General features: G+C 58.5%; 52 protein-coding genes (2 of these 52 only partly in view). 23 read left to right on the plus strand and 29 right to left on the minus strand.

Annotated elements, in window-relative coordinates; genetic code table 11:
- Positions 1-2,041, minus strand: partial view of a capsular polysaccharide biosynthesis protein gene (locus PH558_RS08965; RefSeq protein ID WP_285203681.1) — the 5' portion only. The gene continues 77 nt to the left of window position 1, outside the view; the window shows 2,041 of its 2,118 coding nt (coding positions 1-2,041); the start codon lies at positions 2,039-2,041; the stop codon falls past the left edge of the window.
- A 768-nt stretch (positions 2,042-2,809) separates the two neighbouring features.
- Between PH558_RS08965 and PH558_RS08970 the strand changes: the two genes are divergently transcribed.
- The 9 genes from PH558_RS08970 (at position 2,810) to PH558_RS09010 (ending at position 13,161) form a co-directional block, all read left to right on the plus strand.
- Positions 2,810-3,877, plus strand: a complete 1,068-nt coding sequence (locus PH558_RS08970) for a KpsE/RkpR family capsule polysaccharide export protein (protein WP_244575389.1) — start codon at positions 2,810-2,812, stop codon at positions 3,875-3,877.
- Positions 3,874-4,608: an ABC transporter ATP-binding protein gene (locus tag PH558_RS08975; protein ID WP_095436507.1), complete on the plus strand. Its 735-nt coding sequence runs from the start codon at positions 3,874-3,876 to the stop codon at positions 4,606-4,608. Before PH558_RS08970 ends, PH558_RS08975 begins: the two co-directional genes overlap by 4 nt.
- Before the next feature lie 734 nt (positions 4,609-5,342).
- On the plus strand, positions 5,343-6,272 hold the full coding sequence (locus PH558_RS08980) for a helix-turn-helix transcriptional regulator (RefSeq protein WP_285203686.1): 930 nt from the start codon (positions 5,343-5,345) through the stop codon (positions 6,270-6,272).
- A gap of 57 nt (positions 6,273-6,329) precedes the next feature.
- Positions 6,330-7,502: a polysaccharide biosynthesis/export family protein gene (locus tag PH558_RS08985; protein WP_285203687.1), complete on the plus strand. Its 1,173-nt coding sequence runs from the start codon at positions 6,330-6,332 to the stop codon at positions 7,500-7,502.
- Between the two features lie 123 nt (positions 7,503-7,625).
- Complete coding sequence (locus PH558_RS08990; protein WP_285203690.1) at positions 7,626-8,489, plus strand: FkbM family methyltransferase; 864 nt, start codon at positions 7,626-7,628, stop codon at positions 8,487-8,489.
- Between the two features lie 34 nt (positions 8,490-8,523).
- Positions 8,524-9,855 (plus strand): glycosyltransferase family 4 protein, encoded by a 1,332-nt coding sequence (locus PH558_RS08995; protein ID WP_285203692.1) that lies wholly within the window; start codon positions 8,524-8,526, stop codon positions 9,853-9,855.
- An 18-nt stretch (positions 9,856-9,873) separates the two neighbouring features.
- Positions 9,874-10,929 carry a hypothetical protein gene (locus PH558_RS09000; RefSeq protein WP_285203693.1) on the plus strand — a complete coding sequence of 352 codons (1,056 nt, stop codon included), beginning with the start codon at positions 9,874-9,876 and terminating at the stop codon, positions 10,927-10,929.
- Between the two features lie 238 nt (positions 10,930-11,167).
- On the plus strand, positions 11,168-11,899 hold the full coding sequence (locus PH558_RS09005) for a response regulator (protein ID WP_095437616.1): 732 nt from the start codon (positions 11,168-11,170) through the stop codon (positions 11,897-11,899).
- Complete coding sequence (locus PH558_RS09010) at positions 11,896-13,161, plus strand: ATP-binding protein (RefSeq protein ID WP_113407744.1); 1,266 nt, start codon at positions 11,896-11,898, stop codon at positions 13,159-13,161. The genes PH558_RS09005 and PH558_RS09010 overlap by 4 nt, the downstream gene beginning before the upstream one ends.
- Before the next feature lie 398 nt (positions 13,162-13,559).
- Here the strand turns inward: PH558_RS09010 and PH558_RS09015 are convergent, their stop codons facing one another.
- The 7 genes from PH558_RS09015 to PH558_RS09045 form a co-directional block, all read right to left on the minus strand.
- Positions 13,560-15,515: a MacB family efflux pump subunit gene (locus PH558_RS09015; RefSeq protein ID WP_285203698.1), complete on the minus strand. Its 1,956-nt coding sequence runs from the start codon at positions 15,513-15,515 to the stop codon at positions 13,560-13,562.
- Between the two features lie 3 nt (positions 15,516-15,518).
- Positions 15,519-16,724, minus strand: a complete 1,206-nt coding sequence (locus PH558_RS09020) for an efflux RND transporter periplasmic adaptor subunit (RefSeq protein WP_095437615.1) — start codon at positions 16,722-16,724, stop codon at positions 15,519-15,521.
- 118 nt (positions 16,725-16,842) lie between these two features.
- Positions 16,843-18,333, minus strand: coding sequence for an efflux transporter outer membrane subunit (locus PH558_RS09025; protein WP_483314134.1), 1,491 nt, complete (start codon positions 18,331-18,333; stop codon positions 16,843-16,845).
- Between the two features lie 245 nt (positions 18,334-18,578).
- Positions 18,579-19,193 (minus strand): transporter family protein, encoded by a 615-nt coding sequence (locus PH558_RS09030; protein WP_113407747.1) that lies wholly within the window; start codon positions 19,191-19,193, stop codon positions 18,579-18,581.
- Between the two features lie 267 nt (positions 19,194-19,460).
- Positions 19,461-19,622, minus strand: a complete 162-nt coding sequence (locus PH558_RS09035; RefSeq protein ID WP_168192587.1) for a hypothetical protein — start codon at positions 19,620-19,622, stop codon at positions 19,461-19,463.
- Between the two features lie 82 nt (positions 19,623-19,704).
- Positions 19,705-20,556: a helix-turn-helix transcriptional regulator gene (locus PH558_RS09040; protein WP_095436497.1), complete on the minus strand. Its 852-nt coding sequence runs from the start codon at positions 20,554-20,556 to the stop codon at positions 19,705-19,707.
- A gap of 69 nt (positions 20,557-20,625) precedes the next feature.
- On the minus strand, positions 20,626-20,853 hold the full coding sequence (locus PH558_RS09045) for a DUF1127 domain-containing protein (protein WP_285203705.1): 228 nt from the start codon (positions 20,851-20,853) through the stop codon (positions 20,626-20,628).
- A 240-nt stretch (positions 20,854-21,093) separates the two neighbouring features.
- Here PH558_RS09045 and PH558_RS09050 point away from each other — a divergent pair, with 240 nt between their 5' ends.
- Positions 21,094-22,239: a M24 family metallopeptidase gene (locus PH558_RS09050; RefSeq protein ID WP_285203708.1), complete on the plus strand. Its 1,146-nt coding sequence runs from the start codon at positions 21,094-21,096 to the stop codon at positions 22,237-22,239.
- A 21-nt stretch (positions 22,240-22,260) separates the two neighbouring features.
- Here the strand turns inward: PH558_RS09050 and PH558_RS09055 are convergent, their stop codons facing one another.
- The 6 genes from PH558_RS09055 to PH558_RS09080 form a co-directional block, all read right to left on the minus strand.
- Positions 22,261-23,319, minus strand: a complete 1,059-nt coding sequence (locus PH558_RS09055) for an ABC transporter ATP-binding protein (protein WP_285203710.1) — start codon at positions 23,317-23,319, stop codon at positions 22,261-22,263.
- Between the two features lie 4 nt (positions 23,320-23,323).
- Positions 23,324-24,154 (minus strand): carbohydrate ABC transporter permease, encoded by an 831-nt coding sequence (locus PH558_RS09060; RefSeq protein ID WP_113407750.1) that lies wholly within the window; start codon positions 24,152-24,154, stop codon positions 23,324-23,326.
- Positions 24,155-24,157: 3 nt separating this feature from the next.
- Positions 24,158-25,093, minus strand: coding sequence for a carbohydrate ABC transporter permease (locus PH558_RS09065; RefSeq protein WP_095437614.1), 936 nt, complete (start codon positions 25,091-25,093; stop codon positions 24,158-24,160).
- Between the two features lie 90 nt (positions 25,094-25,183).
- On the minus strand, positions 25,184-26,443 hold the full coding sequence (locus PH558_RS09070) for an ABC transporter substrate-binding protein (RefSeq protein ID WP_285203712.1): 1,260 nt from the start codon (positions 26,441-26,443) through the stop codon (positions 25,184-25,186).
- Between the two features lie 41 nt (positions 26,444-26,484).
- Positions 26,485-27,651, minus strand: a complete 1,167-nt coding sequence (locus tag PH558_RS09075; protein ID WP_113407752.1) for a PLP-dependent transferase — start codon at positions 27,649-27,651, stop codon at positions 26,485-26,487.
- A complete protein-coding gene (locus tag PH558_RS09080) occupies positions 27,648-28,343 on the minus strand; it encodes a FadR/GntR family transcriptional regulator (RefSeq protein ID WP_113407753.1) in 696 nt (231 codons plus the stop codon). Before PH558_RS09080 ends, PH558_RS09075 begins: the two co-directional genes overlap by 4 nt.
- 194 nt (positions 28,344-28,537) lie before the next feature.
- Here PH558_RS09080 and PH558_RS09085 point away from each other — a divergent pair, with 194 nt between their 5' ends.
- Entirely contained in the window at positions 28,538-28,801 is a 264-nt protein-coding gene (locus PH558_RS09085) for a hypothetical protein (RefSeq protein ID WP_285203713.1), read from the plus strand.
- A 361-nt stretch (positions 28,802-29,162) separates the two neighbouring features.
- The gene (locus tag PH558_RS09090; protein WP_257714007.1) at positions 29,163-29,297 is read left to right on the plus strand and encodes a hypothetical protein; all 135 of its coding nucleotides are present in this window, start codon (positions 29,163-29,165) and stop codon (positions 29,295-29,297) included.
- A gap of 25 nt (positions 29,298-29,322) precedes the next feature.
- Here PH558_RS09090 and PH558_RS09095 read toward each other — a convergent pair whose 3' ends face one another.
- On the minus strand, positions 29,323-30,519 hold the full coding sequence (locus PH558_RS09095; protein WP_285203819.1) for an amidohydrolase family protein: 1,197 nt from the start codon (positions 30,517-30,519) through the stop codon (positions 29,323-29,325).
- Between the two features lie 67 nt (positions 30,520-30,586).
- The gene (locus PH558_RS09100; RefSeq protein WP_285203715.1) at positions 30,587-31,300 is read right to left on the minus strand and encodes a GntR family transcriptional regulator; all 714 of its coding nucleotides are present in this window, start codon (positions 31,298-31,300) and stop codon (positions 30,587-30,589) included.
- Between the two features lie 267 nt (positions 31,301-31,567).
- Here PH558_RS09100 and PH558_RS09105 point away from each other — a divergent pair, with 267 nt between their 5' ends.
- The 6 genes from PH558_RS09105 to PH558_RS09130 all read left to right on the plus strand — a co-directional run bounded on the left by PH558_RS09105 (position 31,568) and on the right by PH558_RS09130 (position 37,933).
- Positions 31,568-32,656: an ABC transporter ATP-binding protein gene (locus PH558_RS09105; protein ID WP_285203723.1), complete on the plus strand. Its 1,089-nt coding sequence runs from the start codon at positions 31,568-31,570 to the stop codon at positions 32,654-32,656.
- Positions 32,657-32,687: 31 nt separating this feature from the next.
- Positions 32,688-33,986, plus strand: coding sequence for an ABC transporter substrate-binding protein (locus tag PH558_RS09110; RefSeq protein WP_285203725.1), 1,299 nt, complete (start codon positions 32,688-32,690; stop codon positions 33,984-33,986).
- Between the two features lie 69 nt (positions 33,987-34,055).
- Positions 34,056-34,967 (plus strand): ABC transporter permease, encoded by a 912-nt coding sequence (locus PH558_RS09115; RefSeq protein WP_285203726.1) that lies wholly within the window; start codon positions 34,056-34,058, stop codon positions 34,965-34,967.
- A 1-nt stretch (position 34,968) separates the two neighbouring features.
- Positions 34,969-35,790 carry an ABC transporter permease gene (locus PH558_RS09120; RefSeq protein WP_069615545.1) on the plus strand — a complete coding sequence of 274 codons (822 nt, stop codon included), beginning with the start codon at positions 34,969-34,971 and terminating at the stop codon, positions 35,788-35,790.
- A 4-nt stretch (positions 35,791-35,794) separates the two neighbouring features.
- Positions 35,795-36,538 carry an aspartate/glutamate racemase family protein gene (locus PH558_RS09125; RefSeq protein WP_095436483.1) on the plus strand — a complete coding sequence of 248 codons (744 nt, stop codon included), beginning with the start codon at positions 35,795-35,797 and terminating at the stop codon, positions 36,536-36,538.
- Between the two features lie 108 nt (positions 36,539-36,646).
- Positions 36,647-37,933, plus strand: a complete 1,287-nt coding sequence (locus PH558_RS09130) for a DUF763 domain-containing protein (RefSeq protein ID WP_285203730.1) — start codon at positions 36,647-36,649, stop codon at positions 37,931-37,933.
- A gap of 51 nt (positions 37,934-37,984) precedes the next feature.
- Here the strand turns inward: PH558_RS09130 and PH558_RS09135 are convergent, their stop codons facing one another.
- Positions 37,985-40,321 carry a glucose/quinate/shikimate family membrane-bound PQQ-dependent dehydrogenase gene (locus tag PH558_RS09135; protein ID WP_285203732.1) on the minus strand — a complete coding sequence of 779 codons (2,337 nt, stop codon included), beginning with the start codon at positions 40,319-40,321 and terminating at the stop codon, positions 37,985-37,987.
- Positions 40,322-40,677: 356 nt separating this feature from the next.
- Here PH558_RS09135 and PH558_RS09140 point away from each other — a divergent pair, with 356 nt between their 5' ends.
- Positions 40,678-40,866: a hypothetical protein gene (locus tag PH558_RS09140; protein ID WP_095436481.1), complete on the plus strand. Its 189-nt coding sequence runs from the start codon at positions 40,678-40,680 to the stop codon at positions 40,864-40,866.
- A 24-nt stretch (positions 40,867-40,890) separates the two neighbouring features.
- Here the strand turns inward: PH558_RS09140 and PH558_RS09145 are convergent, their stop codons facing one another.
- The 3 genes from PH558_RS09145 to PH558_RS09155 form a co-directional block, all read right to left on the minus strand.
- A complete protein-coding gene (locus tag PH558_RS09145; RefSeq protein ID WP_285203734.1) occupies positions 40,891-41,619 on the minus strand; it encodes an esterase family protein in 729 nt (242 codons plus the stop codon).
- On the minus strand, positions 41,616-42,575 hold the full coding sequence (locus PH558_RS09150) for an acetylxylan esterase (protein ID WP_285203735.1): 960 nt from the start codon (positions 42,573-42,575) through the stop codon (positions 41,616-41,618). Before PH558_RS09150 ends, PH558_RS09145 begins: the two co-directional genes overlap by 4 nt.
- An 81-nt stretch (positions 42,576-42,656) precedes the next feature.
- Complete coding sequence (locus PH558_RS09155; RefSeq protein ID WP_285203736.1) at positions 42,657-43,400, minus strand: GNAT family N-acetyltransferase; 744 nt, start codon at positions 43,398-43,400, stop codon at positions 42,657-42,659.
- Positions 43,401-43,498: 98 nt separating this feature from the next.
- Here PH558_RS09155 and PH558_RS09160 point away from each other — a divergent pair, with 98 nt between their 5' ends.
- Both PH558_RS09160 and PH558_RS09165 read left to right on the plus strand, forming a co-directional pair.
- The gene (locus tag PH558_RS09160; protein ID WP_285203741.1) at positions 43,499-43,720 is read left to right on the plus strand and encodes a hypothetical protein; all 222 of its coding nucleotides are present in this window, start codon (positions 43,499-43,501) and stop codon (positions 43,718-43,720) included.
- 647 nt (positions 43,721-44,367) lie between these two features.
- Positions 44,368-45,702, plus strand: a complete 1,335-nt coding sequence (locus PH558_RS09165; protein ID WP_285203743.1) for a sensor domain-containing diguanylate cyclase — start codon at positions 44,368-44,370, stop codon at positions 45,700-45,702.
- A gap of 40 nt (positions 45,703-45,742) precedes the next feature.
- Here PH558_RS09165 and PH558_RS09170 read toward each other — a convergent pair whose 3' ends face one another.
- Genes PH558_RS09170 through PH558_RS09185 form a run of 4 tightly spaced genes read right to left on the minus strand, consistent with a single transcriptional unit; the run spans position 45,743 to position 50,349 of the window.
- Positions 45,743-46,705, minus strand: coding sequence for a Csu type fimbrial protein (locus tag PH558_RS09170; protein ID WP_113407766.1), 963 nt, complete (start codon positions 46,703-46,705; stop codon positions 45,743-45,745).
- Positions 46,706-46,720: 15 nt separating this feature from the next.
- Positions 46,721-49,084 carry a fimbria/pilus outer membrane usher protein gene (locus PH558_RS09175; RefSeq protein WP_113407815.1) on the minus strand — a complete coding sequence of 788 codons (2,364 nt, stop codon included), beginning with the start codon at positions 49,082-49,084 and terminating at the stop codon, positions 46,721-46,723.
- Between the two features lie 22 nt (positions 49,085-49,106).
- Entirely contained in the window at positions 49,107-49,826 is a 720-nt protein-coding gene (locus PH558_RS09180; RefSeq protein ID WP_113407767.1) for a fimbrial biogenesis chaperone, read from the minus strand.
- A 25-nt stretch (positions 49,827-49,851) separates the two neighbouring features.
- Complete coding sequence (locus PH558_RS09185; RefSeq protein ID WP_095436473.1) at positions 49,852-50,349, minus strand: Csu type fimbrial protein; 498 nt, start codon at positions 50,347-50,349, stop codon at positions 49,852-49,854.
- Between the two features lie 611 nt (positions 50,350-50,960).
- Between PH558_RS09185 and PH558_RS09190 the strand changes: the two genes are divergently transcribed.
- Positions 50,961-51,581: a hypothetical protein gene (locus tag PH558_RS09190; RefSeq protein WP_285203752.1), complete on the plus strand. Its 621-nt coding sequence runs from the start codon at positions 50,961-50,963 to the stop codon at positions 51,579-51,581.
- Positions 51,582-51,679: 98 nt separating this feature from the next.
- On the opposite strand, the gene PH558_RS09195 is transcribed toward PH558_RS09190, so the two are convergent.
- The 4 genes from PH558_RS09195 to PH558_RS09210 form a co-directional block, all read right to left on the minus strand.
- Complete coding sequence (locus PH558_RS09195; protein ID WP_285203753.1) at positions 51,680-52,453, minus strand: hypothetical protein; 774 nt, start codon at positions 52,451-52,453, stop codon at positions 51,680-51,682.
- A 272-nt stretch (positions 52,454-52,725) separates the two neighbouring features.
- Positions 52,726-53,958: a peptidase T gene (gene pepT / locus PH558_RS09200; protein WP_285203755.1), complete on the minus strand. Its 1,233-nt coding sequence runs from the start codon at positions 53,956-53,958 to the stop codon at positions 52,726-52,728.
- A gap of 183 nt (positions 53,959-54,141) precedes the next feature.
- Entirely contained in the window at positions 54,142-54,666 is a 525-nt protein-coding gene (locus PH558_RS09205; RefSeq protein ID WP_095436469.1) for a DUF992 domain-containing protein, read from the minus strand.
- Positions 54,667-54,915: 249 nt separating this feature from the next.
- The gene (locus PH558_RS09210; RefSeq protein WP_285203756.1) at positions 54,916-56,163 is read right to left on the minus strand and encodes an adenylate/guanylate cyclase domain-containing protein; all 1,248 of its coding nucleotides are present in this window, start codon (positions 56,161-56,163) and stop codon (positions 54,916-54,918) included.
- Positions 56,164-56,385: 222 nt separating this feature from the next.
- Between PH558_RS09210 and PH558_RS09215 the strand changes: the two genes are divergently transcribed.
- Positions 56,386-56,967 carry a nucleoside 2-deoxyribosyltransferase gene (locus tag PH558_RS09215; RefSeq protein ID WP_095436467.1) on the plus strand — a complete coding sequence of 194 codons (582 nt, stop codon included), beginning with the start codon at positions 56,386-56,388 and terminating at the stop codon, positions 56,965-56,967.
- 32 nt (positions 56,968-56,999) lie between these two features.
- Here the strand turns inward: PH558_RS09215 and PH558_RS09220 are convergent, their stop codons facing one another.
- Positions 57,000-57,671 carry the 3' portion of a phosphate/phosphite/phosphonate ABC transporter substrate-binding protein gene (locus PH558_RS09220; protein WP_446740101.1) on the minus strand. Its footprint extends 138 nt past the window's final position, so 672 of the gene's 810 nt are visible here — the last part of the coding sequence; its start codon lies beyond the right edge, outside the window; the stop codon is at positions 57,000-57,002.

A 57,671-nucleotide genomic window follows, 5' to 3' on the forward strand; every position in this document is an offset into this window, starting at 1 on the left:
GGCGGGAACGATAGAGTTCGGCGACCACGTCTTCCGCCTCGCACGGAAGATTGGTGATGTTCGACCAATATCGCGGATAGAGGATGAGTGTGCCGGCGACGAGGGCGTCGAGCGTTAAAGCGCGCTTTCGCCGCAATGAAACGACCGAATCCCGTGTAAGGCCCCAGCCAGCATAGAAGGGGAGGCCATGACACCATACCGGCTTTTCTCGCAGCAGGGCTTCGAACCCGATCTGCGATGTTGCGACATGAACCTCGTCGACAACGCCGAGGAGATTATCCAGATCGACATTGCCGATGACGAGATCGGCAGCCTCCGCCGGTGGCAATGGGGATGGATGACGGCCAGCTGCCTTCGCCAGAAGATCTGGGTGTTGCTTGTAGATGATGAATGCCGCCGGTCTTGCGCGCCGGACGGCTTTGAGCAGTTCGATATCGGATGAATGACTTGCCATGCCGAACCGCAGCGAAGCGTCGTTCGGCACCTGCCCGGCCACCAGAACGATGTCGCGGTTTTCGGCGAGAGCACGATAATCCGGCGCCGGCTGCGGCGGCAGATTGTATTTGGTGATGCCCATCGAGACGATGGCCTGCCGCAGGCGCTTTGCGCGCGCAAGAAGCGCATCGTCGAAATTCGCCCCGTTCAGGATCGTCTCCAGCCGGCTTGGAGCGGAGGCATCGAAATAGATGCCTTGGTCGTCGAAGCAGAGCGAAGATGGGGGTACCAGGGAGCTGCCGAGGCCGGAGGAGCGAATGAAGCCATCTTCAACCCGAATGATCGGCACTCTCTTGCCCTGCTTCCACAAAATGGATTCATCGGGAGGAGTGGCGTTCCCCCAAAGGACGATGGTGTCGGCACTCTGGATCTCTGAGGCGCTCGGATTGGTGGCGAACTGCACCTGCGACTGGGGGCTGCTCAGATAGCGGCGCATGACCGCGCGTTTGTGGAGCGAAAAATTGACGCAAAGGTAACGGCCGGAGAGCGATCGGGCGCGCGTGCGCCATTCCAGCAGCCGTTCGACTGCCTGCTCGGCCGTGATCGGGCTGCACGAGACGGGATCGACATAACGGGAATATTGAAAGAGCGCAGCAGCAGCAAACTCGTCTATGCTGACATGGCGTCCCCGACGCGAGCGCGCCATCGTTGCGACCGTGCCCACGGCGCGGTCCGCAGTCAGTCCCCAGCCGGCATAGGCGGGCATGCCGAAGGTAACGACGGGTATTTCCCGCAGAAGCGCTTCCAGCCCGAGTTGGCTTGATACGGTCCAGACCTCATCCACCATATCCAGCAGGGAATGTGTCGAGACAGGGCGATCCACAAGCTGTACGCCTGCCGTTCGGGCGAGGGGTTGAAGAAAGCCCCTGGCCTGGCCTGCCATGACGTCGGGATGGCATTTGACGATGATATCGGCATTTTCCACGGCAAGAGCCGTCGTCCACATTCTTGCGAAGGTCGCTGCATCGGCACCGGCGCTTTCCACAGCGTGATTTCCCATCACCTCGTCGACAAGCAGGATGCGCTTGCGACGGCTTCGGCGAAGCGAAATAGTCTCGTCCCGCAGCTGATTGTCTTGAGACAGTCGTTCGCGAATGATCCATCGCCGCAGGTCGCGGGCGCGCTGAATATCCGTGTCGGATGGCGCATTTTGTAGCAGCGCCTCCAATCGGGAGGGCTGGCGGGCAGAAGAATGGATGCCGAGATCGTCGGCGACGATGGAGATCGGCGATGTGGCGTCCTGACCGGTCGATTGCAGGAAGCCGCCCGCCACCGTCCAAAAGGGCAGACGGAGCACCAGCGCATAGAGGCGTGCCAGGCGAGCAAGCGGCCCGTCTCCCCAACTGACGACACCATCGGCGGCACCCATCGTCAATTCGATCGGTTTGAGGGACGCGGAGAAGGCGGGGCCGATGAGAGGAAACCGCTGACGTGTCGGAAGGAAGGCGAGCAGCCGTGCGTTGATCGGGGGCAACCAGGACGGCTGCTCGTCTGCCTTTGCCGAGGACGGCGCCCCCTGGGGAAAGATCGTCGAATCTATGTGCATAGAAGTCCCCCCAAAAGATGTTCGCTAAGAGCGATGGCTCGCGCCTGAACGAGACAGCCTGCGATGTCTGCTCACGGCTGGTTGCATGAGCGGAACCGCTTTGGGGGACATGAAACGCAACGGTAACTGGAGGACATCTTCCGGTATCGAAAATGGGAGGCTGCGCCGCCTACCGAGGAGAAATTTCAAGAGGCTTCGGCCGATGAACAGGTCTATACGGCCATTCGAGGCAAGGGTACTGCCGATATGCTGCAAGATGCCTCCGAACTTTCCCATTCCGAATTCCTTGAACCAGCAATGAGGGTGAAACGGCTAATCGAATGGCAGTTATTGCCGTCACAATTCGGCCTCGCCATACGAATCGCGTCGCCAAAGTATTAATAGCGACAGAAGACAAATTATTCTTGTTTCTATATGTAAAAATTTCGAAATCGCGGAAATATATTTGACTTTCAAAGGATATATGGGAATCTCTTGCAAAGTAAATTGCCGTCGACATCGTCGTGCCCGTTGTTCGGAATGACGAGCTAAAACGATGGAAACCAGCTGACTGCGGTTGCTTGATCGGAGCTCCGGAAGGGCAGCGGCGGAGTGGTCCTAACCATTCCAAGAGAGATTTGATGGTCCCAAATGAGCCGTATCGAGAATAACAGGGAATTCGCTGATTTCGTTAGGCTGGTGAATGCACGCTCATCCGGCGTTGTCGTAGGTCAACCGGTTTCCTGGCCGCGTTCTGTCGCGCAATGGGCTCGATCGCAATTGCTGCTATTGCTGATCGTCGTGGTTCCCGGCTTGCTCGGGGCGATCTATTACGGTTTCATCTGCTCCGATCAGTATGTTTCCGAAACGCAGTTCGTCGTGCGCAGTCCGAACAGGAATGCCGCGGGGCTGCTCAGCGGGTTCCTCCAGAGCACCGGATTCGTTCGCGCGCAGGATGACAGCTACATCGTCACCGAGTTCATCAAGTCGCGCGCCGCCGTCGACGCCCTGGTAAAAAGGGATGGTCTGATGGAAATCCTCTCTCGCCCTGAAGGAGATCTCCTCAGCCGCTACCCGCTACCTTGGGCGGAAGCCAATAATGAAGAGTTGTATCAGCATTATCTTCGTTTCATCAATGTACACACCGACAGCGGCAGCGGCGTGACGACACTGGACGCACGCGCATTTCGTGCCGAAGACGCCTATCGCCTGGCCAATGCTCTGGTTCAGCACGCGGAAGAACTCATCAACCGTCTTAATGATCGAGCGCGCGAAGATGCCATCCGTTACGCGCAGATCGAGGTGAACGACAGTCAGACAAGACTGTCCAACATGCAAAAAAGCCTGACGGAATTCCGCAATCGCGAAGCGCTTGTCGACCCAAGCAAGCAATCGTCTGCCGCCTTGGACATGATTGCCCGGCTTTCGGATGATCTGGCCGACAGCAAGGCGCGTCTTTCTGCGCTGCAGGAACAGGCGCCGCAAAGTCCGCAAGGGGAGGCGCTGAGCGCGCGCGTGGCGGCGATGGAACGGCAGATCAGCGATGAACGGGCACGTATCGTCGGGAGTGACGGCTCGATGGCGCCTCGCATCGCGCAATATGAGCAGCTGCTGCTGGAGAGGGAAATGGCAGCGAAGATGCTGACATCGGCGACCGTTTCCCTGGAAAATGCCAGGATCGATGCGCAGCGGCAACAATTGTATCTGGAGCGAATCGCCGATCCGAATTTGCCCGATCATGCGCTGTACCCGAAGCGCCTCGGTTCGTTTCTGATGCTGCTTGCGGTTTGTTTCGCGACTTTCTGGATCGTGCGCTTCTTCATGATCCAGGTACACGAGCACGCGGCTCAGCAATGACCGGGCTTCCTTCAAGTCTCACGCAGATCGCCTCCCCGAGGGCGCCGGCGCCGGAGAGCGAAATACCCTGGCATGAAGATGGCATTGTCGGCGTGTTCGATCTCGTCAAGGAATATGAGGTGCATGGCCGGATGCGCCGCGTGGTCGACGGCGTGACATTCAAGATTGGCCGCGGTGAAAAGATCGCTGTCCTCGGACACAATGGGGCCGGCAAGTCAACGCTCGTGCGCATGATCGCAGGGATAGAGGAGCCGACGTCGGGCAAGGTCGTGCGCAACATGTCGATGTCATGGCCCATTGCCTTGAGCGGTGGCTTCGGCGGTTCGATGACTGGCTACGACTGCATGCGCTTCCTGTCGCGCATCTACGACAAGCCGTTCGATGAAATTCGCGATGTGGTAGAGGATTTCAGTGAGCTTGGCCGTTATCTGCGAATGCCTCTCAGGACCTATTCCTCAGGCATGAGAGCGCGGCTCGCCTTCGGCATGTCGCTTGCCATCGATTTCGATTGCTATCTCATCGACGAGGTATTGGCGGTTGGCGACAAACGCTTCCAACTCCGCTGTTTTGAGGAGCTTTTCGTCAAACGCAAGGATCGCTCGATGATCATTGTGGGACATAATCTCAATGTGATCGGCGAGCTGTGCAAGTCGGCGCTCGTGTTGAAGAATGGCCGCGGCCGCGTCTTCGATGACATCGAAGCGGCATTTCGCATTTACTCCACATTGTAAGCCAGCGGCCGTTGAGCTGTGTGGATCGGCAACAGTAGTGCTCGCTATGTTTGCAAATTGACACAATATCGAACGACAAAATGCACCGCGTCTCCGCGCTTGCCGGGACCCGATCGCATATAGATAGCGGCATTCCGGGCGCTGACCCAGGCTCCTAGCTAAGCCTCATCATGTATTAGAATAATTGAAATGAATGTAGCGCGCAGATTGTTTTGGCTGCAAGCCAGCGGGGCCGTTCGGCTACTCCATTTTTGCAGTGGACCTTGTGCCTGCAACAAACCTCCGACAATTCAATCGAGGTAAATTAGTAACTACTTCTGCAACCTTTGCCCGTAGACATGTCGAATATATTTGCCGAGAGCGATTATTTTGTCCGATATCGTCGCTCGGGATTTTCAACCTGTGGCCGCGCTACGAAGAGGTAGGAATCTGTATAACATCGTCACTATCTGTACTGTCGCGCTAAAATTCATCGTGCTAATTTAATTATAAGTAATGCAACTTGCGATGAATGGTCTTGCCTCTCGAAGTGGGCGCGAGAGCAAAGGAATGGAGTCGTCAAAACGAACGCTAGAAAAAAGTAGCCTAGATAGAAATCACGTGTTAGCGATGGCTAATATGCAACCTGAGATTTTGAGTAGGATTAGCGGATGGCGATGTTGGAAAGAGTTGTCGAGCAATGCGTTGGCACTTTCGAGGTGTATTCCCGGGATGCAATCATTCGCAACCTTGACATGCTTGAACCAAACTGGAAATGGGCGGTTCCTTCAGAAACCTCAGGCGATTATTCCTTCAAATTCAGCAAGCAACCGCTTCAGTCGGCCTCGATCATAAGCGCCGAGCATTCGGCCGGCCTCGAGGGGACCGCGAAGCAGGACTTGCCGCGCGTCAGCATCGTATTTGTTCTCGCGGGGGAAATAGAGATTAATCACCGGCGAATGCGCAAGTCCTTACGCATTCCTGCCAATTATGTCGCCAGCATAAGCGATCGGGCGGGCAAGCGGCTGGAGATCAAGCCGCGTAGCTCCTGGCTGCTGTTTCAGATCCCGGAATCCGTAATCCGCCAGCATTTCGAAGAGTTGACCGGCAAGCCCTACGTGCAGGAGTTTGCGCTGGCGCCTGTGAGCTTCCGTCAAGGCGGCGCACAAGGGCTCTATCAAACACTGCGCCAGGCCGAGAAGGATTTGACGACCGCTCGCCAGACCGAACGGATGATGCTCGCTAAGGCGTACGGCGAGCTCCTGCTGGTCAAACTGTTTGCCAAGCTGCCGCACAATCTGTCCGATGCCTTCAATCGTGGCACGCTTGAAAACGCGCCACGGCAGCTCCTGAGGGCGGAGGCGTTCATGCGCGACAATCTGCACAACGCCATCATGCTGGAGGATCTCGCGAACGCCGCGAGCTGCAGCCCGCGAGCGCTGCAACGCATGTTCAAGACCTATCGTGGCGATACGCCCATGGGAATCCTCTGCAACTACCGCCTAGCCGCGGCACATGGCGCCATCAAGGGTGGTCAGGCCGAAAGCATCACCGATCTCGCCATGAGCCTGCAATTCTCCAATCCCGGGCGATTCTCCGTGCTCTACAAGCACGCTTATGGCTCCAGTCCTTCGTCGATCCTTCGTTTTACCCGGGAGCGCAGCGACGATGCCGGAACGGCCTAGCCTGCCTCGCGCGAGAATACCTCGCCAAAACTGCCTCCATGCCATTCAGGATCGTCGATGCCGTTGAAGTTCGGATTATTGTGCGTTCTCGCCTGCGTTCTTACGGGCTGTGGATTACCGGAGGCCGGCCCCAAGGCCTCCCGCATATTGGAGGAAGCGGCCGCGCGCGCTATGCCACCATTCGCGGTTGTCGATGTGACGTCGACGGCGATGGTCAAAAGCGTCGCTCGACCGGTAGCCAGCTTCGCGGCATATTTCGGCGAGGGCGCACGAGATCCCGGTCTCAGGATCGCGGTTGGTGATGTCGTTTCCGTCAGTCTTTGGGAAGCGCCTCCCGGGAGCTTGTTCGGAATGGCTTCGAGCGCTTCGGGGCAGCAACAGGCGACGGGTAGTTCAGTGACGATCCCTCCGCAAACCATAAACAGCGATGGCACCATCAGTATTCCCTATGTGGGCCGGATTGTGGCCGCTGGCCGCACTCCAGCTTCGGTCGAAAAGGCGGTGGTTTCCGGCCTGATGGGCAAGGCGGTGCAACCACAGGCGTTGGTGACCGTCCAGCAAAGCTCGTCGAACGCCGTCACGGTTACAGGCGAGGTGACCGGTGGTGCGCGCGTCGCACTTTCGCCCGCCGGCAGCCGAGTACTCGATGCGATTGCTTCGGCGGGAGGATTGCGCGCCGGCGTCAACGACAGCGTCGTCTACCTGACGCGTGGCGGGCGAACAATGCATCTGCCTTTTACCGCGATTGTTCAAAATCCGCGCGAAAACGTGAGATTGCGGCCCGAAGACGTCGTTACGGTGGTGCGCGAGCCGGTTACCTACACGATTCTTGGCGCATCAGGTCAGAGCGGCGAAGTTCCCTTCAGCGTTCAGCATTTGACCATGGCGAATGCCGTTGCGCGTGCGGGAGGCTTGCAGGATACCCGCGCCGACGCCTCAGGCGTCTTCCTCTTCCGCTACGAGCCGCTTGAGGTTGCCCGCCGCATCGTTGCACCGAGCAACCCGTTGCTACGCCGTAGTGGACCTGTCCCGATCGTCTATCGGTTCAACCTGAAAAACGGATCGACGCTGCTTGCGATGCAGAACTTCGAGGTTCAGCCGCGGGATATAATTTATATCTCCAACGCGTCCTCGATCGATATTCAGAAGTTTATGGGCCTCTTCCAGGGTGTTACCGGAACGGCACTGTCAGCGGCATCGGTCGGCATCTCTGCGTCGGCGGCAAACTGAAGACGGCAGAGCAAAGGCGAAGGACAGGCCGGAGGCGGATAATCTCGCTGCGATCGAGGGAGTTTCCTGATGCTGCCCGGCCTGCGGAATGCGTTACGGGCATGCAGGAACGAGAGAGGTACAATGAGTTCTTCGGCACTGCTACATCTTCATGAATTGATGGCGTTCGATCGCCATCAAGCCGAAACCGCCATCTTGCAGCGCGTGAACAGCGCCTATCTCGGAAACCACACGGCTCTGGTGCGCGTACTCGGTCGCTACAAGCTTTATGTAGACACCCGAGACAGAGGTTTCGGATCCCATGTTCTTCTGGACGGTTTTTGGGAGATCTGGCTGACATTGTTTTGCGCGCGCAACGTCAAGCGCGGTATGACCGCGATCGATGTCGGTGCGAATTTTGGCTATTACTCCCTTCTGCTTGCCGAACTCGTCGGCACAAGGGGCGAATTGATCGCCGTCGAGCCAAATCCACATGCCGCCGATTTCCTGCGTCGCAGCGTCGAACTCAACGGGCTGCGCGGACGGACGCGGATCGAAACCTCGGCGCTCGGTGCAACGATATCGGGAGAAGCCTCTCTATATGTTCCCCATAGCGAGCCGAAGAATGCGCTGATCGTTTCGGAAATGTTCCAACCCCGCCCACAGGACGGCATCGTTATCAAGGTTCCCGTGACAACTCTCGACGGGATGAGCGCCTCCTGCTCGCGCGTCGACTTCATAAAGATCGACGCGGAGGGGGCAGAGGAAGTGATACTCGAAGGAATGGCTGAAACCATCGCCCGCCATAAGCCGATGCTCGTCGTCGAATTCAATCCCGCTCGCTATGCCGACGCATCAGGTTTTCTCGAACGGCTCGCCGGTATCTACGGGACAATGCGGCGTCTCGATTTCAGCGGCGAGGCGGTTCCCATCACCACCGAAGACCTGCTTTCGAAATACGGGGCCGACGATTCGCTGCTCGTCTTGTCGCCTGACAAGCCGGCTTGAGAGCGACGAGGGATTTCCAGATGCTGAAGGAGAGATGGGAGTGAGCCAGACGATCCTTTATGACGGCCTCAATCTTTCCCTGCAAAAGGGCACAGGTGTTGCGACCTACACCCGCAGCCTGCTGTCGGCGTCCCGTTCGCTTGGTTATCAGACCGGGGTTGTTTACGGAATTCCGGGGAGGGTTCCGAAGGACCCGGTATTGCGGGAGGTTGTTCTCTTCGATGCATCCGGCGCCCGCCCGCGCGGAGCATTATCCGAAGCTCGGCATTGGCTGCGCCGTCGCATTGCCGCGCCCTTCGGTGTGAAACCGGTTCCGATCCCACTCGGCGGGACGGTTATTCTTAAATCTCTTCAGGCGCAACTCGGCGATGCGGCCCTGGCCTATGCTTCCAGCGACTTGTTCCATCTCGCGCGCCATCATTTCAAGCGCTACGGCAATAGTCTCACAATGAAGTTCGAGGCACGGCCGGATCTTCTCCATTGCACCTATCCGATGCCGATCGCGGTTAGGAAGGCGCTGAATATATATACGATCCATGACCTGGTGCCCTTACGGCTGCCCTATCTGACCGAGGACGACAAGCGCTACCACTACAAGATGCTGCGCTCCCTGGTCCGGCGGGCGGATCATATCGTGACGGTATCCGAAACGTCGCGGGCCGATATTATCAAGGTTCTCGGTGCCGATGAGGCGCGCGTCAGCAATACCTATCAGGCCGTTCACGTGCCGGAGCGACTTCGCGAGAAGCCGGTCGATGTGGTCGCCGATGAAGTCGCTGGCATCTTCCATCTCGATTGGAAGGGCTATTTCCTCTTCTTCGGCGCTTTCGAGCCGAAGAAGAACATTTCACGGCTGATTGAGGCCTATCTCGCCGCAAAGACATCCAAGCCGCTTATCATCGTCGGTGCTCCGGGATGGAAAGGCGAGGAAACGCGGCAGCTCATCGATGATGACCGGTTTCGCTTCTATCTTCGCGCCGAAGACCGCATCTTGCCGCAGCGGCAGATCCAGCGCTTCGATTTCGTATCCTATCCCTTGCTGATCAGCCTGATCAGGGGAGCGCGGGCGGTGCTGTTTCCTTCGCTTTACGAAGGTTTCGGCCTGCCGGTGCTGGAATCCATGCAGCTTGGAACGCCGGTCCTGAGCTCCACGGAGGGATCGATTCCCGAAATAGCCGGAGATGCCGCACTGCTGGTCGATCCTTATGACACGGAGGAGATGCGCAAGGCGATCGTCAGTCTGGATCAGGACGACGGGTTGTGCGCCTCGTTTGCCATGTCCGGCCCCAGGCAGGCCGCACGTTTTTCCACGGATCGATATCAACAGAAGGTGAGCGCGCTTTATGACAGCCTCTTCAACGGATAACCGCAGAAAGAGTGGATCATGACCATCCTCTTTGCATTCGGGATGCCGGGCGTCATGTCCTCGTGGGGCGTTGCCGCGGTGCATGCCCTGGCCCGCGAAGCCTTCGGCGATTATGCGGTCATCGCAACCGATACGGTGGAGGACCTCAAGCAGCATGTCGTAGCGCGATCCGGAATGCATGCGGTTCTGGTCTCGCAATTTCCGGAAGCCAGGCTTTCCGAATTGATCCTTAGGGTCAATGTGCCGTTTCTGTTGTTTCTCGAGGATCCGCTTGATGCGGTCTCATATCTGGCTCGGGCGACCGAGCAGCGAGATATCGGCTTGGTCAGGGCCGTCTCGGCCAGCCTTGCCTGCCTCGAACCGCTGGCAGGCGCTTCCGGAGCGCTGGTCTTGCGTCGCAACGACGTCGCTCAAAAGGGCAGCATAGATCTGCTCCTGAAGACGATAGACCGGCATTTCAGCACTGATCTCAAATTTGAGCAAATCGCGAATGCGCTGCTGCATGTCGGAATGGCGCCTGCCGGACAGCCGTCGCATGCCGAGCCGCCCAAACTGGAGGAGGCGGCGGCGGCGGTGATCGCGGGATATCTGATGCCGCAAGAGGTTGTCCCGGAGGTCAGCGAGGCACTGCGCGAAACGGCAAGGAAGGTTCTTCGTCCTTTGGAATTCGCCCCTCGGGAAAGCTCGCGTGCCACGATTTTCTGGCCGCAAGAGACATTTCTGTCGGGCGACAGCCTGGGACAGGCCCTGGACGATCTTGTCGACCTTACCGGGGGAGCCCGGTGCCTCATTTATGGTCCTTACCTTCACTTGCCCCCAGGTCGCTGGAATGCGAAATTTGCCTTCGATGTCGACGAAGACTGTCAGGGGCAGATCTTCACCCTGGAGGTACATGCCGCCGAATTGCTAGGGAGCCTGCGTGTCTGCCCGGAAGGCACTGGCTCTTTCGAGGCGGCGGTACCGGTCAACATTGTTGACCCACGTACGCCGATCGAAATCCGGCTGATGATGGACAGCGGTGCCATTGAAGGGCGGCTTTCCGCCTGGAGCGTCGAATGGCTGCGAGCTGCTTGATAGCCGGCTTGCGAATTGGCTTTGACGACCGCGGGTGAGCAACGGTTTTCGACTCGTTGATCCGTCATCGGCAGCGGATTCCGTTTTCCGCGCGTTATTCTGTTACCCAATATTTCCAGCGCCGGGAATTTTGTAAACGAACGTTTCCCGGTGAGATTTTTCCGTATTGGCGCCGCAAAACCCTTCTTTTCAGGCAATCGATAGTTTGTATAAGAATTGAGAAAACGGAATGAATCCTATGAACGCGAATGCCGCACCCGATGTTCTGATAGTCGATGACGACCACGAAATACGCTCCCTCCTAAGCAGATACCTTGAGGAGCAGGGTTTCCGCGTATCAACGGCAAGCGATCTGCGCGGATGCAACGATGCGCTCAACCGACGTCATCCCGATCTCCTCGTCCTGGATGTCATGCTTCCCGACGGGTCTGGCCTCGATCTTTGCCGCGATCTGCGAAATCGCCGTCCTCGGGTGCCGGTCATTCTGCTGACCGCTCTGAAAGAAGATATAGATCGCATTCTCGGTCTCGAGATCGGCGCCGATGACTACCTCGGCAAGCCGTTCAATCCGCGCGAACTGGCCGCGCGCATCCGTGCGGTCCTGCGCCGCACGAACGAAGACTCCTCCTTGGAGCCCGAGCAGAGGCGCTATCAGTTCGCGAGCATGATGCTCGACCCACAGCTTCGTCGGGTCAGCAGAGAGAACGGCGAAGTGATTTCGCTGACGGGCGCCGAATTCGACCTTCTGAAGGCGTTCCTGGAACGAGCCGGTCGGCTCCTGTCGCGTGATCAGCTGCTCGACCTGACGCAGGGACGTGATCGCGATCCGGCTGATCGCTCCATCGACGTCCTGATGAGCCGGTTACGCCGCAAGCTTGGAGAAACGGTGGAGGAGCCCATCTTCAGGACGATCCGCAATGGAGGCTATCAGCTCGTCGTTCCGGTAACGGCCATCAAAGGCGATTCATGAGGTCGCTTGGCGCACGCTTGGCGTTACTTTTGATGACCGCTATCGTTCTGGTCGTCATTTCCTCGTCTTTCGTGGCAAGCCTCGTCATGCGCGGACCGCGGCCGGACATGACGATCGAACGTATGGCCCATCAGCTTTCCATTCTTGCCACTTTCGCAGAGAAAGACAGAACCACCGCGGCATCGGCAGGATTGGTCGTTACCCCCGGACCTGCTGAAGGCCAACGCGACGAGGAACTGTCCCGCTTCCTGATGGAAGCCCTGCTTCGAAGATCTGGCATGCGCGAGGCCGTCATAGTACGCCAGTCGACCGGCGAAATGATCGCGTCGCTGAAGCTCTCCGACGGCAGCTGGCTGATCATGCCGATGCCGGACCATGGCCCGCCGCCGGGCGGATGGAAAATCCTTGTGGGATGGCTCGGTCTTATCATCATCGGCAGCGTGCTCGTCTCCATCTTTGCCGCCTCGAAGATCATGAAGCCGCTGCGTCTGCTGGAGGAAGCGGCTGCGGCGATCAATCCCGACGGTACCCTGCCGCATATAGCGGAAAGCGGACCGGGAGAAATTCGCGCGACTGCGCAGGCGCTCAATGGCCTGTCGGCCCGGGTGAAGGCCGCCACGGAAAGCCGCATGCGGCTCGTTGCCGCCGCCGGACACGATCTGCGGACGCCGATGACCCGGATGCGCCTGCGGGCCGAGTTCATCCAGGATGATGAAGAGCGGCGCAAGTGGTTTGCCGATCTCGAGGAGCTCGACAGGATCGCCGACAGCGCGATTGGGCTGGTCCGCGAAGAGATTTCCAAGGACAGTCTGGAGCAGGTCAGGCTCGACAAGATCGTCGGCGATATCGTCACCGAGTTGAAAGCGATCGATATGAACGTCACGAGCGGCGAACTGGAGCAGGCAACGATTAGCGCAGGCCCTCTCGCCGTCACCCGAGCCTTGCGGAACCTGCTCATCAATGCGGCAACGCACGGCCAGTCGGCGACGGTAACGGTGACGCATCTTGGCAATAGAGCCGTTGTGCGAATTGTCGATACCGGGCCCGGTATTCCAGAGGATCGGCTCAATCAGGTGTTCGAACCCTTCTTCCGGATCGACATCGCAAGGCAAAGGTCTTTTCCGGGAGCCGGCCTTGGCATGGCCATTGCGCGAGAGATCGTTACCCGATTCGGGGGTGAGATCACGGTGCGTAATCGTCAGCCGCGTGGATTGGAGCAGGTCGTGTCGTTCGAGAGTGCCGGGGCCAAGGTCGCAAGCTAGCACGAGCGCCGCGATCCAAACCATCGTGGTATCACAGCGTGGACGTCCTTGCAGGGACGGGATCAGCTGACGGAACATCCGCGCGACCAAACAGGCTTTACTTGCGTAGAACTCTCGAAAATTCTACATAAACCAATATTGAAAGTAAGATTACAGAACTTACCAAATAGTTCGCGTCGGCGGGAAAAGCAGAGACATTAAATTTCCCCAAAATGCCTTTTTTCAGCAACATTCAGAAATGTCAGTGCCGGCAACTGATGTAAAATCGTGGTCGATCAGTAGCTTGGCTCGAGCAGGCTTTGGTCGCCCCGCATACCCGGCTTCGCCATGACGCCCCCAACACGAATGGCGAAGCCGGATTGCTTTCCGGCTCCGCCGTTGATTTTTTCCTAGAAATATCAGTCTCTTGATAATGCCGCGACAGGGTCCAGCAGGGATGCGTTGCGGGCCGGCAGGTAGCCGAAGGTCAGGCCGATCGCGCAGGAGCATGCGAAGGCCAGAATGATCGAACTTGCGGAATAAACGAGTGTGAAGTTCGATCCGAAATAGTTGAAAGCGAAGCCGAAGCCGAGCGCGGTCGCGATGCCGAAAGCACCACCCAGCAGACATACGAGGACGGCTTCGATCAGGAATTGCTGGAGGATGTCTTGGCGTCTCGCGCCGACTGCCATGCGCACGCCGATCTCGGCGATACGCTCTGACACCGAGACGAGCATGATGTTCATGACGCCGATACCTCCGACCAGCAGCGATATGACGGCGATTGCTGAGACGAGCAAGGTCATCGTTCGAGTCGTGCTGGTAATGGTCTGGCGAATATCGTCGGTATTGAGGATAAAGAAATCCTTGGTGCCATGGCGGCGCTCCAGAAACTGCGTGACGGCCGCCTCCGCCGCAGAACTTTCGGTATTGTCGGCGACCCGTACCGTAATGCTGCGCAACGACATGTCGCCCAGCAGGCGGGCTTGGACGCCAGTATAGGGCAGATAGACGGAAAGATTGTCACTTGAGCCGAAGCCGCCTTGCTGGGAGGCGATGACGCCGATGATGCGCGCGGGAACCTTGCCGACGAAAATGGTTTGCCCGAGCGGATCGAGCCCCCGATCGGCGAACAAGGTCGTCGCGGTGTTCTGATCGATGACCGCATCCTGCGACAAGCGTTTCACGCTATCCCCGTCGAAGAACCTGCCCATGATAAGCTTTGATCCTTTCACGGAGAAATACGCGTCTCCCACACCATTGATGAGGGCGTTTGCCTCTGTCGAGCCGAATCGCACGGTGCTGCTGGTCGAGACGGTCGGTGTAACAGCCGCGACATAGGTCAATTTTGCCAACGCATCGGCGTCGGCGACCACCAGGGTCTTGATGCGGCCGGAGTGCGTATCGCCGAAGCTCTTGCCGGGAAAGATTTCGAGCGTGTTGGTACCGAGGCTATTAATATTTTGCAGAACCTTTCGCTGCGATCCCTCGCCGAGCGCGATGACGCTGACGACCGAGGCTATGCCGATGATGATGCCGAGCATGGTCAGGAACGTGCGCAGCCGATGGGCCTTGAGTGCAAGGATCGCCATCCGGAAGGCTTCCGTCAGCCGGTCGGCCATCTCCCGCCATCCAGATTTGCCGACGCCCGCCACGGTAGCGGAGGCCTGCAATGACGGAGCTTTACGGCCCGTCGGTCGATCGGCAACGATCCGTCCGTCGGAGATCTCGATGATGCGATCGGCGCGCGCGGCGACGTTCATGTCGTGAGTGACGATCACGACCGTGTGGCCCTCGCCATGGAGCTCGCCCAGAATACGCAGGACTTCCTCGCCGCTCTGCCGGTCCAGGGCGCCCGTGGGCTCGTCGGCAAGAATGACGTTGCCGTTGTTCATCAGAGCGCGCGCGATCGAAACTCGCTGCTGCTGGCCGCCCGAAAGCTGGCCCGGCCGATGGCCGTTTCGTTCGCTCATGCCGAGCCGCTCGAGAAGCGCTGCCGCGCGCGCTCGTCTTGTTTCACCCGATTGCCCGACATAGATGGCCGGCACCTCGACATTGCCGATCGCCGTCAGCTCGGAAAGCAGATGATAGCGTTGAAAGATGAAGCCGAAATGTTCTCTGCGCAGTTTGGAGAGCGCATCGCTGTCTAGGCGATGCGTCTCTTCGCCGGCAATCGCATACGTGCCGGAGGTCGGGCGGTCTAATAGACCGATGATGTTCATCAGCGTGGATTTCCCCGAGCCGGAAGGCCCGACGATCGCGACCATTTCGCCTTCGGCGATGGCAAGATCGACATCCTGCAAGACTGCGATCGTGCGGTCCCCGGATTGATATTCGCGGCGCACACGCTTCAGTTCGATAATCGGAGAAGGCATACGTCAGAATCCCATTGGAGGGGGAGGGCCGCCGCTGCTGCTCTTGGTGGTCGCAGTGCTTGCCTCGCCGACCACGACATTCTCTCCTTCGGAGAGGCCAGACAGGATTTCGGCAGAGACGTTGTCGTTGAGGCCGACCATGACGTTGCGGCGGATCCTCTTGCCGTCGTCGCTCACGACCTGAACCGTACGGGATCCCTCGGCGGATTTGCCGCCCAGGGCGGAGGAAGGGATGGTGAGCACATTCTTGGCCTGTCCGAGAACGATGTGAACCTCCGCCGACATGTAGGTGCGGAAATAATTATCGGGGTTCGGCACTGCAAACACACCGTTGTAGTAGATCGCCGAGGTGGAGGATGACGATGTCGTGCTGCTGCTCGATGACGCTGTGGTCGACGACGAGGTGATGCTGCTGTCGCTGGTGATCGATTCAGGTGCCGGCTCGATCGACTGCAATGTGGCCTCATACCGGGTATTCGGATCGCCAAGGATGGTGAAATAAATCGGTTGCCCCACCTTGACCTTGACGACATCGGCTTCGGAGATCTCGGTGCGAACGATCATCGTATCGACTTGTCCGAGGATGACGATCGTCGGCGCCGATTGCGCTGCGTTCACCGTTTGGCCCTGCTGGTTGACGATGGCGAGCACCGTGCCGTCCATCGGCGCCGTGATGTGCGTGTAGGAAAGATTGGCGCGCGCTGTTTCCACCGCGACTTCGGCCGATGTGATTTGCGCGTCGAGAGCTGCAATTTGGGCGGTAATCTTCTTAACGTTCGCTTCCGCACTGTCGAGGTCCGCCTTGGAGCCTGCCTGGTTGCGGAATATCGTCTGCTGGCGGACGAGCGTCGTCTGCGCGTTTTCAAGATCGGCCTCGCTTTCCTGGCGCTGTGCCCTAACGTTCGCCAGGGAGGCCTGAGCGGTCTTCAGGTCGTTGCTCTGTGTGGTCGAGTCGATTTCGGCAACAAGGCTGTCCTTCTTGACGGTATCGCCAAGCTTGACATGAACAGCTGTGATCCGACCGGAGACCTGTGCGCCGACCGCGACCAGCTTGATCGGCCTGAAGGTGCCGGATGCGAGCACGGCTTCCTCGACATTGCCTCGCGTCACCGGCGCCGTGATCGCCGATGTCGCCTGCCGGTCGAAATAGCCGTATTGGAAAGAGAGAATGCCGATTGCGGCAAAGGCAAGAAGACCTGCATAGAGCATGTGCCGCGGTCTGATGCTCCGCTTTGGGAGCACTTTGGTGGGAAGAGAGCTTGCATCCTTGGCTCGTTTCGGGCTGACGGTCGGCGGTGCCTTATGTTCGAGTATGTTCAACATGAGATTATTTGGCCTTGGCCAGATGTGGACCCGTATCGGCGTCAACGACGACAGGCGTGGAGACATCGACCTGTCCGTCCCAACCTCCGCCCAGCGCCTTGTTGAGGGAAATGTAATTTGAAGCAATATTTGCGGTGCTTTGGATAAGCGAACTTTCGGCGCTATAGAGTGAGCGATCCGCATCAAGCACGTTAAGGTAATCGACTGCGCCGGCCTGATTTAGCTCGTGGGACAAGTCTGCCGCCTTGCGATAAGATGCGGCGGAAACGACAAGCTTGGCGTTTTTCAGTCTCTCTTGCGTCAGTGACACAATGCCATCTTCGACATCCTGCATAGCCGTCAAGACCGCCGACTGGTAGGCGATATAATATTGATCGCGTTGTGCCTTGGCGACATCCACCGCAGCCTTGAGCTGACCACCCTGGAATATCGGTACGGTGAGCGATGGGCCGAACGACCAGCCGATAGTTGACTTCTTGCCAAGGTCCGAAATGCTTGTGGCAGATGATGAGATGCTGCCCGTCAACGAGACTGAAGGATAGCGATCTGCCTCGGCCTGACCGATCTTGGCGGTATATTGTGCGAGCTGGCGCTCGGCACTGCGAACGTCGGGGCGGGACAAGAGGATATCGGCGGGAATACCTGTCGAGACATCAAGCTTCGGTCGTGGAATGGCACCGCCGGTCTTTAGACGTTCGTCGAGGGCTGCTGGCGGTTTGCCAAGGAGTACGGCAAGCTTGTGAACTGCCTGCGCATAGGAGGTTTCATAGGTTGGAATATCCGCCTCAGTGCTGGCGGCCTCGCCTGCTGCTTTCGCAGCGTCAATGGCTGTCGCTGTCCCGGCCTTGAATTCAGCTTGTGTCAGTTCCGCCGTCCTTCGCTGTGAGACGCCGGTGCGCTGCGCCAGGTCACGCAGGGCCTGATACTCACGGGCCTGAACATAATAGGAAGCAACATCCCCGACGAGCGTTACCAGCGTATGGCGTAAATCCTCTTCCGCGGCATCGACGCCGTATTTCGCAGCTTCAGCGGCACGTTTGTTGCCGCCGAACAGGTCGAGTTCCCAGCTTGCATCGAATCCCGGCTCGTACTCATTGTAGACGCTGGCAGGGGTGCCGTCAGAGGCAGCCGTTCGGTTGCGCGTTGCTGATGCTGTCCCCTCAACGGTCGGAAGAAGTGCGCCTCTTTGCTCGCGATAGGTCGCGCGAGCTTCGCGTATCTTTGCTTTCGCCGTTGCAACATCGAGATTGCCTGCGACGGCCTCCTCAATCAAAGCATCCAGCGTGGGATCACGAAGCCGTTTCCACCATTGCGACAATTGCGGCGGCTGTATTTTCCTCGACGTCTTGCTACCCCAATGTGTCGGCACGGCTAGGTCGGGCGTCTTATAATCCGGCCCTACGACACAGCCTGTCAATGTTCCGATGACTATGGCGGCAATGGCAATATTCGACGGTCCCGTGTTTGAGCGCAAACATATCGGCAAGATTTCCATCCCTGGCTTGTTGATCCTATGCGCTGGCCTCGATTGAGGCCAGGAAGACGTGGAGTATGAGGAAGACCATCGCTTTTCCTCTGTGAAGAAGGATGGCGCTGCGCACACGTCATTGGTCCGGGAGCGCCGGGCGGGGCGTTCCCGGACCATTCGGCCCGGCGAAGGGCCGCTCCTTCCAACCAACAGGGGCGTCCGGGGGGATCTCGATTGGTTGGAGGCGGAGAGGAAATGGTCTGTCGTGGTGATCAGTGGAACGGATGCGGGCCGGGAACGAGCGATCGCTCCGCGTCCGCCAGTTTGGTGAGCTGATCGGCGTTCAGCACGTTGCGCAGAACGACAGCCCTGTCCTTGAGAACCTTGGCCTTGGCAGCGCGATCCAGCACGCGATCGGCCAGGCGCTCTCCGAAAAGCTGAGTTTGCCCGTCACCCTGATGGGCGACTTGGGACGCGGCGGCGTCATCGGTTGGCGGCGGGTCTGGCAGCTCATTCTTCGCAGGCGTCAGGAGATCGACCAGCGCGCTGGTATAATCCCGCCAGGCATCGAGCTGGTTACTGCGGACACCAATCAAGGTTTCGAGCGCCGACAATTTTTCCGCGATCATTAGGGCCGGGTTCGGTCGGCGCGGAGGTCCCGGCGGCATGAGCATGCCGCCGCCAAAGGCCATCATCGGCCCGTCGGGATGACGGTCCTGGAAATACCAGCCGTCCGATGGCGGGCCGACCGGACCTGGTTGCGGGATCTCGGCGCCTGCGGGCTTTTGCGGGTCCGATGCGATTTCCGTACCGGCTGCATAAGCCGAAGCGGTTGCGCCGCCAATTGCCGTTACCAATAAAGCCGCGACGATAAGTCGTTTCTTCATAATCAATGCCTTCGCTACGAATAACTGCAGCAAAAGCTAATGGGACCTTATGAATGCAATACGTCGATATGTTTCCTAACTTTTCCCGCAAGGGGAATATTGCGAACGAAGTTTGCTGATGGCCTGGCAGCAACGCTTCATTACAATTTCCTCTATTGTCGCCTTAAAGTTCATCTTCTGGTGTAACGACAAGCGACATGTGGGGCGTATCGCAGGTCGTAGATGGAGAGAGCCGTCGCTTGACGATGGCTCTCTCCACAGTGTTCGCTATTCCTTGCTTCCGGAAGCAGCAGATGTCGATTGATCCGCTTCCTTCAACGCGGCCGCACATTCCTCGCAGCACACCTCCACCGATTTGCCGCCGAGATTGACCTTGATGGTCTCGGCGCCGAGTTCGCAATCGCAAGCGGCACATGTGGTTCTCTTCATCTCATGATCCTTTCCTGATCGATCCCCTTGCCAGGGCAGGATCATAAGAGCACCGATCATCATGTCGGCGCTGTCGGAATCTTTAGCGAACCGCGTAGAGCTTGGGCTTCAGCTGTGCGGAGCGCTGGAATTCCGCTGGCGTCAGGCCGTAGGTCTGTTTGAACGCGGCGCTGAAATGGCTATGGCTGGAAAACCCGAGATCAAGCCCGAGCATGGTCAGGTCGTCATAGGAAGCGAGGAGATCGAGCGCGCGTGCCAACCGAAGCCGCAGCTGATAGCGGTAAAGAGGGATGGCTTCTACCTGCTGGAAAACCTGCGTGAGGTACACCGGCGAGACGCCGACCTCCTTGGCAATCTCGGCAAGCGTCCACCGCCGAGCGAGATCGGAGGTCAGCACGAGCTTCGCACGATCGACAAGCTTCTGCCGGCCGAAGCTTGCGCCCGCCTCATGCGAGGTGCGCTCGCCGAGCGAACGGCGCACCAGCGTCAGCGCCAGCGTTTCGCCCTCCAGACTTTCGGCAATATTGCGGCTGAGCCCGTGACGAAGCATCGCCACAAGCGCTTGCGCTCGCGGATCGATACGACGGCGCTGGCGGCGGAAAACGACGCCTTCGCCGGATTGTATCTGTTCGTTTGGCGCGAGCTCGTGAAGCAGGGCCTCATCGATCATGAGATCGAGACAGGAATCGCCACCCTCGATGGGGTGGCTGATCCTGTAGTCCTGGCCACGATTGAAGAAGACAACCTGATTGGCTTCCGAAACGGCCTCGCTTTGGCCGACGTGACGCTTGAAGACCCCGCGATAGGTATAGACGAGGCTTGTCTTATGGGCGCATTCTTCATCGCTCTTGTGCCGACATTCACCATTGCAGACGACATCGCGGATGAGGACGCTTTTCGTCTTCAGCAGTACGCTTGTCGAAAATTGTAGCATGCCGAAATCCTCATCCCACCGCTTCAGCAGGTTGCATGGCGTGAGCCTAGCACGTTCCGCTTCATATTTTTAGTAGCGGCTGTAAATATGAACATCGCTTCCGGCTTGCCCGCGAGAAAGCCCTATGTCCTTCAGCTGGTCGTCGGAAAGCTCAAGCAGCGCATTGCGATTTCTTCTCTCGGCGACTTTGCGCGCAACGAAGCGCACTATATCGATGAAGATCGAGAGAGGCATACGCTGGGCCTTGCGGACGGCACGGCTGCGCTCGGAAAAAATTGTGATGTTTGCGACTTGCATGGCGATACTCCACCGCTTGTTTCGATGAAGACAGTGAACCATTGGGAGGGATTCCGCGCTGTCAGATAATTTAGCGATCGACAGAGCAGCCGAGGGCGACAAACCCTATGTGGGCGATGGCGACAAACAATCGTGGATAGTGGCAGCAATGCCAGTATTTTCATTGTCGACATCTTGCTCACAGCGACGATAGTGTCGAGGCCAACCAGCATAAGGCCAAGTGTACCAAGGAGAGTGAAAATGTCGTGGCAACATCCCGTATCGCGGATCACTGACGAAGAACGGCAGCAGCGCCTTTCGCGGCTTCGTCAGCTTCTCGATACGCACGGACTGGCCGGTTTGCTGCTCGGGCCGACGGAAAGCCTGCGATATTTCACCGGGCTCGTCTGGCATGCGAGCGAGCGGTTTCTGGGCGCACTCGTCACGCCGACCGCGCTCTATTACATCGTTCCCGGCTTCGAGCGCAGCCGCGTGGAGACGTTGCCGCATCTGCCGGCCGAAATCCTCGAATGGCAGGAGGAGGAGAGCAGTGCGGCATTGATCGCTCGCACGTTCGGACATTCAGGCGTTTTGGCGCTCGACGACAATATGCCGCTCTATTTCTACAACGCGTTGGCGACCGAGCTTGGAACTGAAAGACTGGCCAATGGCGGAGCGCTCATCAACGGCTTGCGCCGGATCAAATCTCCCGCGGAAATCGCGCTCATTCAATATGCCATGAACCTGACACTGGACGTCCATAAGCAGGCGTATGCCTTGCTCAAGCCGGGGATTCGCGCGTCGGAAGTGGTGGAATTCATCGACCGGCGCCATCGCGAGGCTGGCGCCCATGGCGGCTCGACCTTCTGCATCGTGTCCTTTGGTGAAGCCACGTCCCTGCCGCACGGCGCAGATGGCGATCAGACGCTCGGCGAAGATGACGTCATTCTGGTGGATACGGGCGCCCGTATCGACGGCTATCATTCCGACCTGACGCGAACATACAAGCTGAAGAGCGGCGATAGCGCCTTTGAGGATGCATGGGCGATCGAACGAGAGGCGCAGCAGGCCGTTTTCGACGCTGCAAAGCTGGGCGCCGCTTGTTCCAGCCTCGATGATGCCGCGCGCGCCGTGCTGGCGAGACATTCGCTTGGTCCCGACTACAAGCTGCCGGGACTGCCGCACCGCGCCGGTCACGGCCTTGGTCTGGAAATTCACGAGGAGCCTTACATCGTGCGCGGCAACACGACGGAACTCGCGCCCGGCATGTGCTTCTCAAACGAGCCGATGATCGTCTTTCCCCAGAAATTCGGCATTCGGCTCGAGGATCACATCTATATGACGGCGGATGGTCCGCGTTGGTTTACGCAACCATCCAGCGGACCGACGAAGCCGTTTGCGAGTTGAGAGTTTTAGTCGGGGCGGCCGTCAAGCCGCCCTTTTTCCATCCTCATCGAAGACATGCAGATGCTGTGCCGGGAAGGAGACGTTGACCTGTGTCTCCGCGCTCAGAGGGGTGCGATCCAAGGTGAATACCTTGAACGGGAGGCCGTGCAGGGAAAGATGCAGGATGATGCCGAAGCCGGTGGGCTCGATGAGTTCGACATTGGCCGTCATGTCGGACGGATTGGACGACAGCACGACATGTTCCGGGCGAATGCCGAGCGTGACCTTCGCAGCGGTTGCCAATTTTAGCGGCTCCGGAAGCGAAACGAGCGTGCCATCCTTGAGCTTGACGGCATTGCCCTCGTAAGTGGCATCAAGGAAGTTCATGCCGGGTGAACCAATGAAGCCGGCCACGAAAAGATTGGCGGGGCGGTCGTAGAGTTCGAGCGGGCTGCCGACCTGCTGAATCACCCCGCCATGCATTGCAACGATGCGGTCCGCCAGCGTCATCGCCTCGATCTGGTCGTGAGTGACATAGATCGACGTCGCTTTAAGATCGCCATGTAACTTCTTGATTTCCGCTCGCATCTGCTCGCGCAAGCGGGCGTCGAGATTCGATAGGGGCTCATCGAACAGGAAGGCTTTCGGCTGCCGCACGATGGCGCGGCCCATGGCGACGCGCTGGCGCTGGCCACCCGAGAGAGCCTTCGGCCGACGCTCCAGCAGCGGATCGAGGCCGAGCTTGGATGCCGCACCGGCGACAGCCTTGGCAATGCCATCCTTGGCCACCTTCCGCAGCCGCAGGCTGTAGCTCATGTTGCCGGCAACGTTCATATGCGGATAAAGCGCATAGGACTGGAAGACCATGGCGATGTCGCGGTCCTTCGGATGCAGCTCGTTGACACGATTGTCGGCAATGCGGATTTCGCCGCCGCTGATATCCTCGAGGCCGGCAATCATCCGAAGCAAGGTGGACTTGCCGCATCCCGAAGGGCCGACGAGGACGACAAACTCGCCATCCTTTATCCGAAGGTCGATATCGTGCAGAACCTGCACATGGCCGTAGGCTTTCTTGACGTTGTGAATATCGATCGATGCCATGTGACTAACCCTTGACCGCGCCGGCCGTCAGGCCCTGCACGAGATAGCGTTGGATGAGCAGGAAGAAGAGCGCGGCCGGAATGAGCGCCATGACGCCCGCTGCCATCATCTGCCCGAAATCCACGGAGAATTTCGAGACGAAGGTGAGAAGCCCGACCGGGAAGGTCGCGGCCTGATTGCCGTTGATGAGCATCAGCGCGAAAAGCAGTTCGCTCCATGCCGCCGTGAAGACGAAGCCGAGCGTTGCCGCAATGCCGGGCAAGGTGAGTGGCAAGATGATCTGCCGGAAGGCGGTAAACTGCGTTGCGCCGTCGATCATGGCCGCCTCCTCAAGATCCTTCGGAATCCCGTCGAAGAAAGACTGCATCAGAAAGGTGGCGAAAGGCACGTTGAAAGCCGTGTAGACGATAACGAGCCCGGTCAGGCTGTTGGTCAGGTGCAGCGGCGTCAGGATCTTAAAGATCGGCGCGACCAGCATGACCAGGGGAAACATCTGCGTCAGCAGCATCAGCGCCACGATCCAGTATTTGGCGCGGAAATTGAAGCGCGAGAGCGCATAGCCGGAGAGTGACGCGCAAATGGTGACCGCGATCGCCGTTGAGGCGGAGACGATCAGGCTGTTCTTGAAGAAGGTCGGGAAATCGCTGTGCTGCAACACGAAGGCATAGTGTTCCCAGGTCGTGCGCGACGGCCACATGCGCACACCTTCGGTATAGAGCAGATCATTCGGCGTCACCGACACTTTCAGCAACCAGAAGAGCGGGAAGAGCGCGAAGGCGACGTAGCAAAGAATGGCCAGACGATGGGCGATGGTGGGAAGGACGGATCGTCTCATGGCTCAATCCTTGTTCAGCAGTGTTTGCCGCAGCAGGATGATCAGCATGGAATAGGCAAGCAGGAGGACCAGCAGCACCAGGGCAATGGCCGAGGCATAGCCGAAATCCAACCGCTTGAAGGCCTGGGTGAAGATGTAGCTCGCGACGATCTGCGTACGGTCCGCAGGGCCGCCGCCCGTCATGACGACGATCAGATCGGCGAAATTGGAGATCCAGACCGTTCGCAGGAGAACCGTGATGGCGATGGTCGGCGCCAGGAAGGGAAGCGTGATCGAGCGGAAGCGCTCGAACCAGCCGGCGCCGTCGATCGAAGCTGCCTCATAGAGATCGCGCGGGATCGCCTGAAGGGCCGCCAGAAGCGTGATCGCGAAAAAAGGAATGCCCCACCAGACATTGGCAATGATCGGCCCCCACATCGCATAGTTTGGATCGGACAGAATATTGCCCGGCTCGCTCATCAGGCCTACGGCATAGAGCCAATGGGGGATCGGGCCGATGACCGGGTTGAACAGCCAGGACCAGTTGAGGCCGGCGAGGAAAGAGGGAACGGCCCAGGGCAGGAATACCAGCGCCTGAACGATCGATCTGCCGAAAAACGGCTTGTCCAACAGAAGTGCCAGGATCAGCCCGAAGATGAACTGCAGCACCACGGAGGCGCCCGTCCACCAAAGTGTATTCTTCAGCGCCCAGTAGAAGGCCTTATCCTTGGAGAGATCGCGAAAGTGTTCCAGGCCGATGAAGCCGCCGGAAAACGGATTGAGCAATTGAATATCGCGGAAGGCGTAGGATATGCCGATTGCCAGCGGCACCAGCATCACGGCGATGATGAGGATCAGGGCAGGGGCGCTGTAGAGATAGGGCTCCGAGGCGTCGGCGAGGCGCTTCAGCCACGGCCTGCGGTCGTGACGCCTGTCGAGCGTGTCGGTGATCGAAGTCATCTGCAAGAGTTCCCATTCGCGGCGCTCGAACGCCGTCTGTTTCAATTGGGCAGAGATGGCGGCGGATCGCTCCGCCGCCGCATGTGCGTTCTATTTCTTGGCCAAGAATTTCTGCTGGGCCTTGGTCAGATAATCGGCCCATTGGTCGGCAAGATCCTTCGCCGAGATATCGCCGAGCAGCGCCTGCTGCGAGGTCTTGATCGCCAGCGAATCCTTGAAGAAGGCGAATTCCTCAAGATAGGTCGGCATGACAGTGGGAACGGTGTCCTTGTCGGCCAGTTCCTGGAACCAGCCCTTGAACTGATCGCCGGCGTAGAAGGGGTCCTTTTCCGCGGCCGTATAGGCCGGCAAGGCGCCGATCTTCTTGTTCCATTCCAGATTGCCTTCCTTGCCTTCAAGGGTTGCAATCAGCTTCCAGGACAGATCCTTGTTCTGGCTTGTCGAGAACATCGACCAGCCGGCATAGCCAATGGTCGGGAAGGATTTGCCATCCGGGCCTTTCGGCAGCGGTGCGACGCCGAAATCATCCTTTTTCATGCGTTCCGCAACGGCGATCAGCGCATCCGGATCCTGATCGAGGAAGGCGCATGTGCCGGAATAGAAACCGGCGACGACCTCGTTGAAGCCCCAGTTGACGCTGTCCTTCGGCGCATAGCCCTTCTTATAGAGATCGACCATCCACTCGATGCCCTTCGCCCAGCCGGGGCTGTTCATCGTGGAGGTGCCGTCATCCTTGAAGTACTTGTTGTCGCCGGCCATGGAGGCGGCAAAGATCATCCAGCCGTTGAGACCGCCCGGACCGCCGCGCATGCAGTAACCGTATTTGCCCGGTAGCTTCGAGATGGCCTCGGATGCCTTGACGAATTCGTCCATCGTCTTCGGCGGCTCGGCGACGCCGGCATCCTTCAGGATCTTCTTGTTGTAGAACATGGCGCGCAGATAGAAGCCGTAGGGCAGCATATAGGCGGTGTTCTTGACATCCCGGCCGAGCTGAAGCGCGCGAGGCGTCAATTCACTCGTATGCTCCCACTTGGCGAGGTAAGGCTCGAGGCTTTCGAGCATACCGTTATTGCCGTAAAGCGACAGCCAGGTATCGGGCATTTCCATAACATCGGGCGTATCGCCAGCCGAAACCATGGTGGCGAATTTCTGGAACGCCTCGTTCCAAGGCAGGGAGATGATGTCGACCTTGGTGCCTGGGTTGGCGGCTTCGAACTTGGCGACGATCGACTTGAGCGTCTCGGTGCGCTCCGGGCTCGTGATGACTTCCACGAGTTTCAGCGTCGTGTCGGCAAAGGCGGTGCCGCCCATCAAAGCGGTAAAGAGTGCTGCTGTTATCAGTCTTTTCATGTTGGTTCCCCTTTTTGGATTTTCCTCTCAGATTGACGATGTCACGAGGCGGCGGCGATTGCCTCCTCGAGTTCCTTCCACAGGGCCTCGGTTCCTTCGAGGCCGATATGGAGACGTACGGAGCGCGGATTGATGCCGAAAGTATGCGCCGAATTCGGCTGCGCCTTCTGCTGCAGCACGACTTCGCCCGGCACGATCAGGCTCTCATGCCCGCCCCAGCTCACACCCAGCTTGAAGAGCGTGAGGCGATCGGCGAAGGCGCGGATATCGACGCCCTCGCGGAAGATGAAAGAAAACAGGCCCGAGGTGCCATTCAGGCCGGATGGCAGCCGGTTGGCCAAGCCCGGATGGCAGACCTGTTCGATGACATCGAGCTCCTGCAGGCGCTTGGCGATCGTCATTGCAGCCGCCTCATGCGCCTTCATGCGGATCGGCAGGGTGCGCAGACCGCGGATCAGGAGCCATGCGTCGAAGGGCGAAAGCTTGCCGCCGAGATAGGGGTAGGCTTCGGCTTTCAGGCGAGCGATCATCTCCTTCGAGCCGGCAACGACGCCGGCGACCACGTCGCTGTGCCCACCGAGATATTTGGAAGCGGAATGGATGACGAGATCGACGCCGAGCTTCAGCGGCTGCTGGAAGTAAGGCGTGGCCCAGCTGTTGTCGATCATCGAGACGGCGCCGTGCTGTTTAGCGAGTGCAGCGAGCGCGCCGACATCATGCGCTTCCATGACCCAACTCGTCGGGCTCTCCATATAGAAAACCTTGGCACCGGGAAGCGCCTTGGCGACAGCTTCTTCGTCGCGACCGTCGACATAGGTCACGTCCACCTTCATGCGCTTCAGGACCGTGCCGAAGAGGCGGAAGGCATCGGGATAGACATGCTTGACCGCAACGATCCTATCGCCCGGCTCGACAAAACTCAGCACTGCGGATGAGATCGCCGCCATACCGCTCGCAAAACCGAGCGCATCCTCGCCGCCCTCCAGCTTTGCCAGCATCTCTTCGAACATGCGCACCGTCGGGTTGAGGCCGCGCGTATAGATCGGCCGCACCTTTTCGCCGCGATAAGAGGCAATCATCTCGTCATAGTTCGAGAAGGTGAACAGCGAGGTCTGGAAGATCGGCGGCACGACGGCTTCGGCAAAATTGCCGTCGTCGTGAGCTGTAATAAGGGACGCAAGTTCGAACGGCTCTAGCCCGTCAGTCATTGGGACATTTCCTTGATGTCTTCCTCGACGACGTCGAGAATTTTCAGTGTTTCGGCGCGCGCTGCCTCGGGATCCTGGTCAACGATCGCGTTGAACAGTGTGCGGTGATAGGGGAAGGAGCGGCGGGCAAAATCCTGCCGATCAAAGGGGTGATCCCAGAAGCGCTCGAAGGTTTCGCGCATCTGTTCGAGAAGCTGCCGGAACAACGGATTGTGGGTGGCGTCATAGACGGCAAGATGGAAGGCCAGATCCTCGGGCCCGGATGTGCCCTTGGCCATATGCACACGCTCCATCTCGTTGAGCTTCTCTTCGATGATGACGAGGTCTTCGTCGGTTCGCTTTCTCGCAGCCACCATGCCTGCCTCGCATTCGATGCCACGGCGGACCTCCAGCGTCTGCAGCAGCGCATCGCGCAGATGTGACGGGTTGAAGGAAAGCGGCATATGGATCGTCGCCTTCGAAACCGGCTTCAGCAGGTAGGTGCCGCTGCCTTTGCGCGTCTCCATGACGCCGAGCGCCTGGAAGTAGGTGATCACCTCGCGAATGGTGGAGCGTCCCACCGAAAGCGCTGCCATCAGCTCACGTTCGGTCGGAAGCCGGTCGCCCGCCCGCAGCTTCGACGATTCGATGAAGGTCGACAGCGCCTCGATGACTTGCTGCGTCCGGTCGATGGAAGGAAGAGGGGTAAGCATGGGTTTTGTCATGGATGGTAAATTGGTCTGACATCTGCCATCAGGTCAATCTCTTTTTCTTGGCTCGGTCATTTTTTGTGACCCTTAAATTTTTAAAGGCACAAAGCGAGCAGCAATGAAGGTTGTTTGCGGCCTTCAAGAGTGCCGACAGCGCTGATAGAAGGAACGTGTTGTGAGTCCCGGGCTGGAAGAGAATGGCCGCTAGAGATCGATATTCACGGAAGCTGGAATGCGCGAAATGCGACCACACCGGCTTTGCCGAAGTTTCCGAAAATGACGATCGTCGGGCGATGAGCCGCGATTTCAAGATAGACGAGATGCCGCGCGGCTTTTCCACGGAACGACCGTCGACCGATCCGCGCAAGCATATGGTGCGCTGCAGGTGCGGTTCGGTGTTTCCTTTCGAGCAGGACACGATCTACGCACCAGGCGGCGAGCCGCGGCGCAGAAAAGCATAGGCCGAAAAGAAAAAAGCCCCGCACAGGCGAGGCTAAGCTTGTGTCGCTCCGGGGAAATCGGAAGCGACGCGGCATTGTCTAACGGTCGTCTTCTCTCCCGGCTAGGTCAGTTTTGCCGATAGCGGTACGCTCAAGTAAAAAAGCACTTTAATCGTGAAATGAGATTGGTTTGCAGGCTCTCCCGTTGGCTGCAAAGGCGCGGGTAAACTATCGTGCCGTGCAATATGTTCAGCTAGCGTTCATTTTCGCGCGGGCAAAAAGGCAATCACCGCAACGCCTTGCGGTCGTCGAGGCCCGGCTTCCAATGGTTTTCGAGCCTGGTCGTCGGGCCTCGCAGATACTGAAACACTCGGATACCCACATGCGGTTGCTTCGCGCCTTCATCGATTGGATACGCCGCAGGCGGCGGCCGGAACAGGAAACGATCCAACATTCCGCCGACGACCCATGGGTTCTGCAGCAGATCGAGAAATTCGAGAGAGAGTTGAAGCGCTAGCAGGTTCGTAAGTCCCTGTGCTTGATCAGCGCAGCAGAATGGCCCCATCTTTGGCGGCGAGTTTGCCCGCCTTGCAGACCGCGCGTCCTTTCGGCACTGCGACGACCGCCTCGGGAATATGCTCCGCCTTCAAGGTAACGAAGTCGGCTTTGGCGCCAATCTTCAAGCCATAACCCTCCAGGCGCAGAGCCTTGGCGCCGTTTTCTGTTACGACATCGAAGGCAACCTTCAATTCGTCGTCGGTATAGAAGCCGGACCGATAGCCGATCATCATGGCGCGGCCCAGCATGTCGCCATCGCCATAGGGCCACCAGGAATCGCGAATATTGTCACTGCCGCTGAAAACAGTGACACCAGCAGCCCGAAGCAGGGCGACGGGCGGGAAGGAATGGGCACCCGGTGCATTCGTCATGATGGAAACACCACTCTCGGCGATGAAGGCCGCAGCACGCTTGGCCGCTTCGATCGAGAGATCGCCAAGTCCGTAGGCATGGCTGATCGCGACATGCCCGCCCATGGATAGACCGCGCGTGCGGGCGCAGATCTGCTCGATGGTGAAGAGACCGAGTGTACCGCCGTCATGAAGATGGATATCGACATCGACGCCATGCTTCTCGGCGACGCCAAAAACCACATCGAGATGTTTTTCGACATCGCGATCGAAGCTTGCAGGATCGAGCCCGCCGACGAGATCGGCACCCATGGCGATTGCCTGATCCAGAAGCTCGGGCGTGCCGGGGCTTTTCAGAATGCCGCTTTGCGGAAAGGCAACGAGCTGGATGTCGATCAATCCGCGGTATTCTTCGCGTACGGCAAGCACAGTCTCCAGCGACTTCAATCCAACGGAACCGTCCACCATGACGTGGCTGCGCATATATGTGCTGCCATTGGCGATGCAGAGGTCGAGCTGTTTTCTGGCCCTTTCGTCCATCGGTGCGGCCTGCGCCATGTTTTGCGCCTGGAGGGCGACGCGCTCATGGACATCGAAGCCGTTGGTGCAGGGCTTGTGCGGAATCCAGGCGTCACCGTAAAAGCTGGTGTCGAGATGAATGTGCCCTTCGACAAAGCCCGGCACCACGAGGAGGCCTTCGAGGTCGATAAGCTCGGAGGCAGAAACCGGCGCTCCGGTCTCGCTGATCGACACGATCCGGCCATCCGTCACGCCAATATCCTTGAGCGAGCCATCGGCGAGCTTGGCCCGGGTAAAGAGGGTTTCGATCATGCTCAATTTTTTCTCCTTGAATCAGTGGCCACCGACCCGCGGGAGAGCAGCCGACATCGCGGATGTCTCACCGCTCGAACGCTTCTTTCAGGCCGAAGCTCTTGCGCTCGCGCAGGTCGAGATCGGCCTCGATATGCGCGATATGATGCAGCATCAGGTGACAGGCCGTGTCGACGTCTTTGCGCTCCAGCGCGGTGATGATGTCACCGTGCTCGGCATGGCCGCAACTGGAGGCGCTTGATTGTCCATAAAGCGAGATTACCAGCGAGGAGCGGGCGACAAGCTCCTCCATGAAGCGCTGCATGATGAGATTGCCCGATATCGATGCCAGCATCAGATGGAAGTCGCCCGAAGCCTTGATCTCGGCCCGGCGCGCAGATTGACCGCGCTCCCCCATCAAGCGGCCTTCTTCGACCAGGAGCTGCCGGAGCCGTGCGAGCTGAGCCGCGGTGATATGTTCGGCTGCCGATCGCACTATGCCCGGCTCGACCAGACGACGCGCAGCGAATATCTGCCGGGCTTCCTCGGGCGATGGATAGGCGACGAAAGCGCCCCGGTTCTTCTCGACGCTGACGAGCCCCTCATAGGAAAGAGCCTGCAGGGCGGCACGTGCCAGAGTCCGGCTGACGTTGAAGAGAGCGCCAACATCGCTCTCGGACAGTTTCGTGCCCGGTGCGAGCCGCCGCTCCACGATCGCGTCGCGAATGGCCTCGCGGATTTGTTGCGCCCCGCTATCGGTGGCGTCGCCGGGCGTCAAAAGCGCATCTGTTGAAGAGTTCATGATCGGTAGCCTGAGTAACTGGCTGCAATGATAGACAGGTTTCGCGCGGAAGTTAAACGAAATCTGATGCAAATGAGCCGGCAAAATGTATACAATATTTTGCATAAATCGCGCACAATAGCCTATTTCCTGTGCAGGTTCGTAATTGCCTATCAAAAGGCAATATTTCTTTGCGGAGAAAAAATTTAGAAATTCCAGCCGGTTAGTCAACTTCGGCAAAACTGGCACGATTGATGCAGTGTCTTTCCCAAACCAAAGGGGAAGATGATGTCGAAAGCGGCAGAGATCGATATAGTGTCCGTTTCGAAGGTCTACGGCACGACCACGGCTGTTCATGCGATCAGCCTGAAGATACCGGCGGGTTCCTATTGCTGTTTCCTCGGCCCCTCCGGCTGCGGCAAGACCTCGACGCTGCGCATGATCGCCGGCCATGAAGGCATTTCCTCCGGCGACATCAGGCTCGGAAATACCGTCGTCACGGATTTTCCGCCCGCCAGGCGCGGCACGGCGATGATGTTCCAGTCCTATGCGCTGTTTCCTCATCTCGACCTTATCGACAATGTCGCCTTCAGTTTGAAGATGAAGGGTGTCGACAAGGACGAGCGTCGCGCCAAGGCGCTTGAGATGCTGAAGCTGATGCAAATGGAGGCCTATGCAACCCGACGCCCGGCCCAGCTTTCAGGTGGCCAGCAGCAGCGCGTGGCGCTTGCCCGTGCGTTGATCACCGATCCGGAAGCGCTGCTGCTCGACGAGCCGCTATCGGCGCTCGATCCCTTCCTGAAAATCCGCATGCGCGCCGAGCTGAAGAAGCTGCAGAAGTCGCTTGGCATCACTTTCGTCCACGTCACGCACAGCCAGGAAGAGGCGATGGCGCTCGCCGATATCATGGTCATCATGAATGACGGCCGGATCGAGCAGGCGGGCTCGCCGCGGGAGGTTTTCGAACACCCCGCAACGGCCTTCGTTGCCCGCTTCATGGGCGATCATAACGTCCTGTCCGGGCGGATAACGTCGAGCGAAGATGGCATAATCATCATGACCGCGCCGGAAGGGCAGGGCTTCTCCGTAAAAGGGTCAGGTCGCGCTGTCGGCGAAGCCGTTGACATCGCGGTTCGCACCGACCGCGTTCGGCTTTCGCAGCCATCGGACAAAGGGCTGGGCTTCAACGGCGTGGTCTCCAATGTCGAATATCGCGGCGCAACACTGAAGATCACCGTGATCGGTGCCGGCAGCGACGATTTCACCGTCATCGCGAGCAATGACGACGGTGCAGCCAGATCGATCGCTGTTGGCGATGCCGTCTCACTGAGTTGGGCTCAGGAGGATGCAATCCTCCTTGGCCGTATCTCCGCATGAAAATCTCAAGCATTAAAAAAGGGGAACTGACATGACGACTGAAAGCAAGACTGAGAAGACCGCGAAAGGCATTTCCCGCCGCTCGCTGCTGAAGACCGGCGCTGCCGCTCTCGGCGCCATGGCCGGCTCCGGTGTGATCACCGGCTTTCCGACCATATGGGCGCAATCGAATATCACGCTGCGCCAGTTCGGTACCGGCGTTTCGAACATCAATGCCATTGCGGAGAAGTGCAAGGCCGATCTCGGCATTACGCTCGAGATGACCGCGACGGATTCCGATGCCGCCGCCCAGCGAGCCGTGACGCAGCCGAACAGCTACGATATCGCCGACATCGAATACTGGATCGCCAAGAAGGTGTTTCCGACCGGCGTCTTGCAGCCGATGGATGTCAAGAAGCTGAAATATTACGACAAGATTGTGCCGCTCTTCATCACCGGCAAGCTGAAGCCCGACAGCGTCATCGCGCAGGGCACCGCACCGCACACTGTCGGCTTCGTCGAAGGGCAGGGCTCCAAGAAATTCGCCAAGGAGCCGACGCAGTGGATGACGATGGTTCCGACCATTTACAATGCCGATACGCTCGGCATTCGCCCCGATCTCACGGGTCGTCCGATCACCAGCTGGGCCGACATTCTCGATCCAGCCTTCAAGGGCAAGACCGCGATCCTCAATATCCCGTCCATCGGTATCATGGACGCCGCGATGATCATGGAAGCCGCCGGCAAGATCAAATATGCCGACAAGGGCAACATGACGAAGGCCGAAATCGACAAGACGATCGAATTCCTGATCAAGACCAAGGGCGACGGCCAGTTCCGTGCCTTCTGGAAGTCCTTCGACGAAAGCGTCAACCTGATGGCGTCGGGCGAAGTGGTCATCCAGTCCATGTGGTCGCCGGCGGTTGCGGCCGTCCGCTCCAAGGGCATTGCCTGCACCTTCCAGCCGCTCAAGGAAGGCTATCGTGCCTGGGGCGGCGGTCTCGGCCTTGCCTCGCATCTCAAGGGTGCGCAGCTCGACGCGGCTTATGAATATATCAACTGGTACACCTCCGGCTGGGTCGGCGGCTACCTCAACCGCCAGGGCTACTACTCCGCCTGCATGGAAACGGCCAAGAACTTCATGTCGGCCGATGAATGGGGCTACTGGATCGAAGGCAAGCCGGCGCAGGGCGATATCCTGTCTCCCGAAGGCAAGGTGATGGAGAAGGCCGGCGCCGTTCGCGACGGCGGTTCCTTCGAAACCCGCATGGGCGCAGTCGCCTGCTGGAACTCGGTCATGGATGAGGACCGTTACATGGTTCGTCGCTGGAACGAATTCATCGCTGCCTAAGCTGCGATCGATCATCGCCTCTCCCCGTCCGATACGGGGGGAGGAACCTCTCAATGGAGAAGCCGGACCATGGCGACAATCGCTTCCTCGGATGCAGAGCAGGAAACTCAGAAAGCCGGACGTGGATTTGCCGTACCCGGCTGGGCGGTCACCTATCTGCAGGCAACGCCGCTCTTTCTCATTCTCGGCTTCTTCTTCCTGTTGCCGATTGCGATGATTGGCATCGTCAGTTTCTGGGATTATGATTTCGCTGGCCTTTATCCGGCGTTCCTGACCACGAATTATACCGATACGCTCGGCTCGTGGGTTACATGGAAAACCTACCTCAACACACTGAAATTCACAGCAATTGTCTGGGCGCTGACGCTCTTCATCGGCTTCTGGGTCGCCTATTTTCTGGCTTTTCACATTCGCCGTACCTCGACGCAGATGATCCTTTTCCTCGTCTGCACCGTGCCCTTCATGACGTCCAACATCATCCGCATGATCTCGTGGATACCGGTGCTCGGGCGCAACGGGCTGGTCAATTCGACGCTGATCGAGATGGGCCTCATGCCGCAGCCGATCGAATGGCTGCTCTATTCCGATTTCGCCGTCGTGCTTGCCATGGTGCATCTCTACACGCTGTTCATGGTGACGCCGATCTTCAACACGCTGATGCGCATCGACCGCTCGCTGTTCGAAGCCGCGCGCGATGCCGGCGCCAATGGATGGCAGGTGTTGTGGAATGTGGTTATCCCCTTGGCCAAGCCCGGAATGGCGATCGGCAGTATCTTCGTTGTCACGCTGGTCATGGCGGATTTTTCCACCGTGCAGGTCATGTCCGGCGGCCAGAGCGCTTCCATCGCACTGATGATGAAGAACCAGATGTCGCTGCTGCAATATCCGGCAGCCGCCGCCAATGCGGTCGTGCTGCTGATCGTCGTGCTGCTGATGGTCGCCGCCATCCTGCGCATCGTCGATATCCGCAAGGAGCTCTAGGATGAACCGTGAAAAGCGCAGCCTGGAATTTTATGTTCTCGCGATCTTCTTTACGATTTTCGTGCTGTTTCTCTATGGTCCGCTGTCGGCGGTCATCATCCTGTCTTTCCAGGGGCCGGACGGCGGCTTGACCTTCCCGTTGAATGGCGTTTCGCTGCATTGGTTCGCCAATCTTTTCGAAAAGCAGGCAGTCGGCGATTTCGGCGCCTCCTTCCAGCGCTCCTTGATCCTCGGCGTGATGGTTATGATCGTGACCGTCGTCGTGTCGCTGCTGGCAGGCCTTGCCTTTCGCCGCCGCTTTCGCGGCTCGACATTTCTGTTCTATGCGACCGTTGCCAGCCTCGTCGTCCCATCCATTATCATTTCGCTCGGGATCGGTGTCGTCTTCCAGCAGGGTGGCATTGCGCCGGCGTGGTATTCTTCCGCCTTCGGCGCACATCTGACCTGGACCTTGCCCTTCGGCGTGCTGATCATGTTCGCCGTCTTCAACCGGTTTTCGCCAGCCTATGAGGAAGCCGCCCGGGATCTCGGTGCTAGCTCCTGGCAAACCTTCCGTCATGTCGTGCTGCCGATGATCGCACCGAGCCTGATCGGCGTCGGTCTCTTCGGCTTCACGCTATCCTATGATGAGTTCGCCCGCACCCTGATGACATCAGGCACCTACAACACCCTGCCACTCGAGATCTACGGCATGACGACCAACGTCACGACGCCGGTGCTCTATGCGCTCGGAACAGTGACGACGCTCTTTTCCTTCACCATTATCCTGCTGGCGCTTGCAGTCATGACCATGCTCGGCCGCCGCCAAGCCAAGAAAAGTTGAGATCATGCGCCTGCTGCTCATCAATCCGAATACGACGGCTTCCATGACGGAAAAGGCGGCGATCGCTGCGCGTGCCGTAGCAGGTCCCGGCACGGAGATTATCGCCGCCACCTCGCAGATGGGGCCGGCTTCGATCGAGGGCTATTATGACGGCGCTATCGCCGTGCCCGGCATGCTGCGCGAATTGAAGGAGAGGCAGGGCGAAGGCTATGACGCCGCGATCATCTGCTGTTTCGACGACACCGGTCTGGAAGCCGCACGCATGTTCTGCGACGTACCTGTCGTCGGTCTGTGTGAAGCAGCCGTAGCCACGGCCGGCTTCCTGGCACAACGCTTTAGCGTAGTGACGACGCTCGAACGCTCACGCATCCTCATCGACAATCTTGTCCATCGTTATGGCATGGGCGCGCGGGCAAAGGTTCGCGCCTCCGATATCCCCGTGCTCGAGCTTGAAGATTCGTCTTCGAGTGCAATCGGAAAGCTGCGGGCGGAAATCGAGCGAGCGCTCGCCGAAGATGGAGCGGAAGCCATCGTACTCGGCTGCGCCGGCATGACGGATCTCGCACGAGAGCTACAGTCGATCTACGGCGTCCCGGTCGTGGATGGTGTCGCCGCAGCGGTCAAGCAGGCCGAAGCTTTAGTATCCCTAGGCCTATCCACCAGCAAGCGCAGCTCGTACGCCTCCCCATTGCCAAAGCCTTTTTCGGGGCCAATGCAGGATTTTGCGCCGACACCGGTATTGGCCTAATCCCATCACAATCCAACAGTACGACCTCCACTGATCGCTAAGCGTTGCGATTGGCATATCTTCGCTGCCGGGACTACAATGTCTCGGTAAAGAACGAGAGTCGTGGATTTGGCACAGAGAGCCGGCAAAGCTGATCTTCCCCTGCATGGCGGCCGCGTACCGCGCTGGCTTGGAGACCGCATGACGCGCCTGGGCGCTGTCATCACCGAGGCGATCGTGCAGCATTATGGGCGTGACGAACTCTTTCGCCGTCTCGCCAATCCCTTCTGGTTCCAGTCCTTCGGCGCCGTCATGGGCATGGATTGGCATTCCTCGGGGATCACGACGAGCGTTCTCGGCGCCTTGAAGCGTGGCCTGCCGCCGCTTTCCGGCGAACTCGGCATCCATGTCTGCGGCGGCCGTGGTGCGCAATCGCGCAAGACGCCGGGCGAACTGCTTGAGATCGGCGATCGCGTCGGCATCGACGGCGCGTCGCTCGCGACCAAGAGCCGACTGATCGCAAAAGTGGATAGTGCAGCCGTGCAGGATGGCTTCGATCTCTATCTCCATGGCTTCATCGTCGCGGATGACGGCAAGTGGGTCGTCATCCAGCAGGGCATGAACGACGAACGCCGGCAAGCACGCCGATATCACTGGCTGTCGGAGGGTTTGACGAGCTTCCTGGATTCTCCGCATGCAGCCATCGAGGGACGCGAGCAGGGCGAGATCGTCAATCTTGCCGATCGGCGCGCCGAGCGTTCCCGCGACGGTCAGCTGGATCTGCTCGCCTCATTGGGGCCAGATAAAATCATTCGTGAACTCAATGTTCTGGAAGGGAAATCTCCAGTAATTAACAAACAAGAAGCGCAGCCGATGCTGCCGTACCTCGTCATGCCGGCACATCATGATGTGCGCCAGGAAGATGTGAACATGAGGCGCCTGCACGGAAATCTCGCTGCGGCCGCCGATCGCGGTCCGGTGGATTTCGAGGATCTGCTTCTGACGCCCGGCGTCGGCGCCAGAACGGTCAGGGCTTTAGCGATGGTCGCCGAAGTCGTCCATGGCGCACCCTGCCGCTTCTCCGACCCAGCGCGCTTCTCGCTCGCCCATGGCGGCAAGGACCGGCATCCCTTTCCGGTGCCGCTGAAGGTCTATGACGAGACAATCAGCGTGATGAAATCCGCCGTCAGGAAGGGACGCCTCGGTCGTGACGAGGAATTGTCGGCGCTGAAGCGGCTGGATGACCAATCGCGGATGCTGGAGCGTTATGTCACCGGCCCCGATCTCAAGGAGATCGTTGCCGGCGAATTCGACCGCTCCTTTTCCTATGGCGGTCGCAGCGTCTTCGGCTGGGAGCCTCCACCAGACTCCGCGGATCACGGCGCCGAGGGGGATCTCCGCTCTTCGAAGAGTTAAGCCAGGGCCGCGGCAGAAGGGAGCAGCTTGTCTGGCCGCTCCGTCGCCAATTCATGGCAGGGTATAACCGATCACATAGTCGCCCGGCTTAGTTCCGACCGAGCCGTGGCCTCCCGCCACCATGACGACATATTGCTTGTTGTCGCTGGCGGTATAGGTCATCGGCGTTGCCTGGCCGCCCGCCGGAAGGCGTGCCTGCCAAAGCTGTCTCCCGGTCGTGACATCATAGGCCCTAAGATAATTGTCCACCGCTGCCCCCAGGAACGCTACTCCGCCCTTGGTGACGATCGGCCCGCCAATGCCGGGAACGCCGACCTTAAAGGGAAGAGGCAGGGGCGTCATGTCATGGACGGTGCCATTCTTGTGCTTGTAGGCGATCTTGCCGGTCTTCAGGTCGACACCGGCGACATAGCCCCAGGGCGGCGCCTGGCAGGGAACGCCGAGCGGGCTGACGAACGGCCCCATATAGACGCCGTAAGGGGAGCCCTCGTTTCGGTTCAGGCCTTGTTCGCTGCCCTTGTCGCCGGCTCCCTTCGGCGGGATCTCGGCGCGCGGCACCAACCGCGAAGTGAAGGCGAGATAAGTCGGCATGCCGAACATGATCTGCCGTTCCGGGTCGACGGCAACGCTGCCCCAGTTGAAGGTGCCGAAATTGCCGGGGAAAATGATGGAGCCGCGCAACGAAGGCGGTGTGTAGCGGCCTTCATACTGATGCTGATGGAAGGCGATGCGGCAGGCGAGCTGATCGAACAGCGAGACGCCCCACATGTCCTTTTCCTGCAAGGGCGGCGGCGAGAAGGTCAGATCGGAGATCGGCTGTGTCGGGGAGGCGTGGTCCTCGGGAATGGTGCCGCCCGGCGCCGGTATTTCCTTGAAGGGAATGATCGGCGTGCCGGTGCGGCGATCAAGCACGTATATGTCGCCCTGCTTGGTCGAAGCGACCAATGCGGGAACCGTGCTGCCATCGGCCTTAGTCAGATCGACGAGCACGGGTTGGGCCGGGACGTCCATATCCCAGAGATCGTGATGGACGAATTGCTGCACCCATTTGAGCTGGCCGGTATTGATGTCGAGCGCGACCACAGAGGAGGAGAAGCGTTCGACATTGGCGCTGCGGCCCATGCCGAGCTGGTCCGGCGTCTGGTTGCCAAGCGGAACATAAACGATGCCGAGCTTCTCATCGGCGCTGGAAACCGACCAGCTGTTCGGCGAGTTGGTCGTATAGGTCTGCCCGGCGGGCAGCGGCGCCGTCTGATCCGGATTGCCGGAATCCCAGTTCCAGAGCAGAGCCCCGGTCCGGGCATCGAAGCCGCGGATGACGCCTGACTGTTCCTGGGTGGAATAATTGTCGTTCACCGCGCCGCCGATAATGATCTTGTCGGCGACGATGACGGGCGGCGATGTCGAATAATAATAACCGGCCGGATTGTATTTCATGCCGGTTTCAAGATGCAGGGTGCCCTGATCGGCAAAGCTCTGGCACACTTTGCCATTGGCAGCATCGAGCGCGATCAGTCTGGCATCCGAGGTCGGCAGATAGACGCGATCGGCACAGGGCGCACCGGCTGCAGCGGTCGTGTCGTGATAATAGGAGACACCGCGGCAGGTCTGATGCTGTCGATTGGGGTTCATGCCGGCATTGGCATCGTAGCGCCATTTTTCCTTGCCGTCTGTCGCACCGATGGCGATCGCCAGGCTATGCGGCGTGCAGATAAAAAGCGTATCGCCGATCTTCAGTGGCGTGACCTGATAGGTCGTCTCGCCGATGTCATCGGGACGCTTCACATCGCCGGTCTGATATCGCCAGACTTCCTTGAGGTTTGCGACGTTCTGCGCATTGATCTGATCGAGAGGCGAGTAACGTTGGCCGAAGGAAGTTCTGCCATACTGATGCCATTCACCATCCGGCACATCGCCGCCCATCGGGGCATTCGCAGCTGCTGTCGTCGGCAGATCGCCGGAGAGATCGTGCGGATCTGTCGTCATCGAATAGACGGCAACGAGGATGGCGATGATCAAGGGGATCGCAAGCGGCCAGGGATTGGCCCCGTAGTGAACGCCGTCCAGGCTGCGAAAGCCCAGCGGTCGCCGGATCCAGGGTGTCAGCAGCCACAGACCGATCAGAATGATCAATCCGCCGCGCGGACCGAGCTGCCACCAGTCGAAACCGACCTCCCAGATCGCCCATCCAAGCGCTGCCAGTACGAAGATCGCATAGAGCCAAAGCGCGGCTGCCTTGCGCATATAAAGCAGGATCGCCGTCAGGAGGAAGGCGATGCCGGCCAGAAGATAAAAGGGACTTCCGCCAAGCAGCACAAGCCAGAGGCCGCCGCCACCGAGCGCCAGACCGATGAGTGCGAGGATGATCGATGTGATGACGATGGCCATGATCTGCTCCAGTCTATCCGCCGATTGGACAGTGATTGATCGAAGGCATGCGAACTCCCGCGAGGTCCTTTTGGATCTCAACCTCGAGGTTAAAGTCTAAATCAATATCAGCTGCTTCGCCGGCAACGAGAAGAACTGCGCCCAGGGCGATTTGGATCGATACATCAAGCCCCCCATCAAATCAGAGATTGAACGCCAGGATTGCGAGAATGTTCCAATCCGGCCAGCCATTCAAGTTCGATGCCGTGGCGCCCGATTTGATTAACGGACGTAGTTAATTTTTTAACAATTTTCAGGAATACTAATGGAACAGATATTGGAATCAAGGGTTTCCGTGCAGAGCCGGAGGACTAGAGATGAATATGAAGATCGTTACCGCCCAGTCGGAAGTTGAAACGAACGACACCGGAACCTATCCGGATGGCATGATGGAGCGTATTCTGGTCGAGTTTTCCGCAAGCTCCGAGCGGCAACACCGCAAATCCCACGAGCGCGATTACGGCGCACATAAGGCGCTTCGACCGATACCGGCCGGGCTGGCCTGAAGGCCTGGGAACTAGTTTTCTTCGTCAGATATAGAGTGGTGCCATTCGGCGCCAAGCATCTGCGCGATGCGCGCGTCCGTCCCATACATGCAGCCGATGATCGATCCCCTTGTCGGCGAGCAGTCGGCTAAAGTGGCGATTATTGTCGAAGAAGGGATCGGCGTCTCCGATCGTCATGACGATATCGATCTGGCGCAACCTGTCCAAACGCCAGTCGCAGGCAAGTCCCGGCAGAAAATGTGTCGGGGTGTGAAAATAGATATCATCGTCGTAATAGCCTTCGAACAGATCCGTGAAGGATTCGACCTTCATCGTCAGATCGTAGCGGCCGGAAAAGGCGACCAGCTTGCGGAAGAGGTGAGGGTGGCGAAAAACCAGGCTTGCGGCCTGGAAGGCGCCGAGGCTGCAGCCGTGAACGATGGTGCACTCATGCCCGTTCTTCTGCGCCATCAGAGGCAGGACTTCGTTGAGGATGTATTCCTCGAAAGCGTTATGCCTGCGAATGCGCTCGGATGGGTGGCGATGAAAGCCGTAGAAGGTTTCTGCCGCCAGCCCTTCGATGCAGTAGAGCTGAAGCTGTCCGGCATTCAGCTTATCCGCGAGGCTGGCGACGATGCCGACCTGCTCATATTCCCAGAAGCGACCGTCGCGGGTGGGAAATACCAATACCTTGGCGCCGGCATGGCCGAACACCAGCAACTCCATGTCCCGATGCAGCCGAGGACTGTACCAGCATAGGTATTCGCGGTTCATAGCACCTTGAAGAATTGCCCGACCATGTCTCGCAGAACTGCGTTCTGCTGCGCGCTGCCAGCATAATCGAAATGACCGGCATCCAGAATGAAGATTTCGTTAAATTTCTGCAGCGCATTTGCGACAGAGAACTGGCAGGGTGGTGCGACTGCGGGATCGAAAAGCGCGGGTGCGACAAGCATCGGCACAGTGATGCGCTGCGCGGCGATCGCAGCATCGAAGAACCGCAGTGTCTCGAGAACGCTGCCGTGCTTTTGCTGATAGGCCTGAACCGATTGGGCGCTGCCGACGGTTGGCAGTGTCAGCCATAGCTGCCGGTTGCCAAAAGTCGGGACGATGAGATGGCCGCGACTGATCCGCGCATCGAAAGGAATGGCGAGAGCACCGATGCCGCCACCGAAACTGATCCCGCTATAGCCGATATGGCCGGCAAGCCACGGATAGAGGGTCTCCAATGTCGAGACGGCGAGCCAGATGTCTTCCACGCAGCCGCCGATGACATAGGTATCGCGGTTTTCGATACCGCAAAGGACATGGTCCGATGCATCCGAGGGGATTTTTGGGTTGGCGCTAAGGGAAAGCCCCCGGCAGCAGGGAAAAAGGATAGCCGTCTCTTCTGCCGGCCAATCGAATTCCGGCTGGTCTCTTCCGCCATACCCGTGTCCGACGACTAGGCCGCGCCGCACCTGTCCGCTGCGGGGAATGAGCAGCCAGCCATTGATCTGAAACAACCCTGTCGACGCGTAGCTGATATCGAAGACGTGCCAATTGTCGTGGCGCAACTGGCTATGACGAAGCTTGGGTTGTGGATCGATGGCCAGCGCTGCCCTGTAGCGCTGCCGCCAGAAATCGTCGAAGCCCGCCGGGGCTTCCGGCGTCTCTATCGCCTGCAACTGCGCAAGCTGCATGCCGTAGGTGGGATCGAAGTCGAAGGGATGGGATGTCGGTATGCTCATGGCAAATATTTCGCGTGAAAGAAGGGGGAACACAAGAACAGCGATTGCCGATCCGCAGGCTTTCGGCGTGGCTTATCCTGTTCATTCATGGATTTTCTGCCTAGGACGATCGATGCGATAGAGCACGTGCGGCCGCAGAATATTGTCCGGCGGCACTGTGATGTCATCGAAATCACCGCCCTCGACATAGACCATGCCAATTTTCTCCATTGCGCGGCGGGAGGGGATGTTGATCGCCGACGTATAGCCGATCACGCAATCAGCCTGCAGCTCCTGCCAGGCGAAATCCAGGCAACACCGGCTGATTTCCGCCGCATAGCCCTGCCGCCAATAGCCACGCCCCAGAATCCAACCGATCTCCAATGGAAAATCGCCCGGAACTTCCGGCCCGGGACTTGAAAGACCTGCGCCGCCGATCAGCGCGCCGTCGGCCTTGCGTTCCACGGCCAGGAAGCCGAAACCTTCGTTGGCCAACTGCGCGGTCGCTTCATCGATCAGTTCATCAGTCTCAGCAGCCGTGAGCAGGCTCGGATAGTAATATTGCCGAACCTGCGCATCCGCGTTTACGGCTGCAAAAGGAGCGCGGTCGCTATCCTGCCAAGGCCTGAGAACGAGCCGGGAGGTTTCCAGAGTAAGCATCATTCTCCCAGGGACGAGCGGATTGATCTCGATGGCGCGATGGCACGCAATCTTTGGCGAGGGCAGCAGGCTGCGCCGCATCTCCATCCATGAATTCGCCATGAAAGTCCATGTCTGCCGGCTGATATTAGCCTCTGTGATTTCTGCAGCACAGCAGGAAAGATGACGCAAATAGACTTGGTTCATTGCGAACTGCTGTCGCTTCCTTGCCTTCGTTGAGGTATAGTGGAAGCATGATCAGGGTCCTAACGATACTTGCGGGAATTTCAATTGCAGGCTCCGCAGTGGCAGGTCAAATCACTCAAAGCACCTACAATGTTCAGGATTGCTCGAGTGCGGTGGATCAGGTTCTTTCGACGACCAAGGGACGCCTCCTATCCGTCAAGCCACGCGAGAATCGCTGTATCGTGACTGTGATCGTTCCGCATGGCGAGCAACGGCCGGAAAAGGTCGTGGTTCGTGTCGACTATAGCAATAATGACAACAGCCAGGAATATGGCCAATAACCACAAGCGGTAAAAGGGACCGCGTGAGAAATGGGTGAAGTTATCCAGTTTCGGTCCGCAGCGAGATACGGCAAGCACCTTGATGCGCAGGCTCGCATGGAAAGGGAGTTGCAGCTTCCCCTTGCAACGGCGGATCAATCCACCCGAAAGGCCAGCCGCGCGAATCCGCCGGATACGTCGACGGCTCCCACGTCAAAAATTGGGCTTCCCATTAGCGGCATCGTCATCATAGCCGGCTCTATCCTGGTCTATGCGCTGGTGATATCCCATGTCGTCGGCCAGCCACATTATTCGGCTCGGGCTAACCTGATGCCTTCGATCTTTCTGCAAAACTAGATTTGCCGGACAAGAACCGCTTGATGAAGCAGGTCCGCTATCAAGCAGTTACCATACGCGCCGCGAACTCATTTTCGGCACCATTCTTTCCTATCGCATGCGCGGAGCACGACGCCGGCAACCAGCCGCAATATAATTGCGGCTCAAGATCGCCAAACCGTCATCTCGCATGCGGAAGACTGTCATGTCAGGCCGACTGTTCGGATATGCGGACTTAAAGAACATGAGAAAGATTTAAACCTGTTCGTTAAGTGAAGATTCCATCAAATCTGATGTAATCCGCAATAGACGGTGATTTTGGAGAGCATTTATTGTCGCGGCTTAAAATTCAACAGCTACAATGGATCGGCGCGGTAGCTGTTATCATGGTTTGCTTGATGATGGCCGGCTCGACGATTGCCTTCAGCCTGTCGGATTACCTCAACTACAAGCGCGGCGTAATCGAGTTCGGCCGTTTTCATACGGCGCTGCACGCGGCCGCGACGATATCGAGAGAACGCGGTCCTGCAAACAGTCTGATGGGCGCTTCGGAGCGTGAGCAAGCACAATTTGCTGCCGATCTGAAAGCAAGCCGCGAAACAACCGACAAGGATATCGCCAAGCTCGAAGCGCTCTTTAAAACGGAAATAGACCAGTCCGCGGAAATGCGCAGCGCATTCATGGCGCTTAAGGCTCAGCTGGAGAGCGGCCGTCAGGCGGTCGATGCGGTGGCCGCCTTGCCACGCGGCGAGCGCAGCGGCGCAAGGATCGCGGACGCCATACAGGCAATGTTCCGTGCAGCGGATCGCGCCCAGGATTACCGGGATGTCGCCGGCCGATCGGTCATTGCACTGGCGCCCGAGACAGGCGCCGAAGTCATGCTGACCTCGATGGCCGGAACGCTCAGAGAGCGTGCCGGAAGGCTGGGCTCCTATGTCGTCATAATGCTGGCCTCACAGGGGCAGGCCCGTTCCCACTATAGAGCTGCGTTCGACAACGAATTGAACAGGCTTTTCGAAGTGAATGCGCTGCTGAAAACCTATGCGCCCGTTACATTGCAATCCCAGGCTCTCGCAAGGCTGTTGGATCAGGTGACGGTCAGTTACTTTGCCGGAGCGCTGCCTTACGCTCAGCGCGTCGCCTTTGATGCGAATGCGAGCGATGCGCTCACACCCGGAGAGTTCACAGCGAAATACGTGCCTGGAATGAAATCGACCGAGAACCTGCGTGAACTCATCGAAACCGCGGCATTGAACTCTCTCGACGAAGTACAGCAGAAATCCCTGAGAGCCATGCTGATCTCCGCACTGCTTGCCGTCATGGCGGTATCGGTTGTGATTTGGTTAGCCTACGTGCTCAGACGTTCGCTCTTCCGGCCGATGCTGGCTGTCATGCGACAGATCGACGAGATTGCCGTCGGCAACCTTACGACGCCGCCACCGATACCTCACGCCGGACGTGAGATGCGGGAACTGTTCCTGCGTCTTGACCTTTTGCGTGAGCAGCAACGCTTCAAGCGGCACCTGGAAATGGAGCGCAAATCGATGACGGAGGAGTTAAGACGTCTCTCCCAGACGGATGCGCTCACTGGTCTTCTCAATCGGCGCGCGCTAGAGGATGCGGTGGAGGAATTGCTCGCGACTCCGGAAGCTGGCTCCCGAGGCTGACCGAGATTATCCGAACAACCTGCTTGTTGGAAACTCGCAGTCAGTAGGTGAGCGTCACCACGACCGTATCGGTGTAAATGCCTGAGGATGGCGTGGTCTGCGGTGGCACTCGGCCGTAGACCGTCAACAGTTGAGCACTGCCGGTTCCCGTTCCGGCGACGGTGCTACCCGGCGTATTGGCATCGCCCCAGGGCTGCGACCGGCTGGTGTCCTTGTAGAGGCCGTAGGTCACCGTCTCCGATCCTTTCGCCATCTTTCGCGCCGTCGGCAGAGCATTCGCGCCGCCGCCACCCAAGGAGATCGTATAAGTCGTGCCCGGCGTACAGGTTGCCGTGACGGAACCGGTGGCATCGACATTCGTGCTCAATACGCCCTGTGTCCCGAAATCAATGTTCTGGACGCTGACAAGGCAATTGGCGGCGACGGTTGCATTGACGCTGAACGATGCGGTTCCAATCGTTCCAGAAGGAGCAGAACAGGTAGTCGCACTACTGTAGCTGTAATAGAAGGAGGTGTAGGTCGATGTGAAGCTGGACGTAAACGACCCCGGTACTGCCGTCGGCGGAGAGCCGAGTGCAGCTCCATAGACCGTCATGCTGCCAGTTGCGCCGATCAACGAGCCATTCAGCAAGGCCATTGTCAGCGCATAGACCGGTGCACGTGATGGATAGGGCCAGCTGCTCGATCCCCACACCACGCTTCGGCCGTTGTCGGAATAGAGCTGATAGTTCAAAGAACTGCTTCCGTTCAACATTTGGCGCGCCGCGGCCGACGATGCTCCACCACTGCCGGCGCCGATATCGGGGCAAATCAGAAGCCGCTTGCCCAGGTCCAGGAGCCCGCCGGAACAGGATACACTTATCGTAGATGTCGAATTGACCGGGGTGCCTGATAGGGTATCGACCGCGCCAAAGTTCATATTGGTAGCCGAGAAGTTGCAGCTTTGCGCAGCGCATAGCGAAGGCAACAGCAGTGCGAGCAAAAGAGTGAGCGAACGCAGCATCTTTTCAACTCCCTTTCAAAGGCACCTGACGTCATCGATGACGACCTGTTCGCCCCGCTGCGGCTTGTAGGCGAATTCGGCATGGCACTTCGTTCCGTCTTCAAGTGATATGTCGATTGTGTTGCTTGCGTGCAGTCCGCGAATGTAGGCCTGCCCGTCATAGCCGATGACGAAATCCTCGCTCGATCCTTGTAAGGTGCCGCCGAGCCCGGCACGCAGCGGCACCCCGTTCTTGTCCTTGATCGTAATGAGGGCGGCTTGCGGCGCTTCGGATACACCGAACTTGACGACGACGCCGCTGCGATCCGCCGGCACGACGATTTCCTTCGTCGCCGGCACATCGGCGTCGACGGGTAGGTTCTTAGGATCGATGGATAGGGTATTCGGTTCATAGGAATTGAGATTGGGCACCAGGATGCGGCCGCTCGAATTGGTCTTGCCGGCAGGCCGGTTCTGCTGCTGAACCTCGACATTGGGAGCGCCGACATCGACGACGGCAAAGGCATCGTCAATCCTATTGGTGGCAAAGGCGCCACCGCCTGCAACAGCGATGGCACCATCGACGCGAGCCGTGGCGTTGGTCCGATGATCCTGCTGTTGAAGACCTGCCTCGACCTGCGCGAAGGGAGCCCGATAGCCGATTGCCGCCTCGCGATAGGTGTCTTCGCCTTCGGACGTGCGTAGGCGCCAGCCGAAGCTGCCGTCCTCCTGCTGCATCGACTTGGAAACGTCGGCCACGACGCCGAGGCCGTTAGGCCCGCCTTGTACGCCCGTATTGGCCGTGACGTTGCCGCCGAAGGGGATGGAGAGGCCGGCAAAGAATCCAAAATTGCTTCGGTCGTCGAGATCAGTGAAGGCGCTCGCATAGACTGTCGCGCGCTTGAAGGTCTGACTGTAGGAAAGGCCGGCGATCTTGCTCCTGCTGCCGTCGGCGGTTTCGAGGTTGGTGTAGGAGAGGTTGAGGCTGGAAAGATCGAGTGGTGTTGGCACGCTCAGCGTGATCTGATCGATGGCTCGCGGCACACCGGCACTGAAAATGCTCACATCTCCGGCAACATTGGTTGTCGGCCGCGCGGAGATCGAGGCTATGTCGTCATAATCGCCAAAGGTCCGCTGTACCCGGGCGTAAAGAGCCCATCTGTCGTAACTGAGCTCGAATGCGGCATTCATCAGGGCGCCGGAACGCGACCCGCTTTTGCTTGCCGCGCCCGCTATTGACGCTACACCGAACGAGTTGATCGGAAAGGCGGCTCCCGCACCGCCATTCAGGAGATCGGCGCCACCCTCGAAATGGCCTTCCAGTGTCAGCCAATCTGTCAGGCCGTACCTTGCGGTAGCGGCGCCCATGATACGACCGTCGTAATCATTGGAATCGGTTCCGAAACTCAGACGCGGAGTGCCGATCTCGGCGGAAAAGTCCAAAAGGCCCTGACGCAGAAGCCAATTGGAGGAGTAGAAGGGCAAGGTCTGCGTGGTTTCGCGTCCCAGGCTGTCGCGCAGCACGACGGTCGCTTGCCCGCCTCCAGAAAAGACCGGCAGGTTGGTGACTTCGAATGGTCCGGCGGGGACGTCGCTGGAATAGGTGCGAACGTTCTGCGTATAGATATCGAGTGTCGAAGGGACGGCCGCCGTCCCGGTAAAGGAGGGCAGCGGTTCGGTCACCAGGTCCGAACGCAGTGCAAAATTGCGCTGAAACTGAATGCCGCCGAAATAGACTGGTCGTGTCCATGACAGGCCGCCAGTGGTTAGATCACCCGCGCGATAGGTAACGAGGTTCTTCGGATCGGAATAGCTCCAGGTCGTGTTGAGGCGAGTTATGCCGTCAAGGCTGCCTTCGGAATATCCGGCGAGGAAGGACTGGCTGAGCGTGCCATAGGGGCTGAAGAGACGTGCATCGAAAGATCCGGATATTCCCTGGAACATGTTCGAATTGCCTTGGAATAGGCCGTTGGAACTTGCGTAGAGGGAATAGTTCAAGACGGCGCCGTAGCCGGCCTGGGGTGCCGGGATGGCATTTTCCTGCTGCTGCCTGACATTGATGACGCGAGGTGCGCGCCCCCTGTCCGTCGTCTGGACATAGAGGCGCTGCGTCTCATCGTCGACCTGATAGGACAGACCAGGCAAGGTGCTGAGCTCTATCAGCTTGTCGTCGTCGGCGCCGGCCGGCGGCTTAATGCCGACCTCGCGCAGCTCCTTTGCGGTTGCCGCGAGGGAACCGTTCGGACGCTGTTTGAAATTACCTATCATGTTCATCGATGCATTGTTGATGAATACTTCGAGGTAGACGTCCAGTATGGCCGCCCGTTGGCCTGCAATGGCTATGTCTGCCGGCTGATCGGGCACTTCCTGAGCACGCAACGCCGGCACTGAGAAAAGCATGCATATGAAAACGGCGCCGGCACTACCGTTGATTAACGGCGACTTCAGCATCGAACGGCCCAAGATCACTCTGGCCATGGAGTGTTACGACGCTGCCGGTGAGAGATTTTGCTGTTCCCATCGACCATTGCATCGTTGCACCGGCAAGTACGTATCCGACCAGCCCGTTGCGGCTGCCGATCTTCGTTGCGCCCTGCGCCAGGGTTACGTTCGACAGACGGAAGCGGCTGCCACCATTGTTCTTGCCGGTCAAAGAAAGGTTGTTGCCCTGCCGCTTGAGGCTCCAGACGATATCGGCAGGCTTTATGTCCGGCCGCTTGAAGAAGACTGGAATGGACTGGCGCATGATGAGGGTGACCGTGCCGGCGCGCGCGCGGGCAGGGTCTGGCAGCTCATCGACAATAACACGATAGGTCTCTTCGGCCTTGACAGGCGCCTTGCTCGTACGAACCACTCTGACCACATATTGCGCGTTGGGATTCATTCTCGTCGCAGGCGGGCTGGCAACGACATCCCGGGTCGGTTCCAGAGTTTCTATGCCACCTGCCTGGCTCCACTTGAAGACGCGTATCTGGACGTTGATCGCATGATCTCCGTCATTGGCGAGGTTCAAGACCGTGGCAGCGGCCGGCGCCGTGAGCTCGAGACTTGTGGGTGCTACTCGCAGAGATGCCGCGTTCAGGCCGTAAGCACCGAGCAGCAAAAGCATAGTCGCGGCAATGCATGGCAACATGCGTTGCATGACGGCCTCCTGGAACTGTGAGTTTTCAGTAGGTGACGGTAACGGCCACGGTATCGGTGTAGACGCCCGCGGCCGGGGTGGTCTGCGGGGGTACCCGGCCATAGACATTTATGTTCTGGACTGCGCCATTACCTGTGCCCGAGACGGTATCGGTGCCTATGGTGGTGCCCCAGGTCTGCGTTCGGTTGGCATCGCTGTAGATCGCATAATTGATCGTCGCACTTGCCGGGCCCGTCATGACACGGACAGCTGTCGTCGCTCCCGCCCCAGCGCCGGCACTCAGGCCGACATTGTAGGTCTGCCCGGATGTACATTGCACTCCGATGGTGGTTGCCTGGTCGATATTGCCGGTGATGACACCGTTGGTGCCAAAGTTGAGATTATTGGTACTCTGGACGAGGCACTGCGCCTGGATGGTGATGGTGACCGTCATATTGGCGGTTGCAGTGGCAGCCATCGCGGGCGATGCTACCAAGGTCATTGCGATACCAGTCAGAACTGTACCGCAGAGCATTCTCAGCATTCACATTCCCCCTCGCATATGCCTCAAACATATCAGAATATAATAAAATAAGCACATATATGCTTCGCTGGCAATCAGGCAGGAAATCACCGGGGCAGTTGCGACAGTATCGAAAGAATGCCCTCAAAGTAGAGTTTTGCTTTACTCAGCGAATACCGGCAGATAATTAATAGTTTTAAAAAACATGGTTAATAATGTTCGATACAATTTACCTGCTGCCGTGATAAGCGCGGCGAGAATATGAGATTCAATTTACGCGAATCAGCGATTTTGAAGGCGCCATCCGCCACGAATGATTCGCGGTTTCGATCACTAGGCTGCGGCGGAAACATCAATTCTTACCGTATGTTCACGACAGCTTCCCTATACTCGCTATCCGCGAACGCAGGTCGGCCGTCGAGCGGGCGGGGTTTTTCATCGCAGTTCTTCCGCTAGTATTATGAAGAGGAATGGCGGCCGTCGAAGGCAGTTCATCCTTACCGTCAGGATGCGCAAAACGCATTCGTCAACATTTCTTTGCAAAAGGTCTGCAATTGGCCACGTTTCGGTAAAAGCCGCGCCACAGTTCGCATGAAAATGGCTAGCCGGGATTTTGTCAAAAGGAGCGGTCGATGGATACGCAGCCTATGAGATGGTGGAATGGCCAAAGCGAGACGACCCGAAGGCTGGGTTCCGGGCTTGCTGTTTGCGGCACCGTTGTCGGTGCTCTTTATGTCATTGTTCAAACCGGCCCCGTCGACCGCACCATACAATTCATCGACGACAGCGGCCGTATCGCTATCAATCGTCCAGCACCCGCACTGCAGCTTCCCGGGAACCATTTGCAGTTAGCGATTGATGCGAGCCCGGCAAAGCCGCAGTTGTCAGTGCCAATTCCGCAACCTTCGCCGCTTGCTGCCATGGCCAAGACCAACCCGCCGGTAAAGCACATCGCATCGCATTCCGATGCCGCGAAGACCAAGATGGCGTCATCCGGTGACGTGGAGCATTTCGACCGCTGCTTGCCGCAATGCGAAACACAGGACCCGCTGATAACAGGTCACCCGGAATATTCAGAGGCAACTCCGCCTCTTGGGAACGACGATCCGCCTCCCGTGCTGCTGGAAGAAAGGGTCGGATTTCATCCCCTTGCCGGCGCGCGCAACCTTTTGAACAGAGCCGTGGATGCCCCAGGCGTGATGTTGCGCCGCAGCCGACAGATGATCGACAATGTTGCCCGCGCAGATTGGTAATTGGGACGCATGTCTGCGCCCATTGCCGATATCAAGGCAACGGGCGTAGGCTTTTGTTCTCGATCGAAGGGGCGCTGAGACACCCGACGGAAAGCCGCCTATAGGCCGCCGGCGCTCGCCGTACTGCGCAGCAGCCGGCAAAGGCTGACGAGACCAGCATCGAAATTGCCTGATGCCGTCACCTGACGACAGGCAATGAGCATACGCTTCTGCTCAGCGCTCGACATGGTGCGGAAAGCGGCAAGCGTGCGCGTGCTCGATCCCGTGCCGGAATTGCCCGAGCCCAGCCCGAAGCCGCTCGTGCCGCCAGTGCCTCCGGTTGCCATACCGGTTCCGCTAGAGCCGGTACCACCAGTCGAGCCAGTCCCGCTGCCAGTTCCACCGCCACTGCCGCCTGAACCGCTTCCTCCGACACCGACACCCACTCCAACGCCCACCCCGGATCCGCCGACGGAGACGCCAGCGCCGGCATTGACGCCGCTTGAGCCTCCGACCGAAGCGCCGAGACCGGCGTTGACGCCATTGCTGTTGGCCGATGCGCCCACGCCGGCATTCACTCCGCTGGAGCCACCAACCGATGCGCCGACGCCCGCATTGACACCACTCGTTCCGGATACGGAGGCACCCGCTCCGGCATTGACGCCATTCGTGCCGCCGACGGAAGCTCCGACGCCGGCATTAAGCCCATTGGAGCCGAGCCCGGCGCCCAAACCAGCGTTGATACCGCCGACCGATACGCCAACACCCGCGCCCAGTCCGCCGGAGCGGCTGCCGCCGTGATCCGTCCCGCCGCCGGGCTCTGCATAACTTGCCGAGGCCAATAGAAGAAGAGCGGATGCAGCGATTGCCATCCGTGAATATTGTACTCTCATGACTAAACTCCGTTTCAGCTAGACTTTGTGACAGCCTGTTTCTGATTGCCGGAGCGCGCGCACCGTAGAGTTGGAATGAAGGGGCTCGTCTATTCTCCTTTCCTCCCAAGACTACATTACAAAATAATCTAAATTAGTAATGCTTCAATATAAAAATTCATGGAAGGCTTGCATAATGACAAGGAGATTGGTTCCGAACAGACCAAAATGACCTATTTCGCGACAGGGTTACTAGGCTTTTATAGGATGAACGAGGCTTTTTCTCGAAAGGTTCAGGAGCGTTCCGCCCACACCTTAGCCAACTCTACAAGCGTCTTTACGGCTCGTTCCATATCCTGCCGGCTCACCCATTCCAGCGGCGAATGAAAGGCATGCCCCCCGGCAAAGAGATTGGCGCAAGGCAAACCCATGAAGGAGAGCCTGGAACCGTCCGTGCCGCCGCGAATGCTGCCACGCACTGGCGTCATGCCGGCACGCCGGATGGCCTCGACAGCATTTTCGACGATTTCCGGATGGCGATCGAGGATCGTCTTCATGTTGCGATACTGATGCCGAACGGTGAAAGTGTGCGAGGAGCCGGGATAAGCTTTCATGACGTCCTTGACGATCGCCTCCAGCATGGTCTCCTTGTCGACAATGCCTTGCTCGTCGAAATCGCGGATGATGAAGCCGAGCGAAGCCTTTTCCATCGAGCCGCTGATGCCGGTAGGGTGGATGAAGCCGTCGCGGCCATCCGTCGTTTCGGGAGCTATGTTCTTCGGCAGCCTGTCGACGATCGCGCCCGCAATCCTGATGGCATTTTCCATTTTTCCTTTGGCGAAGCCTGGATGGATGGCGACGCCATGGATGACAACCTCGACACTGTCGGCCGAGAAAGTCTCGTCTTCTATATATCCCGCCGTTTCGCCATCGACCGTATAGGCAAATTGCGCTCCCAGCTTCTTCAAATCCACCTTGTCGACACCACGCCCGATCTCTTCGTCCGTCGTGAACAGAAGCTTGATGGTACCGTGGCGGATATCGGGATGGTCGACGAGATATTTGGCGGCCGCGACGATTTCGGCGAGGCCAGCCTTGTCATCGGCTCCAAGCAGCGTCGTCCCGTCCGACGTGATGATGTCGTTGCCGATCTGATCTTTTAGGGCAGGGTGCTCGTCAACGCGAATGACCTGATGTGGATCGCCGGTGAGGCGAATATCACCGCCGGAATAGTCGCGCACGATCTGCGGCTTGACGTTCGTACCGGTAAAATCGGGCGCTGTGTCCATATGGGAACAGAAGCAGATAACGGGAACCGGCTTGTCGACATTCGATGGAATGGTGGCATAGACGTAGCCATGTTCATCCAGGTGTGCATCGCCAAGGCCGATCGCCAGCAATTCCTCGGCGAGAATGCGGCCAAGATTCTTCTGCTTCGCGGTGGAGGGCTGCGTGGCCGAAGCCGGATCCGATTGCGTATCGACAACAACGTAACGAAGAAAGCGATCGGTGACGGTATCGGTCATGAATCTGGCTCCGAAGAATCTCTAGGGTTTACATAGTTATAGCGCCGCGAGGGTACATGGATAAACCGATTTTGAGCGGAAGGCGCCCGTCTGCGAAGCTGGGTGTCGCCGCTCCAAAGAAAAGGCCGCTCCAGCGCCAGGCAGGAGCGGCCATATTAATGGTCAAGACTTTAAGCGAAACACTTAATCGACCGACGTCAGCGTGACCGACGTACCGGTAGCCGCAACGTTCAAGCCGAGCTGACCCGTAACGCTCACGGTCTGAAGGTGGATGGAGCCGGCGGTGCCACCGACAAGGATGTTCGTACCCACGCCGGCACCTACCGTCGCTTCAACGGTCGCCCCCTGGTAGAGGCCGCTCAGAGAACCACGATGGTAGCCAGCTGTCGGCGCGAAGACGAGCCAAACGAGCCGGCTGCGAGTTGTAAAGCCGAGATCGACGCCCATCTTGCGGATCGCGCCAGTATAATGATCGACACGACGCGAATGCCCGACCGTCGAATGGAAGGTGCAATCCATTTCCTTGGCAGAGCCGAGGACGTAGCCGACGCCGCCGCCGATATCGCATTCGAGATAGCCGATTTTCACGCCGTTGCGGTCATCCGGCTCCTCGCTATAGGTCGCCGGCATGTCGGCTGCGCGCGCCGCAGCGGTGCCCGCAACGATCAACGAGGCCGCTGAAAACGCCAGGGTCAGGATTTTTCTCATCTGTTTTCTCCTTGTCAGAGTATTATGGGTGGCAGGCACCCTCGTGATCGAGCCGATAGAATCAACTCTTATTAACGTTCGTACGCGCAGAACGATCCCAAAAATAAGGCGGCTATCGTCATGATCCACTTCACAATATAGGGAAGTCCTTCCCCCACGGCACCCTTTGGCCATTTCACGTTTTGCAACCGACTGAATCGCGCCGTACAAAATCGAGGATTTGCAGGGCAAGCCGGCCCTGCCTACTCGTCAACTATGTTGAGCCAAGACTTCCTTGGCAGCAAAAGCGAATACATCGACCGGCTCTCCAAGTCCCTTGAGAGGGAAGGAGCCGAGGCTTTCCATATCCCGCCTGCAGCCGGCCATGTCGACAAAGGCCTTAGACAGAAGTACCGGCCGCTTGACCTCCTTGGTCAAGGACTCCAACCGCGAGGCGATATTGACGGCCGGACCGATGACCGTGAAATCAAGGCGAGTGCGTGAGCCGATATTGCCATACATTACGTCACCGACATGCACGCCGACACCATAGCGCAGAATTTCACGGCCATGCTTTCGGTTTTCCTCATTGAGTGCGGCAACGCTTGCCTGCGCCTCGCTGATGGCAAGAAGCAGATTGTGACAGGCATTCGGATCGCTCAACGGGAAAATGGCCAACAGGCCGTCGCCCATGAATTTAAGGATCTCGCCGCCATGTTTTTCGATCGGGTCGACCATCGCGTCGAAATAGCCGTTTAGCAGCTCGATGACATCGTCACGCGGCCACATATCCGAGATGGTCGTAAAATCACGCAAATCGCAAATGAGGATCGCTGCACCGACGGTGGTGCCGCTGCCGCGCGTCGTGGCGCCAGCCAGGATCTTTTCGCTGGCATGCGGTCCGACATAGGTGCGCAGGAGCGTGCGGGCCATGATGTTCTTCAACCGGATTTCGGTCACCATTGTCAGGGCCGGCAGCAGGTCCTTCAAGAAGGTGATGTGCTGTTCGGTAAAGCCGCCGGGAGCGTCCGAGGCAAAGGTCACGATGTGGCGCTTGCCAAGCGTATGGTAGATCGGCCAGGCGATATAGTCGGTCAGGCCTTCCGCCTGCATCTCTTTGTATAATGGGTATTTCAGCTCCGACTTCTCACAGACTTCGAGATTTTTCCGGACTTCGGTCGCGCCATTGAAGATCTCGTTGATAGGGCTTGCCAGAAACTGCGGCGTATTCTCGACCCCATAGCTGAAGGTCGCGATATCGGCCTCCTTCATGCCTGTGCGCCAAAGAATTCTCGCCCCCAGCCATTGCGGATGCAGCGTTCGGAAATGCATCGTCGCTCTTGCGACCGGAACTCCGATGGTCCGCATTTTCTCGCAGAGTTCCACGAGGATATTGTCGATAAACCGCTGATCGCGGACATCATTCATAAGCCAATCGAGGATCTTGCTTTGTTTTGTCGGCCAATTGCCCTGGTCGTCCTGAGTGGAGGCGGCAACGGCCTCAATGGAAGATTGCATGTTCTATACCCCACAGGTTCCGTCATCCGTCCTGGATCGTGAGCGCTATTCGATCCGAATAGAACTATACGCGTCTCGCCAGTGACCGGGAACGGCAATCACTTTTAATTCGCGACTTCGTAAATTATGTGCCGGGTATGGCAGAAGAGCCCTGAATCGGCCATAGGCTTCATATGGTTCCGCAACTTCCGCAGTGCAATATTCGGTCAAAGAGGTAAGGCATTGAGAGCATATCTGGCAGGTCCGGAAGTTTTCCTTCCAAACGCAAGGGAGATACTCGATCGCAAGATCGCAATGGCACGCAGCTACGGCTTCACGCCCGTTTCTCCGGGAGACTTGGTCGTGCCTGAAACCGAGACACGCCGCCAGCGTGGCCTTGCTATCAGCGCCATCAATGAAAAACTGATGACAAGCGCCGATCTCATCATCGCCAATCTGACGCCGTTTCGTGGCATAGCGGCCGATATTGGTACCGCTTTCGAACTCGGCTTCATGTGCGCCCGCGGCTGCCCGGCCTTTGCTTTTTCCAACTGCACCGATAACCATTTCGAGCGCGTGAGCAGGCTCTATGGCGGCGACGTTCATCTCGGTGAGGACGGGCGCCACCGCGGCCCCGATGGCATGGCGCTGGAAAACTTCGACATGGCCGACAATCTGATGCTCGACGGCGGCATTGCGGCACGCGGCGGCATCATCGTCACACGCCAGGTCGCGCCGGAGCAGCTCTTTCTCGATCTGACGGCCTTCGAGGAATGCCTGGGCCTGGCGGCAGAGCAATTGCTGAAACAGACCGTCAACTCATAATAGGCTCTGCTATCGATGCGCGCGTTCGAACTTCACCATGTTCCGAGCGCTGCATCGATCGCCCGCGCTCGTATGGGAAGCTGGTCATAGGCGGCAATATCCGGTTCGGCAAAGGCGCTGAGGCCTAGCGATGCGAGGATATCGCTCCCTTCCGGATCTCGATGCGCCCCGACAAGAACGGTGCGTAGCGCATTGACAACATTAGGCGATTGCTGCCTTGCGGCTACCAGCAAGGGGAAGGGGGCCGGCTTCGTGGTGGCCACGATGCGCAATGGCGCGACCATGTCCGGCTCGTGCATTGCCATCAGCTGAAAGGCATAGGCGTCAATGGCGCCGACATCTATGGTATCTGAACGAATGGCGTCGACTACGCCGCGCGGATTGAGAAGCGGGCCGACGATCTGCGCCGCTGCGGGTCTATTTGCAAGCGTGGCAAAGAACTCCCTCGGCGCATTATAGCCGGACTGAGAGTCCCGCACCGTCCAGCCCCAGCGCACGGTTGCAAGATCCGCCTCTGTGAGCGACTTGCCTTGAGCAGCGACGATATGGCTCGCATAGACTGGCTGACCGTTTGCCCAGTCCGCTAGAGAAACGGGCGCAGCCAGCGGCTGCGGGCGCTCCGCCGGCGATAGCCGGGAGAACGGAAAGCCGCACATGAAAACGGCGCCCATATCCGGGCGTCCCCATAGGTCGGACAGAGGTGC

The sequence above is a fragment of the Rhizobium pantanalense genome, assembly GCF_030182525.1.
GTDB lineage: Bacteria > Pseudomonadota > Alphaproteobacteria > Rhizobiales > Rhizobiaceae > Rhizobium.

Bases quoted from the DNA above. Each gene is read 5' to 3' on its own strand.
- PH558_RS08975 (WP_095436507.1), top strand. From the start codon at position 3,874: ATGACCGGGCTTCCTTCAAGTCTCACGCAGATCGCCTCCCCGAGGGCG.
- PH558_RS08980 (WP_285203686.1), top strand. From the start codon at position 5,343: ATGCTTGAACCAAACTGGAAATGGGCGGTTCCTTCAGAAACCTCAGGC.
- PH558_RS08985 (WP_285203687.1), top strand. From the start codon at position 6,330: ATGCCGTTGAAGTTCGGATTATTGTGCGTTCTCGCCTGCGTTCTTACG.
- PH558_RS08990 (WP_285203690.1), top strand. From the start codon at position 7,626: ATGAGTTCTTCGGCACTGCTACATCTTCATGAATTGATGGCGTTCGAT.
- PH558_RS08995 (WP_285203692.1), top strand. From the start codon at position 8,524: ATGGGAGTGAGCCAGACGATCCTTTATGACGGCCTCAATCTTTCCCTG.
- PH558_RS09000 (WP_285203693.1), top strand. From the start codon at position 9,874: ATGACCATCCTCTTTGCATTCGGGATGCCGGGCGTCATGTCCTCGTGG.
- PH558_RS09005 (WP_095437616.1), top strand. From the start codon at position 11,168: ATGAACGCGAATGCCGCACCCGATGTTCTGATAGTCGATGACGACCAC.
- PH558_RS09010 (WP_113407744.1), top strand. From the start codon at position 11,896: ATGAGGTCGCTTGGCGCACGCTTGGCGTTACTTTTGATGACCGCTATC.
- PH558_RS09015 (WP_285203698.1), bottom strand. From the start codon at position 15,515: ATGCCTTCTCCGATTATCGAACTGAAGCGTGTGCGCCGCGAATATCAA.
- PH558_RS09020 (WP_095437615.1), bottom strand. From the start codon at position 16,724: ATGCTCTATGCAGGTCTTCTTGCCTTTGCCGCAATCGGCATTCTCTCT.
- PH558_RS09025 (WP_483314134.1), bottom strand. From the start codon at position 18,333: ATGGAAATCTTGCCGATATGTTTGCGCTCAAACACGGGACCGTCGAAT.
- PH558_RS09030 (WP_113407747.1), bottom strand. From the start codon at position 19,193: ATGAAGAAACGACTTATCGTCGCGGCTTTATTGGTAACGGCAATTGGC.
- PH558_RS09035 (WP_168192587.1), bottom strand. From the start codon at position 19,622: ATGAAGAGAACCACATGTGCCGCTTGCGATTGCGAACTCGGCGCCGAG.
- PH558_RS09040 (WP_095436497.1), bottom strand. From the start codon at position 20,556: ATGCTACAATTTTCGACAAGCGTACTGCTGAAGACGAAAAGCGTCCTC.
- PH558_RS09045 (WP_285203705.1), bottom strand. From the start codon at position 20,853: ATGCAAGTCGCAAACATCACAATTTTTTCCGAGCGCAGCCGTGCCGTC.
- PH558_RS09050 (WP_285203708.1), top strand. From the start codon at position 21,094: ATGTCGTGGCAACATCCCGTATCGCGGATCACTGACGAAGAACGGCAG.
- PH558_RS09055 (WP_285203710.1), bottom strand. From the start codon at position 23,319: ATGGCATCGATCGATATTCACAACGTCAAGAAAGCCTACGGCCATGTG.
- PH558_RS09060 (WP_113407750.1), bottom strand. From the start codon at position 24,154: ATGAGACGATCCGTCCTTCCCACCATCGCCCATCGTCTGGCCATTCTT.
- PH558_RS09065 (WP_095437614.1), bottom strand. From the start codon at position 25,093: ATGACTTCGATCACCGACACGCTCGACAGGCGTCACGACCGCAGGCCG.
- PH558_RS09070 (WP_285203712.1), bottom strand. From the start codon at position 26,443: ATGAAAAGACTGATAACAGCAGCACTCTTTACCGCTTTGATGGGCGGC.
- PH558_RS09075 (WP_113407752.1), bottom strand. From the start codon at position 27,651: ATGACTGACGGGCTAGAGCCGTTCGAACTTGCGTCCCTTATTACAGCT.
- PH558_RS09080 (WP_113407753.1), bottom strand. From the start codon at position 28,343: ATGCTTACCCCTCTTCCTTCCATCGACCGGACGCAGCAAGTCATCGAG.
- PH558_RS09085 (WP_285203713.1), top strand. From the start codon at position 28,538: ATGGCCGCTAGAGATCGATATTCACGGAAGCTGGAATGCGCGAAATGC.
- PH558_RS09090 (WP_257714007.1), top strand. From the start codon at position 29,163: ATGCGGTTGCTTCGCGCCTTCATCGATTGGATACGCCGCAGGCGGCGG.
- PH558_RS09095 (WP_285203819.1), bottom strand. From the start codon at position 30,519: ATGATCGAAACCCTCTTTACCCGGGCCAAGCTCGCCGATGGCTCGCTC.
- PH558_RS09100 (WP_285203715.1), bottom strand. From the start codon at position 31,300: ATGAACTCTTCAACAGATGCGCTTTTGACGCCCGGCGACGCCACCGAT.
- PH558_RS09105 (WP_285203723.1), top strand. From the start codon at position 31,568: ATGTCGAAAGCGGCAGAGATCGATATAGTGTCCGTTTCGAAGGTCTAC.
- PH558_RS09110 (WP_285203725.1), top strand. From the start codon at position 32,688: ATGACGACTGAAAGCAAGACTGAGAAGACCGCGAAAGGCATTTCCCGC.
- PH558_RS09115 (WP_285203726.1), top strand. From the start codon at position 34,056: ATGGCGACAATCGCTTCCTCGGATGCAGAGCAGGAAACTCAGAAAGCC.
- PH558_RS09120 (WP_069615545.1), top strand. From the start codon at position 34,969: ATGAACCGTGAAAAGCGCAGCCTGGAATTTTATGTTCTCGCGATCTTC.
- PH558_RS09125 (WP_095436483.1), top strand. From the start codon at position 35,795: ATGCGCCTGCTGCTCATCAATCCGAATACGACGGCTTCCATGACGGAA.
- PH558_RS09135 (WP_285203732.1), bottom strand. From the start codon at position 40,321: ATGGCCATCGTCATCACATCGATCATCCTCGCACTCATCGGTCTGGCG.
- PH558_RS09140 (WP_095436481.1), top strand. From the start codon at position 40,678: ATGAATATGAAGATCGTTACCGCCCAGTCGGAAGTTGAAACGAACGAC.
- PH558_RS09145 (WP_285203734.1), bottom strand. From the start codon at position 41,619: ATGAACCGCGAATACCTATGCTGGTACAGTCCTCGGCTGCATCGGGAC.
- PH558_RS09150 (WP_285203735.1), bottom strand. From the start codon at position 42,575: ATGAGCATACCGACATCCCATCCCTTCGACTTCGATCCCACCTACGGC.
- PH558_RS09155 (WP_285203736.1), bottom strand. From the start codon at position 43,400: ATGAACCAAGTCTATTTGCGTCATCTTTCCTGCTGTGCTGCAGAAATC.
- PH558_RS09170 (WP_113407766.1), bottom strand. From the start codon at position 46,705: ATGCTGCGTTCGCTCACTCTTTTGCTCGCACTGCTGTTGCCTTCGCTA.
- PH558_RS09175 (WP_113407815.1), bottom strand. From the start codon at position 49,084: ATGCTTTTCTCAGTGCCGGCGTTGCGTGCTCAGGAAGTGCCCGATCAG.
- PH558_RS09180 (WP_113407767.1), bottom strand. From the start codon at position 49,826: ATGCAACGCATGTTGCCATGCATTGCCGCGACTATGCTTTTGCTGCTC.
- PH558_RS09185 (WP_095436473.1), bottom strand. From the start codon at position 50,349: ATGCTGAGAATGCTCTGCGGTACAGTTCTGACTGGTATCGCAATGACC.
- PH558_RS09190 (WP_285203752.1), top strand. From the start codon at position 50,961: ATGGATACGCAGCCTATGAGATGGTGGAATGGCCAAAGCGAGACGACC.
- PH558_RS09195 (WP_285203753.1), bottom strand. From the start codon at position 52,453: ATGAGAGTACAATATTCACGGATGGCAATCGCTGCATCCGCTCTTCTT.
- pepT (WP_285203755.1), bottom strand. From the start codon at position 53,958: ATGACCGATACCGTCACCGATCGCTTTCTTCGTTACGTTGTTGTCGAT.
- PH558_RS09205 (WP_095436469.1), bottom strand. From the start codon at position 54,666: ATGAGAAAAATCCTGACCCTGGCGTTTTCAGCGGCCTCGTTGATCGTT.
- PH558_RS09210 (WP_285203756.1), bottom strand. From the start codon at position 56,163: ATGCAATCTTCCATTGAGGCCGTTGCCGCCTCCACTCAGGACGACCAG.